The sequence below is a fragment of the Paenibacillus sp. J22P218 genome (assembly GCF_056269195.1).
Genome location: NZ_JBWDNL010000001.1, coordinates 1 through 57,671, shown reverse-complemented (window position 1 = coordinate 57,671; position 57,671 = coordinate 1). Strand labels below are relative to the sequence as shown.

Genomic DNA, 57,671 nt, shown 5'->3' with positions numbered 1-57,671 from the left:
CGATAACGAAAAGGATAATGCAGCAGCCGATTGCTTCGCATAGTCTTCTGACCGAAACTCCACAGTAAGAGCCAATCCTTCGCTGCTATCCACTGTTCCTTCATATGACAATTTCACCTTCCAAGCATCGCCGGATGCCGCAGCTACCGCACCTCCTTGTTCTCCGTTCCAGTTAACCTCACCGTTCTCCACCGGAACCGCATCTTCATATCTCGTAATGAAAGCCTCCAGCTTAACGCCTGTTCCACCGAACAACTTGTCAACCATCCAAACAATCCCCTTTTTGATTACTGTAATTGATGGATACGTTATCATGGGATCCGAAAGCGGTCTACTGTGAAAAAAACGATTAAGTGTACTTATTTTGAAAGCCCTTGCAAGTGTAAAGACATCGGATTTATAACTATAATGTAGCTTTATAACCAAGGAGGACTTCTTCATGGAAACCGCTTATTATGTAGCGCCATACGGCAATGATAGCCACTCGGGCAGCACCCATGCCCCTTTCCTTACGATCCGCAGAGCACAGGGGGAAGTCCGTACGAAAATTAGTAACGGCATGGATCAAGATATTACCGTTTATATGCGCGGTGGATTGTATGAAATGGATTCGCCTCTGCGCTTCGATGATAGAGACAGCGGCAGAGACGGATGGAAGGTTCGCTACTGCAGCTATCCGGGTGAAGAAGCACGCCTTGTAGGAGGCAGAGCGATAACAGGATGGAAGCCCTATAAGGGGAACATATGGCAAGCAAAGCTAGACAGTGATTTCCCTTCCTTCTATACGCTGTATGTGAACGAAGAAAGAATAAAGCTGGCGAGGCTGCCCGCTTCCGGCTACTTCGAGACGGCTGCCAATGAAGAAGGGGGAAACTCCTCTGATCAAGGGATTACCTTTCATGAAGCCGACCTTCCAGCCCAACACGATCTAACCGAGGCGCAAGCTTTCGTATGGCCGGGTGAAGGGGAATGGAATTGGTTCTCCGAGACGAAGAAGATCGCGTCGATTGACTGGGAGAAGCGGTATATGAGCTTCGAAACACCGGCAACTTGGTCGATCGGAACTGGCTCGCGTTATTTCTTGCAAGGGTCGCTCGACTTCCTTCGCGCCCCAGGGCAATATCATTTGGATTCGGCTGCCGGTATCCTCTATTACTGGCCTGCGGATGGAGCAGCCAATCCCAATGAGCAGATCATTATCGCTCCATTGGTCAAGAGATTGCTCGACATTCAAGGCATATCGCAATCGCACCTCGTTCAGGGGCTTAGCTTCTCTGGTCTTTCCTTGTCTTGTACCGACTTCTTCCGCGAGTATCGCATGATGGACGATAATGCGGAGCGCACGGAGCACCGTGAAGGCGTTGTGTATATCGATCATGCAGAGCATATTGAAATTGAGAACTGCAAGCTTCAGCTGTCCGGGAGCTGCGGCATCTTCCTCAATCATTATGCGAAGCATATTGCAATCGAGGGCAACGACATCCGCAGCCTCGGCTATTGCGGAATCAGCTTGAACGGATTCCCGCCAGGCAAAGGCCCCTTCGTCGATGCGGCATCCTCCTATACGAACTCTCATAATCGCATTGTGAACAACCGTATAACACACGGCGGAGAGTTGATCGGCCATGGCTGCGGCATTTTCCTCTATCAAAGCGGTGACAACGACATCTCGAATAATCGGATCGCCGAGATGCCTCGTTACGGCATCTCGCTCAAAGGCATGAGACACAAGACGCTGCCCGAGCAAGTATACGGCATTCCGGTCACATGGGATAACCACTGGGACTTCCTTCACAGCCGCAATAACCGAATTGCATATAACGATATTTCCGAAGTGATGACGGACAGCCAAGACGGAGGCATGATCGAGGCATGGGGCCCTGGCCGCGGCAACGTTATTCATGGCAACGATCTGCATGACAGCGGCATCCACTTCTCGTTCGGCTTCGGCATCTATTTAGACGACGCCGCCGATGATTTCACCGTTACGAACAATGTGATCCGCGGGCTCTATTCAACTGGCGAAGGAAAGCTTTGGATGCTTATTTTCTCCAAGGGCATCGGTAACCGAATCTACAACAATCTGCTTGTATCCAATCCGCATGCGATCTCGGCTATCGGCTCCCAAGAGATGGCGGACGAGGAGAATAAACATATCGATATTGCCGGCAACATCATTTATAATTCAGGGTATCTCTATTACTTCGTCAATTATAGCGACGAACGCTTCGCTGCCGCCGATCGCAATCTTTACTGGCGCGAGGGCATGAGCTGCCAAGTAGCCGGCAACCTGCCGCTTGAAGCGAGCGGCGCTGATTCTCTTGAGAGGCACGAATACCCGCTCGAGCAATGGCAACGCCTCTCTAACGGCAAATACGACAAGCATACCTTAATAGCTGCGCCTGGTTTCATCGATGCCGATCATGAGGATTACCGGCTGCGACCGGATTCGCCGGCTTACCGCTTAGGCTGGACCGACATCGATTTTGAACGAATAGGCGCGAAATAGTCAAATACCAATCACAGGGGGCTGGGATCGGATGAAGGTATTCGGCTTTTACAAATCCAAAAAGTATTTGCAGCGGGTCATGCTCTCCATAATGGCGTCCATGGTGCTCGTACTTGCCGCTTCATCGGTATCCAATACGTATATTTTAGAAAGATCGGTCAAACGCATCCAAGAAGATTCCAACCTGAAGGTTCTCTCCCAAATCCAATACAATCTCTCTTATATGAACGACATTATTACAAGGCTGTCCAATTTCGTTTATCGCGACCATTTCCTTATACCGCTCATGTTCAACGGCGACTTGCCTAAGATGGATCTCATCCGCGGCTACCGCCAAATGTCCAACATTATGGAAAGCTCCTCTTTCCTGCACTCGATGGTGATTTATAATAAGTCGCAATCGGAACTATACGGCACGAGCAACAGCTTCCTGCTCGACGGCGGCATTACGAAGGAGAAGATCAGAAGCACGCTGCTCGATCCCACCAATCCTCAGCCTACGAACCGGCTTATCCCCATGAGCATGTCTCAGGGCGATGAACGAATCGATTCGTTCGCTTTTATCGTGACCGATTCGCTTAAGCCGTTCTCAAGCAGCCAGTCAGGAATCATTCTGTTCATTAAGTCCGACTGGGTGTTCGAAAGCTTGCGGAAGATGAACGTGGCAAGCAGCCGCGATCAAGGGGAAATCCTTATCCAAACGAAGGATGGCCAACTGCTGTCGTCCGATCCGAATGCCTCCTACTTGTCTTCGGAGCATCAGAATAGTATTAACGAACTCGTCCTGAACGACAAACAAGCAGGCCAACATACATCTGGCTTCGTCATTGGCGACCTGGCTGGGGAGAAAAATATGGTCACGTACATGGACGATGGCCTAGGCTCTTGGACGATTCTGTATATTCAATCCTATGGCAAGCTCATGGCCGACGTGACCAAAACCCGCAATCAATCGTTCATGCTGTCCGGACTGTTCCTGCTGGTCGCGATCGTCATATCGATCGGATTATCCTATAAGCTGTATAATCCGATTGAAAACATGCTCAAACGAATCAGACCGCATCTTCCGAGCACGCGGAAGGAAGACGCTCAGGAGGATGACAGCTCCGGCTCCAGTTCTGGCAGACATGCTAGTCAAAGCTACGGAGACGAGCTGACTCTGATGAGTGACAATTATATGCGGCTATCGGAGAAGCTGAACGAGATCAGCTCCGAGCATATCGTGAGCAAATATTATATCCGACGGTTTCTGACGGATAGTCTGCTTTTCTCGCATCGTGACATGCAGCATTTGATCGAGAAGCACGAGCTGAACATTTCTGTCCGAGAACCACTCATTGTATGCGTGCTTAAGATCGATCAGTTCGCGGTATATGACCGTATGACGACGGGCAGTGCCAAAAAGCTGCACAGCTTCGCGATCATCAATATTGCCCAAGAAATAATGGGCAAGACTTACCCTTGCGAATCGGTTGAAATCAGAGGCGATCATGTCGTGCTCATCCTCTCTCCAAGCGAGCTGGACGACAGCGCGCAATTCAATCAGGTCAGAGCGCTGCTGCGCGACATTCAAGATACGATTGAGCGGTATTACGGCCTTTCCTTGTCCTGTGGCATTAGCGATGTGATCTCGCAATTCCCGTATCTGTCGACGGCATATGCCCAAGCGCTGCGCTGCAGCCAATATATGATCGTGAAAGGAAACAAAGCGATTATCGCGTCGGAGGATATTAAGGAAAATCTGTCCAGCAAGCAAATGTCGCTGCCAGATGCCTTAGAACGCAAGCTAGCCGAGGCGCTTAAGAAAGGCCAGCTGACGAATACGGGCAATGAGCTGGAGAAGGCGTTCTCCCATATCGCAACATTCAGCTACGAGGATATGCTTCGCGCCGTCAGCAACCTTGCCTGGACGATCAAGAACGCAGCTTCCGATATTATCGAGCATCGCATCGGCACATTCTCCGTCGATATGGACTATATTCATCAAATTCCACAGGAGAAGGAGACGCTTGAGGAAATGTACCTGTCCCTCCTCTCGCTCTGCGCCAAAATATGTGAAGGACAGAGGCCGGCCAACATGGAGCGGAACGAGATTATGCTCGAGACCGTCAAGGAACTGATCGAGCAAAAATTCGCCGATATCAATCTGAGCCAGCAGTCGATCGCATCAACCGTGAAGCTCTCCTCCGCCTACATCGGCAAGCTGTTCAAGGAAAGCTACAATATGACGATTACCGAGTATATGAACGAGGTTAGGCTGAATCACGCTCGGGAGCTGCTCGAGCGAGACAACTATACAATCGCAGAAATAATGGATAAATGCGGATATGCGAATCAAAGCTACTTTTTCCGGCTGTTCAAAGGCAAAGTCGGCAGTACACCTAAGGAATACCGGATGAAAAAATCGATCTCATAATCTGTTTTTTGCCCCTCTAAAGTCCCTTCTTACGCTGCTTAGCAGTCGGAGAAGGGGCTTTCTTTTGCCCGTATGAAGCGCAACTACACGAAATCGAATATTTTACAGTCGCAAACTACAGTTAATCCATCATTGTATTCTATCCGCTGTACTTCTTTCATGGCATGATGGGCATCAGAACAGGAAAACAACAGAAGGAGGGGATCATTAGTGGCACAAACCAAACTAGCCGATTCTAATGCCGATGCGCAGCGTCCATTACCGAACAAGCCGAGCTGGCTTCGCAGAGAATGGAAACATCTGAAGAAAAACCGGGAATTGCTGCTGCTCGCGACGCCGGGTATTTTATTCAAATTCGTAATCGCTTATATCCCGATGATCGGGCTCATTCTTGCCTTTAAGTATTTCAGGTATGACCAAGGCATCTTCGGCAGCAAGTGGGTAGGCCTGAACAACTTCGAATTTCTATTTAAGGCACAGGACGCAGTCCGCATCATCCGCAACACGCTGCTTTACAATCTTTCTTATATTGCCCTTGGAACGGTTGCCGCATTGCTTCTTGCATTGCTCCTGAACGAACTGAGCGGCAAATTGATCAAGATTTATCAGACAACGATGTTTCTGCCTTACTTCCTTTCCTTCGTCCTTGTCGGGTATATTACGAACGCCTTCCTCGACCATAAGGGCGGTTTTCTTAATACGATGATCGGATGGATCGGCCTTGAACCGCACAAATGGTATTTGGAGACGGCGCCTTGGATATTCATCCTGCCGCTCGTCGCCTTGTGGAAGGGCATCGGCTTCTCCACGCTAGTCTACTATGCGGGCATTACTGGGATTAACACCGACTATTACGAGGCGGCTAGACTAGACGGCGCTTCCCGTATCCAGATGATGTGGCGCATTACGCTTCCGCTGCTCAAGCCACTCGTCATCATCTTGTTCATCTTAGGACTCGGCAACATCTTCCGCGGCGATTTCGGCTTGCATTATTTCGTACCGAACAACGTTGGGCCGAACTTCCCGACGACCGACATCATCGATACGTACGTGTACCGCGCTTTGACCAAGCTCGGCGATATCAATTCAGCGGCGGCAGTCGGCTTCCTGCAATCGGTCGTAGGGCTCGTAACCGTCGTAACCGCCAACTATCTCGTTCGGAGAACGGATAAAGACAATGCATTGTTCTGAACAAGGAGGAATTACACATGCAAAGCACCAGATCATTTAATTGGATGAACGGGTTCATCAATCTATTTCTAACGATACTTTGCTTGATGATTGCCCTTCCGTTCGTCCTCGTCGTCATTATATCGTTGACCTCCGAGAACAGCCTTGTGCAACATGGCTATCAGTTTCTGCCGAAAGAATGGAGCGCGGAGGCATACCGTATCATATTCGAGAAACCGGATCCACTGCTGAAGGGCTACCTCGTGACGCTGGTCATTACCGTCATCGGTACCGTAACTTCACTGCTGCTCACCGCGATGACTGCCTATCCGATCTCTCGGATGGACTTTCGATACAATCGTCCGATTACGTTCTACGTGTTCTTCACGATGCTGTTCAACGGCGGCCTTATCCCTTTCTACATCATGATGACGCAATACTTGCACTTAAAAAACTCATTACTAGCAATCATCCTTCCGACGCTGCTCAGTCCTTTCAACATTATGATCATGAAAGGGTTCCTCGACAAAATCTCAAAGGAAATTATCGAGTCCGCAAAGGTCGATGGAGCAAAGGAATTCCGGATTTTCTTCGGCATCATTCTGCCGCTGTCAACACCAGCGCTGGCGACTCTTGGTTTGTTCATCGCCTTCGGCTACTGGAATGAATGGTTCTATGCGCTGCTGTTCATCGACAACGACAAATACATTCCGCTCCAGCTGCTGCTCGTGCGTATTTTGTCTCAAATCGAGTTTCTAGCCAATTCCCCTCTTGCTCAGGTTGCCGATAAGCTCGCTTATGCGAACTTCCCGACCTTGTCCGTCAGGATGGCAATGGCGATTCTCGCCGGCGGACCGATGTTAGTCGTATTTCCTTTCTTTCAGAAGTATTTCGTGAAGGGTATTACAGTAGGTTCCTTGAAAGGATAAGGAGCGACTATTGTGCCAATATATAAACCAATATAAACGGAGGGTTCACAGATGAAAAAAGCAAAAGCATCTCTATTGGCCAAATGGTTCACGCTTACGCTATGTCTTGCCATTATCGCGGCATGTTCGAACAATGGCAACACGCCAAACGCTACCAATGCTCCGAGCAATGCCGGCGGCAGCACGAATGCGCCTGAAACTGAAGCGCCTGCAGAGCCAGCGCTTCCCGAAGTGAAGCTTACCTTCATCTATCCGGTATCCGCTCAACCCGGTCCGGACCAGCAGCTGGTCAATGACGAGATCAACAAATATTTGAAAGAGAAAATCAACGCGACCGTAGATTTGAAGCCGCTTACCTTCGACGAATACGAGCCGAAGCTCAACGCCATGCTGGCAGCAGGCGAAGACTTCGACCTCGCATGGAGCTCGAAGGGCTGGCTCGGCAATTATCAGCCTTATATCGATAGAGGAGCTTACTTGGAAATTACGGAAGATATGATCAAGCAATATGCACCTGAAGCTCGTGCGAACATTCCGGATAAATTCTGGCCGGATATGCTAGCCGTAGACGGCAAAGTATACGGCTTCCCGATCTATCAAGTTGCTGCTAAGACGAAGAGCCTTGTCATCCAGAAGCGCTTCGTTGACAAATACAATCTCGATGTAAATTCGATTCAATCTTACAAAGATCTTGAACCATTCCTTAAGCAGTTGAAAGAAAATGAGCCGGACATCATCCCGCTCGGTCTTGCGCAAAACTCATGGGGCTTATACTCGGACCGTACGAAGGTCGGCGAAGGACTCGTACTTAGCTATGCGAAGGACGATCCATCGCTTAAATATATCGGCGGCCTGCAATTGCTCGATGAGAAAAAAGAATACTTCGATACGATGCGCAGCTGGTACCAAGCCGGTTACATTAACGATGATGCTCCGATTATCCAAAACATCAACGATTTGAAAGCCAAAGGCAATGTAGCGGTAGGTCTCGAATTCACTTCCAAGCCTGGCGGTGAAGTAGGCGAAATGGCCGTAAACGGAGGCAATGAAGTCGTTTATGCTCCGATTGCCGACAGCTACTTCACAGGTATCGCCGGTGCGATGCATGTCATCAACAAAAGCTCCAAAAATCCGGAGCGTACGTTGATGCTGATCAATCTGCTTAATACGGATCAATACCTATACAACTTGATTTGCAACGGTATCGAAGGCAAACACTATACCAAAACAGATGACAAGTTTATCGAACCGATCAAAGATTCCGGATACGCGCCGAATGGCGACTGGGTATTCGGCAACCAATTCAACGCTTACCTGAAGCCAGGCCAAGCAGCAGACACGTGGGATAGAACGATCGAGCTTAACGACAGTGCCATCGTCCCTGCAACAAGCGGCTTTGGCGTTAACGAAGAAAGCATCAAAGCCGAGATCGCCAACGTAACGGCAGCTAACAACGAGTATCAAGCCGCGCTCGAATCGGGCTCCGTCGATCCAGCCAAGGAACTGCCTAAATACCGCGACAAGCTCATTGCCTCCGGCCAAGAGAAGATCGAGCAAGAAACCGAGGCGCAGTGGGAGAAGTTCAAGCAAGATAAAGGATTAGTGAAATAACGTTGATTAAAAAAAGACCGTATCAGAACCGGGCTGCATTCCGATTCTGTAACGGTCTTTTTGCATTATCATTTATATGAATTTCATTTGTTTTGCTTTCCTGCTTTTTTCTTTCCTTTTTTTGATTTAGCTATTCTCCAGTTCGTTGGCTGGATATTTTGTGAATCTGCGTTTATAGGGATATTGATATCCAGATACTTATGTATTCTTTCACCTATTCGGGTGATTTCATCTAAAGTCTTTAATTGTTCTGCTACCCGATCTGAATGTGCATTTAATGCATTTGTAATTTCAACGCTGCTTTCAATCATTTTAGCATTAAGAGTGGAGAAGGTTCCTTCATCTTTTTTATAATCGTTCGTAACGTTATACCAGTCAGGTTCAGTTAATTGTTCTAAAGATACGGGATAGGTCAATGAGGGATTTTTGAACAGATCCGGAAAAATCTCATTATACACAGAGGCGATAAACGCTGAACAAAAAGCTTTTGGCACATCTTTAATACTTTCAGTTAGCGGATTCATTAAAAGAGAATATTTTTTCCCAAGTTGGTAAATTACTTTCTCAAATAAATCTAATTGACCATCTTCGTTAAGATTACTATATCTTAATACCATCCACTCCTCACTGTCTAAAGAAACTCTGTCTAGGGCAGTATAACTAAATGCTGTAATCTCTTTACCAATAGTTGCCTCTACAAAACGCCCGTTTCCTATACACAAAAGTGCATGCGTATAAGAAGCTTTTTTAAAATTGCCAACAGTCTGTAGGGAAATATTAATATCAGAAAGTAGTCCAGATGATTTTGTTAAGATGATATCCCCTGATCTGTGGGCATACTTATTTGATTCTCTTAATTTAATGTGAATTCATCCCTTCTTAATTATTTACACCCATAAGGGCTTGTAATGCTTTTAAAAATAGCTGTCCCCAAATCACCGACTCTCCAACCTGCACCAATCCCAACCCCCACAAGGCTTCACCACCAATTCTGAGATAGAAATTATTGTCCTGAAAACACGGGGAAAAAGACCTGAAAACTGGAAGAGAACTGGTTCAATTGTGAACGAAAACGAATAATAATTCGTGTCCCTTAAAGGATAGAGAAACGCCTGAGAAAAGCAGGGATCGGCAGTTATAATGGCTGGGTAAGAGCCTTTGAAAAAAAACTTGGGAAAACCACTCTCACTTCCCCAAAAAGCCTAAAGTAGCCTGGTTTTCTGCTTGATTACCTATTCGTAATTAACTTTGGAAATCCCTGCTGTGAAGGCGAAATGGATAAGGAAAAGACTGGAGGGGTTGGTGGTGAAAACCAGCAACCAGATTCCAGCCTTTGAGGGTTTGGGGACAATTAATTTTAGTTAGGGACGGTAAAAATAAAATTGGACAGGAATTATTTATTTGTTAAACTTCCGCTGCCTTAATCCTTCAAACAGCAGCACTGCCGTAGCGGTTGCGACGTTCAACGACTCTGATCCTCCGGGCATCGGGATGATAACCGCCTCGTCCAACTGCAGGCGCACGTCCTGAGATAGGCCTTCGGACTCGCTGCCCATGAGCAGCCAAGTCGGCTGCTTCCAATCGTAGGAGTAGCAGGTATGTGTTGCTTGCAGGCTTGTACCTACGAGCCTGATGCCCCGCTCCTGGGCTGCCGGCATCAGTTCCGTTAGATCGCCTTCGATGATCGGCAGATGGAACAACGATCCCATCGTCGAGCGAACCGTCTTCGGATTGTATAGATCGACGCAGCCTTTGCCAAGAATGACGGCATCTGCCGCCACCGCGTCCGCGCTGCGAATGATCGTGCCGACATTGCCAGGATCGCGCACGCCATCGAGCACGACGACGAGACTATTTTCACGGTAAAGCGCGCTTTGGTCATGCTCCGGCTTGGACACTACCGCGAAGACGGGAGGCGGCGTATCCGTCCCTGTGCACTTGGCCATCACGGATCGTGAAGCTTGAACCCATTCCGCTGCTTTCGCAGCCTCATAGCCGGTCGTACCTAGCTTAGACTCTTGCCTTAGCTCAACAGGGATGCCTCGTTCATTATCATAGATGATGACGGAAACGTCGATACCGCTCTTCAGCGCCTCCAGTACGAGATGAACGCCTTCAATAATAAATTGACCGCTGCGGTCGCGATGTTTCTTATCAAGCAACGAAGCCCATTGCTTCACGCGTTCATTTTGGATCGAAGTAATAAGTAAATCATAATTAGGATTCATAAGTGTCGTTAGCCTAGCCTTCCGAATATGCATTTTCTAAAATTCGAACATCCGAGTTTTTACCGACAATAACAAGCACATCATTCATTCGAATGAGATCATCGGCGTACGGAGCGATGTTCATCTCCGGTCCCGTCTTGATCGCCATAACATTACATTTGTATTTTGCGCGAATGTCCAGCTGCTTAAGGCTCTTGCCCACCATCGCATTGGACGCTTTCATCTCTACAATACTATAATCATCCGATAGCTCGATATAGTCAAGAATATTCGGCGACGCCAAATGATGCGCCAAGCGAAGTCCCATATCCCGCTCCGGGTATATCACTTTGTCGGCGCCTATTTTGGAAACCACCTTGCCGTGAAGCTCGTTCTGCGCTTTGACAATCAACGTCTTCACGCCTAGATCCTTCAAAATGATGGTTGTCAAAATGCTTGCTTGTATATCTTGTCCAATCGCCACGACTACAACGTCGAAGTTGCGTACGCCTAGCGCCCGCAGCGCTTCTTCATCTGTCGAGTCGGCCGATACTGCATGTGTCACCGTGCCTACAACATCCTGAATGCGATCCTCGCTCGAGTCAATGGCCAGAACCTCGTAACCCATTTCCGTCAAAGCTTTTGCTACGCTGGAGCCGAAGCGCCCCATGCCGACAATCGCGAACTGTTTTTTGGACATAACCGTAATTCCTCCTAAACTAAGCATGGTTCGAAGTGGAATTCTGTATCGTCACTCTAGTATAACATACGACCGCGACAAGGATGAAACAAGGCCCCGCAGGGAATAGTATTGACGTAACTCAGAACGATGCAGGAGGATGCGACAACATGAATAATGTTACCGTTGATTTGCGTCAAGCCATTATTAATCGTGTACAAGCCAATTCCGTACAAGATCTGACTGAGGTCATCGAGGATTCAATCGGAGCAGACGAGAGAACGCTCCCAGGACTCGGCGTTCTATTCGAGATGATATGGCAGCAATGCAGCCAGCCTGAGCAGCAACGCATGGTTGAAGCATTGCACCAGCATTTGCATCAAGGAGAAAATCCTAGTCCCAGCTAGCTGATTACCGGCGACTCCTAATAATAAGCTACTGCGCGGTAAACGATATTGCCGTCGACTATCGCACAAGTTACCCATGGAAGCTTCTCATAACGGTCAACAATAATGATGTCCGCCGCTTTGCCCGGCTTGATGGAACCTAGCTCGTCATTCGTGCCCAGCGCTTCGGCCGGATGAAGCGAAGCCATCCTCACCGCCTTAGGCAAAGCGGCAATCCCCTCATCCGCCAGCTTGAATATAGCCGCCAACATCGACGAAGGATGATAATCCGAGCATATAATATGAGCCGAGTCAGCGGAGATTGCATCGACGGCTCTCAGGTTGTTGTCGTGCGATGCGCCCCTCACGATGTTCGGAGCCCCGACGCATACGCGTTGCCCTATACTCGTGGCATAACTGGCCGTTTCCATATTAATCGGAAATTCGCATACGGTAGCGCCAAGCTGCGCAGATTGATCTACGCTATCCTTCGTATCATTATCATGAGAGGCAATCGCTATTCCATTCTCCATCGCTAACTTGCCCAGCTCGTGCAGTCGTATCCAATTCACCTGCTCCCTGCGCTTTGCCAAATCATCGACGATTATGCCTACTTCCCCTCTGTCTACTCCCTGATTTTTCATAACATATTGCTCGAACGACCCAGCCTTCCGGTATTGCCCTTGCCCCGGCGAATGATCCATGAACGATAAATACTCAATCTGTTTATCACGCAAGCAACGTTCAACAATCGAAAGCCCATTCAAATGCGATATTTCATACCGCAAATGGATACGATTGCGAATGACCGATCTATTCGCCCGGTAACGATTAATCAATTCAATCATTTCCGTAAGCAGATGATCGCCTCGAAGACTAAGACCCACTCCCAGCGATAACGAATGATACATCGTCGTAATACCATGAAGCGGCAGCTTGCGCTCGAATTCAAGCAGCGCCATCTGAAGCGGAAACAGCGTATTCGGGCGAGGCTGTATTTCCTTCTCTATTGCGTCACAGTGAATATCGATTAACCCCGGAAGGACGTATTTATGTTGTGCATCGATAACAATAGCATCCAAATTGCTGCTCATCCAGCGGCTAATCTCTCCATCCTGGACAAACACGGCTTCTATCCGTCCCTCTGCTATTCCTATTGAGACGTCTGAAATCTCGTCCTCCATTACAACCGTACCGTTTTTGATCAATATGGGCCGCTTCGTAATCGATAAATTATTCATATGACGCTCATTCCTCTTTCTCCTAAACATATTTTATAAGATTAACATAAGCCCGCATCATTAATCATATCACGCCGAAGCTGCATTAACGTTCGACAATAAACAGAAAAAGCCTGCGCTCGCGCAGACTTTTTCATTAACCTTGCTATCGTCGGCTATTCAGCATTTCCCGAAACAAAAACGCGAGTTTCAATCGCAGCAAATTATCCGTTTGCCGAAGCGGCAGGCCAAGCACCTTCTCCAGCTTCTCGATTCGGTAAGCAGCGGTATTCCGATGGATGAACAGCGCCCTGGCCATTTCATTCATATTGCCGTCGCAAGCGATAATCGTCTCGAGCGTAAGCAGCAGCTCAGCCCGTTGCATCCTCTCGGTCCGATCCTTCAAATCCCGCCTCTTCTCCAAAAGTTGCGGTTCGTCCGGCAATAGCTTGCTCAAGTACTTCCCGACATAGTCCTCCATGGATGCCTGGGGCAAAGTTCCGAATAGCGCCTTCCATTCGTTAACCAAATCGTCCCCGTCAGCTTTTCTGTTCACAATCGGTTCCATCTGCATCAACCTCCGTGAGCGTTTCTAGAGTGCGTTGCTTTTCTCCTTCTTCCTGGGCAAGAAACATTCCAAGCCTGCGCGCGATTGGTTCGTACCGAGTCCTTCTTCATAAACGGCCTTTCCTCTAAGCAGCGTCATTCTCACTTTGCAGCCGAGCTCCCTATCCATATAAGGCGTTTGCATGTGCCTTTGAAATAATCGATCAGCCGTTAAACGGTATCCTCCGTTTAAATCCACCAGTACGAGGTCCGCGTCATGGCCGACTTGGATTGCGCCCTTCCTGTGATGAAGGCCGAAGCGTCGAGCGGGAGCGCCGGACAGTAATTGGCTAATTTGCGTTAACGGTATGCCCCGCTTCAAATGCCCTTCGTCAACTAGCAGCTCCAGCGAGCTCTGGGCTCCAGAAATGCCTCCCCAAGCCGCAAACATATCCGTATGCTCCTTGAGCCCGGCAGGACAAGGCGAATGATCGGAAGCAATGAGATCGATTAAGCCCAGTTCCAGACATTGCCACAGCTTCGCTTGTTCGGCTGCGCTCCGCAACGGGGGAGCGCACTTGGCGACCGCCCCCAAATGCGCGAAGTCATCCTCCGTCAGCGTCAAATAATGCGGACAAGTCTCCAGCGTCACATCCTGCCCGGTCCGCCTGGCCTGCCAAATAACCTTCACGGCAGCTTCGCTGCTAATATGGGCGAAATGCAGACTGCAGCCTGCTTGCTTCGCATAATTCAGCGCTTTCGAGACCGCCTCCAGCTCGGCTTCGATCGGACGCGAAGCCGAATAGTCGAACGCGCCGCTGCGCCCCTCCGATAAAGCCTGCTTGGAAAGTCTCGTTACGATGTCTTCATCCTCGGCATGAAGCACAAGCACTTTGCCAAGCTCCGCAATCCTCTTCATCCCCTCCAGCAGCGTTCCGTCGTCGCTTCGCCGGAACGCCTCCTCATGCTCGTCGCCAGGGGATGACATAAACGCTTTAAACCCAACGACTCCCGCTCTCGCAAGAAGCGGCAGTTGTTCCAAGTAACCTGGCATCAAACCGCCCCAGAACCCGTAATCAACGAGCGATACGCCACACGCGCGCCTCCGCTTCTGCTCCAATGCGGCCACAGTCACGGTCGGCGGCACGCCATTCAACGGCATATCGATGAATGTCGTACAGCCGCCTGCCGCCAGCGCGTTCGAACCCGTGGCATACCCTTCCCAGTGCCCGAACCCCGGTTCATTGAAATGGACGTGCGCGTCGATCATTCCCGGCAGAACAGCCAAGCCGGCAGCATCGATCGTGCGGGCGCCGCTGCGTTCCAATGATGCTCCAATTTCCGCTATGCGTCCCTCTCGGACGCCAATCTCTACCTTCTCGATACGATCCTCAAGTACGACAAGACCGTTAACAACGACAAGATCATACGGCAATGCGGTTGCCCCGTTATCCAACATCCGTATCGTTCACTCCATTCGTCATCCCTGGCTGCAGTGGCCGCGAGCTCATCTTCTGCTTACGTTAGTCCCCGATGCCGATCAGCTTAGCCGGATTCTCGGCGATCATCTTATATATGTCATCCGGCGCGAACTGGTAATCCAGCATCGTCGCTACCATCGTACGCATGCCCTGCACCGGCGACGGAGCGGCGCGGATTCCGTAATCCGTGCCGAGCACGAAACGGTCGATGCCGACCTCCTTGATCGTCTTCATCCACTTAACCGCGTTGGAGAAACGTCCCAATTCAGCCCCCATGTCCATATATTCCTTCTCCACATAGTAATGCGTTCGCGGAACGTCGGGGTATAACCAGTCAACCAAGCAAGCTTCCAGAAACGCGCCTCTCGCGGCCGCCTCCTTCTGCTGCTCGATCGTCATGTTTCCCCTGACCGGATGCGCGATCAGCACCTTCTTGATCCCGTATTCCTCGGCAAGATCCAGCAAGCGAAGAGCTTCCGGCACGGATACATGTCCTGTATTCAAGTAAACCTCCGGCTTCTCCGCCACCATCGTAAGAATTTCGTCCAACTCTTCGGATATCTTCCCCTCTACCGGAATGGACGTCGCAACCGTAAGCTCCTTCTCGGCAAACTTCGGAAAAGCATCCTTGAACGGTACGAGCTTACCGTCGATCAGCGTAGATTCGCGTTCCGCCGAATGGCGGGTGCAATGCGATCCGAAGCTGATGAATCGGCACCCTTCCTCGATGTGGAGAGCGGTCTTGACCGCCCGCGGATTCATGCCTCCATGGCCCGAATTCATCAGGTAGCCGCCGTACGTATGGATGCCGGGAACGTGACGGTTGACAACCCATGCCATGCCCGAAGCGCCGCCGAATACGTCGTAATACACGATGCTCTTCATGCCTGCGGCAACCGCCTCTTGGGCGACCTGAATAGGATCGAAGTGTCCCGGATTGGAGTTAAGCACCGGGCCTGCATGCACGTGGCTGTCGATCGCCCCAATGAGGAGCTCGTCCGGAAGCTCCATCGAGCGGCTGTAAAACGATTCCTTCCATTTGGAGCGGTCCGGCGTGCGAAGAACGGGTTGTTCATAGTTCAGCATTCATATTTCCTCCCAATCGTTATTAGTAGTTTGTTGCAGCGCGAATCAACCTTTCACCGCTCCGGCCATGACGCCGGCAATGATGCGGGAGCTGAATGCGAAATAAATGACCGTAACCGGCAGCATCGACAGTACCATCCCGGCCATAAGCTGAGGATAATTGGTGCTGTGCTGCGATTTGAAAAACGACATCCCGAGCGGAACGGTCCGCATCGCCTCATCCTTCAACAGCACAAGCGCGAACGAAAACTCGTTCCAGCAGGCAAAGAACTGCAATATCGCAACCGTAGTCAATACGGGCACTGCCATCGGCAAAATAATTTTGAACATCGCTCCGCTGAAGCTTAATCCGTCGATGGCGGCGGCTTCCTCGATTTCCTTCGGAATGCCTACGATATAGCTCGTTACGAGCAATATCGGCAGCGATAAATTAAAAGCAACGTACGGAATGACGAGCGTGAACCATTGATCGGCAAGCCCCGTCTGTTTGAACAGCAAATATACGGGAACGAGAAGCGCGTGAATCGGCACCAGCATGCCGAACAAATAATAAAACACCATAAGCTTCTTTCCTTTGAATTGCAGCCGGGCAATCATGTAGCCTGTTATGAATGCGATCAGCACGATCAGAATAACCGACAACACCGTCACCCTGGCGCTGTTCCATGACAGATGCAGCATGTTGGTCAGCTTTATCGCTTCCGCGTAATTGCCGAACTGCAGCTTCTCGGGAAGCTTCAATATGCTGTTCGAAAACTCCGGCTGCGTTTTTAAAGACGAGTAACCGATCCATACGAGCGGAAAAATACAGCTGAACGTAAACAGCATCATGACCGCATTCAGCAGCGTCTTCTTCGCTGCGCGCGAGTACCTCGAATAATTCCTTTCCACCGCCTGCTCCATTAAGCCTCACCTCCATTGTTGCCCCGTATCCTTTGCAGCAGAAAGGTGCTAAGCAAAATAATGACCATCGTCAGCGTCATAATCGTAATGGCTAACGCCGAGCCATAGCCGTATCGGAACCTTAGAAACGAGGTTTCATAAGCGTATAGCGCCATAACCGACGAGGAATTTCCCGGCCCGCCGCCGGTCATCGCATAAATATGCTCGAATCCGCGCATATTGTTGGCGATGCACAGCAGCGATGCAACGATTAACGTTGGTCTAGCCAACGGAATGACGACATACCACGCTTTGCGAATGCCCGTAGCTCCGTCAATCTCGGCTACCTCCAGCACCTCTTTGTTAATGGAGGAAAGGCCCGCAAGCATCAACAGCGTGAAGAAGCCGATATTTTGCCAAGACAGAGGAATCGATACGAGCAGCACGATCGGTCCGGATAGATCGAGCCATGATTGCACGAAGCGCTCCAACCCAAACACTCTCAGAAGCTCGTTAAGCAGTCCGTTATTATAGTTGTAAATGAGCGTCCATAGAAACGCGATGATGATCGGTGCCAACGTCGAGGGAAAGAAACTCATCGTACGATGCAGCCCTTTCAGCTTCACGAGCTTGGACATCAGAAACATCGCGAACACAAACGCCAGCCCGACTTGCCCGACCAATCCATAGATGGTCATTAGAACGTTGTTCAGGAACGAATGCCAGAATACTTCATCCCGCATAATCTCCAAGTAGTTATCAAGACCGGTAAACGTCATCTTAGGCCCGCCAGTCCAAGAATAAAAGCCGTACCTAAAGGCGGATAAAATCGGAACGAGTACGACAAAAGAGTAGATCGCCAGCCCAGGAAGCAAATACAACAGAAGCAGCCAACCGGGAGGGCGCAATGCTTTGCCCATGCTATCACCTCATCGTTATGGTTGGTCCGGAAGCGCCATCGGACTACGACGATCGCTCCCGGATTCACTCTTATGGTTTGGACAACAGCGTCTCATACGCTTTTTGCGTCTCTTTCGCCATCTGTTCCGGCGTCTTGGAGCCGGCCATGACGCTTTGGATTTCCGTATTGATCACTTCGACGATTGAAGCATCGAACCACAGATCGAATATTTTCGTCGCATCGGCTGCCGCGCTCGCCTCGTAAGCGCCGAGAGCGACCGGATGCAGTTTAGCTGAGTCGAACTCACCAGGATCGTAGGCAGGGAAACCGCCGACCTCCGCCATCAGCTTCGCGCTCTCCGACCCTGTCATGTAATCGAGCAGCGTCATAATGGCATCAAGCTTCGGACCAGGCTGAATATCGGCATTTACGCTATAATACACGCCTGCTCCGCCCGATGAACTGAGCGGATTGCCCTTGCCTCCGTCAATCGGCGGAAATACGGCAACCTTCGTCTCGTTCGTCACGGCCTCCGGCGCATTGTTAACAATGTTCATCGCCGACCATATGCCGCTGACGAACGCCGCCGATCTTTCCTCGAAGTAATACGTCACCATGGTATCGCCGTCAACCGAGTTCATATCTTTGTTCAGGTAACCGGACTTCGATAGATCGGACATGATCGAAATCGCTTTGATGAATGCAGGATCGGTAAATGCCGCGCCGCTTCCCTTCAATATCGATTCCGTCCATTCCGGTCCCGTGGAACGGTCGGTCAACGCGCTGATCCAGCTGGAAAGCGCATAACCCTTCGCCTTGTCGCCATATGAGAACAGGTTTATGCCCTTATCCGCCAACTTTTTGCCCGCGTCCATCATCTCCTCCCATGTTTTGGGGAACTGATCGTAGCCGACATCGGCGAACATTTTAGCGTTGTAATAAATGAGATGAGTCGGTCCTGCGGCAATCGGTATGCCGTACACCTTTCCTTCGCGCGTGCCTGCATCAAGAGTACCCGGACGGTATCCGTCGCGCCATTCCGGACGCTTGTCCAGCTCTTCGTTCAGCGGAAGCACGATCTCGTTGTTCACGAAGTTCGTCATCCACGAACCTGGGACGATGAAGACGTCCGGCATATCGTCGGCGGCAGCCAGCGATTGCGCTTTGATCGAGTAGTCCTCGTTCTGCTGCTGCTCTTCGATAATTTCAATCTCGGGATAATCCTGCTTGAACCGCTTCAGCCCATCGAGCACGGCGGTATCCTCCGGGCTTTTGCCAATGTTCGCATCCATGTAGCGGTGCATGAGGTTGATCTTTATTTTGCCGTCGCCGGACGGCTCGTCCGTACTTTCCTCGGATGTCCCAGCATTGGAGCAAGCCCCTAACACCAGTGCAACAATGACCAACCAGCTAAGAACAAATGGATATTTTCTCACATTCTCCACTCCCTATTTGTTTTGCGACAGTTACGAACTGTTCTCTATTTGGCATCCGAAATTGGATACAATCTTGGATAAAAAAATTAGTACTGAAAAATATCCGACAGGTTCAGTACATTCGTCGTCGATACCGTGAAATTGAGCGAACGCTCGATCTGGAGCAGATGCTCCGTCATAATTCGCGCAGCCTGTTCCCCGTCCTTGCGAACAATGGCTCCAATCAAATCCTCATGATCATGGCAAAAGTTTTGGTTCGTGCCATATAGGGCAATGATGACGGCCGTTAAGGAAATCAATTCCTCCAAAAAATGATAATAATACGTATTGTCCGCAAGCTCAGCGAGCTTTAAGTGAAAGTCGACGGTTACATCGAGAGCGCCTACGATGTCTCCGGCATGGCTTGCCTGATGCTCTTCCTTCAGCAGCGCCTCCAGTTGGGTAATTTGTTCCGGTACGACGATGCCGCATAGCTTTCTAACCATGGCGGACTCGATGATGCGCCTCATTTCGAATACGGCTCTTGCCTCTTCGACGCTCGGGCAGGAAACGAATGCCCCGCGATACGGAATAACGGTAACGAGCTTCTCCATTGCTAACCGGCGCAGCACGTTTCGAATCGGCGTTCTGCTTACTTGAAAAGCTTCGGCAAGCGAATCCTCCACTAACTGCATGTTGGGCAGCAGCTTATGCTGCGTAATCGCCAGCTTAATGTCTTTATAAATTTCCATTTCCTTCACTTTAGACATGGCCCTCCCCCTTTTGGTTGAAGCATCGTTCATCCCTTCGGCCGAAGAAGATGTTAAATATAGTGACATTGTAGTTGCGTTTCTTCCGATGCGTCAATGGATAAGCGGTATTTTCGGCATTGTGCATAATTAAAGCGATTACAAATTAATGAGGTTAATGAATGGTAGCGCTTCCTTAACTATAACTGACATTCATATAACACAAGTTGGGTTGGACGGACAAAAAAACTGCGGCTACAAGAGCCGCAGTTTGCGCAAGCGAACTATTTTATTTGGAATCGTCTTCCTTCGGTATAAACTCGTAAATGTCTCCCGTCTCGAATGAATCGATTAAGCGGTCCAGCCACCGATAATATTTGAGCGCTTCTTCGATCTTGGCCGCATCGTTATCGAGCACCTGCACGAAATCCTGCTCATCCTCATGCTGACGCTTAAGCTCGGCAATCTCCTTTAATGAACGAGACAGCACATGCTTATTTTGCTCCAGAGCTTTTCTCCATTTAATCGAGAAGAAATCGGCGAAATTCTGATGCCAATCGGGAACAGCCTCATATAAGTCTTTGCGCGAGCCTTTGCCCCATACCTTATTGATCATTTTCAGATCAAGCAAGGTTCGCATGCCTGTACTCATTGACGTCTTGCTCATGCCCATCGTATGGCTCATTTCGTCGAGGGTGACCGGCTCTTGATTGAAATACATATTACCGTATAGGTGCCCAATGGATAATGTAACGCCGTATAAGTCCATATTTTTGCCGATCGATTCGATAACACGTCTGCGCGTACGATGTAGCTTGTCTATCTGTTCGTCCGTTAACGCTGCAAGTTCATTCATTTTGTTCCTCCAGGAGGGATCGTTATCCCGTTAAATCCTACAAGAAGTATTGTAATCAAATGCTTGTCTATATGTAAAGATAACGTTTGGATCGAAAAAGGGAGTTATACGGAGCATTCCGTACGAAAAGTTTGTAAAGTTAAAACTGTACGTACATTACGAAGGCTCACGCGTTTTGACCTTTACAGGAATAACCACCTACACTTGTAGGAGACAAATATTGCACAAGGGGGACATTACATGGCCATTATAGAAGCCAAGAGGCTGACCAAAATTTTCGGACCCGATCCGAAAAAAGCGATTCCGCTGCTGGATAAAGGATGGTCCAAAGAAAAAATCCACGCGGAAACAAAACTTACTGTCGGTGTTAACCAGGCCGAATTCGCAATCGAGGCCGGTCAAATATTCGTTATTATGGGCTTGTCCGGGAGCGGCAAGTCGACGCTCGTACGCCTGATCAATCGGTTGATCGAGCCGACATCGGGCCAAATCATATTCAATGGAACAGATGTACTAAAGATGAATGCTGAGCAATTGCGTCAATTCCGCCGCAAAAACGTTGGAATGGTGTTTCAAAAGTTCGCGCTGTTCCCGCATCGCACCGTTATTCAGAATATCGAATACGGCTTAGAGGTGCAAGGCATCGATAAGAAGAAACGCCGCGAGATGGCGATGCAGTCCTTGGAGCTAGTCGGTCTTTCCGGCTGGGCGAACAGCTATCCCGAGCAGCTAAGCGGCGGCATGCAGCAGCGCGTCGGGCTGGCTAGAGGGCTCGCGAACGATCCCGACGTCCTTCTTATGGATGAAGCGTTCAGCGCGCTTGATCCGCTGATACGCAAGGATATGCAGGACGAGCTGCTAGAGCTTCAGTCGAAAATGAAAAAAACAATCGTATTCATCACGCATGATTTGAATGAGGCGCTGCGTATCGGCGATCAAATCGCGTTAATGAAGGACGGCAGCATCGTTCAGATCGGCTCTCCAGACGAAATTCTGATGCAGCCGGCTAATAAATACGTGGAACGGTTCGTCGAGGATGTCGACTTATCCAAGGTGCTGACCGCTTCCCGCGTAATGGAGAAGGCCGAGACGATAACCATAGAGAGAGGTCCGCGCGTTGCGCTTCAATTTATGAGAGATCGCGGCGTTTCCAGTCTGTATGCCGTCGACAAGATGATGAAGCTGCTCGGCGTTATTACCGCCGAGGATGCTTCCAGGGCGCTCAAGGAGGGACTTACCCTTCAAGAAGTATTGCTTCAGGAAGCTCCAACCGCAGCTCCTGACGCTCTTATTAACGAACTGTTCGAAGGCATGAGCAGTTCCAAGCTCCCCGTGGCCGTCGTCGACGACAGCAACCGTCTCTTAGGCGTCGTATTGAAGGGCGCTGTGTTAGCCGCGTTAGCAGGGAATACCGTGTTCGAGGCAGGTGATTCGGCATGAGTATGAACATTCCAAAGATCCCGTTAGCGGAATGGATCGAATCGCTTGAAGCTTGGCTCGAAACGAATCTGGATCCGGTGTTTAGCGTCATTCGCACGGTTGTCGGCGGAACCGTCGGCGGACTGGATACAGTGCTGAATAGCGTCCACCCGCTCCTGTTAATCGTTATTTTCACCTTATTGGCATGGTTTATCGGCAGATGGAGAATGGCAATCTTTACTGCCATCGGTCTGCTCGTGATCGACAACCTCGGTTTATGGAGCCAGACGATGCAGACGCTGGCGCTCGTATTAACGGCCGCCGTCATATCCGTCATTATCGGTGTACCGATCGGCATCTTATGCGCACGCAACAATAGCGTACAGAAAGTCGTGACACCGCTGCTTGACTTCATGCAGACGATGCCGGCATTCGTTTATTTATTGCCTGCCGTCACGTTCTTCTCGCTTGGCGTCGTTCCAGGCGTCATCTCGTCGATCATATTCGCGATTCCGCCAACGATTCGTTTAACTAACCTTGGCATACGCCAAGTGCCGGCGGAGCTTGTCGAGGCGGCCGACGCTTTCGGCTCGACGCCGTCTCAGAAGCTGTTCAAGCTTCAGCTTCCCATCGCGATGCCAACGATTATGGCCGGCATCAACCAGACAATCATGCTGTCGCTTTCGATGGTCGTTATCGCTTCGATGATTGGGGCTCAGGGCGTCGGGGCATATGTGTACCGTGCCGTAACGCAAGGCAATACCGGCGTCGGATTCGAAGCCGGCCTAGCCATCGTCATCTTGGCCATCATTCTTGACCGACTGACGCAGCAGGTCATCCGCCGCACGAAAACTAACGGATAATCGATAACTATTATTAAACGAAGGAGTGGTTTTTTGAAACGGAACAAATTAACCGTAATCGCAGCAGTCGTACTCGCAATGGCAGTAGTAGCAGGATGTTCAACGTCTAATAACGGTGGCAATTCGGGCAAAAAAATAACGCTCGCCTATGTCGCATGGGACTCCGAAATCGCCAGCACTTATGTGCTCAAGGAAGTATTGGAGCAGAAACTGGATTATAAAGTTGAGTTGATGCAGGTCGACGCAGGCCCAATGTGGGCAGGCATCTCCGACGGAAGCGCGGACGCCAGCGCGGCGGCTTGGCTGCCGACGACGCATGAATCGTATGCCGCTAAGTATGAAGGCAAGTACGATGACCTAGGCGTAAATCTAGATGGAACGAAGATTGGACTCGTCGTTCCGCAGTATATGGACATTAACAGCATAGAGGATTTGACGGACGAGGTTGGTTCAAGTCTCGACTATACGATTATCGGCATCGAGCCGGGCGCAGGACTAATGATGTCGACGGAAAAAGCGTTCGACGAATACGGCTTGCGCGATAAGTGGACACTACTCGAGAGTTCCTCGGCGGCAATGACACAGCAGCTTGAGAAAGCATACGCCGATCAGAAGCCGATCGTCGTTACCGGCTGGACGCCGCACTGGAAGTTCGCCAAGATGGATCTGAAATATTTGGAGGATCCGAAAAACGTCTACGGCGGCGACGAGCAGATTCATACCGTTGCCCGCAAAGGACTGAAGGATGATCAGCCTGAGGCTTACGCATTCCTTGACGCCTTTAATTGGACACCGGATGAAATGGCCGATGTCATGATCCAAATCCAAGAAGGCAAGTCGCCGGAGGATGCCGCCAAGCAATGGGTGGAGCAAAATCCGGACAAAGTGGACGCTTGGATCAAATAACAACTATTCAATGCAAGAGGGCCGCTCCCGATTGGGAGCGGCCCTTGTTTGTAATGAACGACTAGTCCAAGCAGAACGGTTGAAGTCCAAGCGGCAACGGAGCCGGACGCTCGCAGCTGCTCTTCATCTTGTAATGCACGCCTTGTTCGGATGCGTCATGGAAACCATGCATCGCTTCAAGCACGTGGAAAGCCAGCTCGCCGCTAACGCGCGGTTTGCGGCCGGTAAGGATCGCTTTCGCCATATCGGCTGCGCCGACGCCGCGGGCGTTCTCGGAGTAGCCATGGGCAAGAGGGATTTCCTTCCACTCTTTTTGTCCAGGGCGATTAATATAGATCGGGCCGCCGAAGCCGTTCGGATCCGGAACTTGCATCGTGCCCGCGCTGCCGTATACTTCGATACATGGCAGACGCGAACCGCCTTTCACGTCGAAGCTCGTAAGCAGCGTGCCGATAGCGCCGGAAGCGAAGTCCATTACGCCTGCGATATGCGTCGGCACTTCAACTTGCACCTTCTGCCCGTATTTCGGCTGGCTCGTAATCGTACGTTCAGGGAAGGAAATACGCGCCGAACCAGTTACGCGGTTAATTGGTCCAAGCATCGCGACAAGCGCAGTCAGGTAGTAAGGCCCCATATCGAACATCGGACCGCCGCCGTGCTGGTAGTAGAACTCAGGCGCCGGATGCCAAGACTCGTGGCCCCCGCCTACCATGAATGCCGTAGCGCCGATCGGCGTGCCGATCCAGCCGTCCTCGATCAGCTTAATGCTCGTTTGGATGCCGCCGCCAAGGAATGTATCCGGCGCGCTTCCTGCGTATAGACCTTTCTTGCGGGCAAGCTCGAGCACCGCAAGACCTTCCTCGCGCGTAACCGCGAAAGGTTTCTCTACATATACATGCTTGCCGGCTTCGAGCGCTCTTAAGTTAACGGAAGCGTGAGCTTGCGGAATCGTCAAGTTAATGACCATTTGAATATCCGGATCGGCAAGCAGCTCGTCGACGGAATAACCTTTAATGCCGTGCTCTTCAGCCTTAGCCTTTGCGCGCTCCACATCTAGATCCGCGCATGCTACTACTTGCATGGAATCGAATTTGCTACCGTTTTGCAAATAAATGCCGCTAATGTTGCCCGTACCGATTATGCCTACTTTAATCTTCTCCATGTTCCTTCGTCCCTCGTCCCATATCATAATTATGAATAATGAATTGCTTCTTACCGTAGTCTTACAGCTGATTGTCCTGCATACCTGTGTACGCTCCGCCTTCTACGCCAGCAGCTACAGCCTTTGCCTTGCCTTCTGCGCACCATAGGAAGCCGCGGCGCATCAATTCCTTAACGGAATCCATCTCAACGATATTCGCTTGGTGACCAAGCGCATTGTAATACACGCGTCCTACGCCCCAACGCTTCGTCCATACGACAGGCATGTCAACCGCTTTGTTAAGCGAGTGCGGCCCAGGCGTAATAGGGAAACGAGTCGTAGCAAGCACTTCTACAGCCGGATCAACATGCAGATAATATTGCTCGGACTTCACCGTGAAGTCTTCCACGTCTTCCGTTAAAGCGCTCGTCGAATTGCGCATGTTCACAACGTATTCCACACCGTCATTACCCGGATGAGCGACCCATTGTCCGCCCGTCATGAACTGCCAGTCTACATTCTCGCGGAACGAGTCGCACATGCCGCCGTGGCAGCCTGCAAGACCAACGCCGCTCTGAACGGCAGCCGATACGTTGTCCACGAGCTTCTGATCGATGCGCCCCATCGTCCATACCGGTACGATAAGATCAAGCGCCTTCAGCTTCTCTCCATCCTCGAACGCTTCAAGCTTATCGGATACTTCAACCTCGAAGCCTTCCTTCTCAAGCACCTCTTGGAAAATACCAGCTACTTCCTTCGGCTGATGGCCGTCCCATCCGCCCCATACGATCAATGCCTTCTTCATGCTAACTCCTCGCTCTCTCTAGCCCTCTTTAGCTGTTTTCTTTTCTTCTTCTTTCGCTTTCGATACACAACCCTATTTCAATTCGCTAATCGATACCCAGCGACGCTGCGCAATCGACAGATCAACCGCCTCAAGCACCTCTTGGCATTTCACTCCGTCATTGAAGTTCGGTACAGGCTGACGATCTTCGGCAAGCGCCTGCATAAATTCAAGCACCTCGTGCGTGAACGTATGCTCGAAGCCGATCGTATGTCCTGCCGGCCACCAAGCATCCATGTAGGCATGCGCAGGATCGGTTGCCAGTACGCGGCGGAAGCCTTGTACGTCCTCTGCATCGTCCGTGAAGTACACTTGAAGCTCGTTCATGCGCTCGAAGTCGAACTTAATGCTGCCTTTGCTGCCGTTGATCTCGAAGCCGTTCGTACACCGATGTCCGGCAGCGAATCGCGTTGCTTCGAAGCTTCCAAGCGCGCCGTTCTCGAAGCGCGTCATGAACAACGTAGCATCGTCAACCGTCACTTCGCCGCGAGGACCTTCCGCGCTGCCTTTGGCGCTAAGTCCCGTCATAGCCGATGCCAATGGGCGCTCCTTGATGAATGTCTCGCTCATGCCGATGACTTCGTTGAATTCGCCGACAAGGAAACGAGCCATGTCAATCAAGTGCGCGCCAAGGTCGCCGTGCGAGCCCGAACCGGCAATGTCCTTCTGCAGACGCCATACGAGCGGGAAGTTCGGATCGATGATCCAGTCCTGCAGGAACATCGCGCGGAAGTGGAAGATCTTGCCGATGCGGCCTTCTTCAATCAGCTTCTTCGCAAGCTGTACCGCAGGCGAGAACCGGTAGTTGAAGCCAACCATATGCTTAACGCCGGCTTTCTCTGCCGCTTCGAGCATCTCGCGGGAGTCTTCAAGCGTCAGCGCAAGCGGCTTCTCGCAGAACAAGTGCTTGCCTTCCGCGGCAGCCGCAAGCGCGATCTCTTTGTGCGCGTCGCTTGGCGCATTAATATCGATGAGGTCGATATCGTCGCGCTTAACGAGTTGTCTCCAATCCGTTTCTACGCTTTCCCAACCGAACTGCTCGCGAGCTTGCTCGACGCCTTCCGGATCGCGTCCGCAAATCGCCGCCATAACCGGCTTCACTGCCGACTTCGGAAAGAACATCGGAAGCGCGCGATACGCATTGCTGTGCGCCTTGCCCATGAACTTGTAGCCAACCATACCTACACGAATTTTTTCCATTTTCATACCGCCTCTCATGAATTAAGATGTTTCCCTTGCAATCAGGCGTACGGGCAGCAGTTCAAGCTCGCCATCCGCGTCGTCTGCCTTATATTCCGCATCCAACAATCTTGCGGCAGCCCTTCTTCCCATCTCATAAAAAGGGACTGCTACCGTCGTCAGCATCGGACTTATAATTCTAGAACTGTCCGAATCGTCATAGCCGACAAGCGAATATTGACGGCCTGTCTCATACCCTTGCTCGCGCAGCCCTTGCATTAAGCCGATCGCCATCCGGTCATTGGCTGCGAATACAGCATCAATTGCACCTTCCCCTATCGCCTTGCCGATGCGCTCAGCCAGCTCATAACCGCTCTTGCGACTATAGTTGCCTACGAATATATGATTCGCGGTTACCGGCATACCTGCTTCTTGGAGCGCAAGCGTGTAGCCTTGCTGCCTATCCGTACTATTCGAGTATTGCTCCGGCCCGTTCAGAAATGCGATCTTGCTTCGTCCGCGCTCTATCAGGTGATTCACCGCAGCTATGCTTCCCGCAATATGATCAGAATCGACTGTTGCATATGATTCCTCGTCATATCGCTGATTAACCAAGCAGAACGGATATCCCTCACGCTTCAATTCCGCGAGCGCAGCCCGCTCCTCTGACACGTTCTCCGAGCCAAGCACGATGCATGCGTCAATCTTCTGCGTACGGAACAGCTTTGCATAGTCTCTCTCCCCGCCGTATTCTCTGAAAATAAGCAGCAGATCGTAACCGCAGCGCTTAGCCGTCTCGCCGATACCGCTTAATATTTCCGAGAAATAGTAGGTGGAGAACAGATGCACCTTCGGCACGAATGGCAGAATGACGCCAATGTTGCCGCTCTTCCTTCTTGCGAACTGCTGGGCCAGCGCATTCGGCACATAACCGATCTCCGCGGCGGCTTGCAGCACCCGTTCGCGAGTCTCCTCTTTCATAGGTCCAACATTGTTAAGGACACGAGATACGGTCGCCTCCGAGACGCCGGCCAGCTTCGCTACTTCTTTCCTGCTAATGATCGCTAGCCTCCCGTAAACTCATTTTTGCTGTAAAATTTTATTAATGTACACGCGTACATTATGGCATGAAAACGGTTTATCGTCAATAAACTTATTGGCTTAATTTAAACCGTTTATAGACGCAAAAAAAAACCGCCGGGTTAATCACCCCAGCGGTCTCTTATGCCAGTTAGCCACGCAGCCTTGAAACGAGCTCCAACTGCCGCTCCGAAAGCTCTCCAGCGTTATAGTCCGCGAATTCGAACGGCTCTGCGAAACGAACCTTTTCCGCATCGTCCACTCCGTAATCCCTCTTAAGCGCCGGCTGCATTTCATCCGATACCCGGAAGAACGTCGACCAGCCTTCCAATATAAACTGCCTCTTCCCTTCCCAGTCCTGCGGCACCGGCTTCGTCATCCCCTGCTCGAACGGCGCGAACTCATAGAATTGCGTGGCATGCGCATGACAAGCCAGCAGCTTCTTCTCAAGCGCTGAGCCGATATCGACGGCGATATCCGCTTTGTACGATTCGCGCATGGAGTAATCCGGCATCAGCAGGAACAGCGGTTGTTCATCCAAGCTAGGCGTATCGGGAACGATATTCGGCACTTTGGCTACGAAAGCGGAAGCGTCGGCTACGACCCGTCCCGCATATCGATTGTCGGTATGAGTCCCTCCTTCCGGATGAAAGGCAATGACGATGTCCGCCTTCCAGGAACGAATGCGCCGAATGACGGCTTCCCTCAGCTCCAAAGTCGGAAGAAGCGATCCATCATGGTTGTCTAGAATCTCATATTCCGCTACGCCTAAGTACCTTGCAGCCTCTATCGCCTCGGAAGCTCTGCGCCCAGCAAGCGCTTCGCCGGACATCTCGTGATGTCCCGCATCTCCATTGGTCAAAGAGAGAAATTTCACCTGATGGCCCCTCTCGGCCAACAAAGCCGTCGTGCCGCCTGCGTAAATTTCCGGTTCATCCGGATGCGCGGCAATGATAATAACTCGAATAACGTCCTTCACACGCTAGCCTCCTCCGCCAACTTTTCAATAAATAAGCGGACTCGCTCTCCTGTTTCGCCCGAATTGTATGAGGCAAGCTCGAACGGTTCCGCATACTGAAATCGGCTTGCCCTCCGCTCCCCGTACAATTCCGCAAGCGAAGGCGTCATCTCTTCCGAAACGTGAAGAAAATCCGCTATGTCTCTCAGCAGCCACTGCCGTCTACCTTCCCAGGCCGCGGGCACCTCATCCAGCATTCCTTTCGTCCATGGCTGATATTCGAAAAACTGAGATTCATGCGCACCGCAGCCAAGCAGCTTGCTCTCGAGCACGCAGTCGATCCCGACAACGACATCCGCGCGGTATCTCTTCTTCATGGAATAGTCCGGCATCAGCAAATACAGCGGCGGCTTATCTAAGCTTCTTGTAGCCGGCACGACATTCCGAACCAACGCGACGAAAGCAGCGGCATCGCTTACCGCCTTGCCTGCATAGCGATTGTCGGCATGGGCGCCCCCTTCCGGATGGAACGTAATAACGACGTCCGCCTCCCACTCCCGAATCTGCTTAATGATGGCGTTGCGCAGCTCAAGCGTCGGCAGCAATGATCCGTCATGGTTGTCTAGAATTTCGTATTCAGCAATCCCTAAGGCCGCTTGCGCCTTCTTCGCCTCTTCTGCCCGGCGTTGCACGAGCTCCTCGCCCGACATTTCGAAATGCCCTCCGTCCCCGTTCGTCAGCGATAGAAACTTCACCGCATGTCCGTGCCTTGCGAGAAGCGCCGACGTGCCCCCGGCATACTTCTCGCCTTCGTCAGGATGCGCGAATATGACGATTACTTTCAATGATTCAGCCATTCCTTACAGCTCCTCTCAAATTCGACCTATAATCACTCGGAGTAACGCCTACTTCCTTTTTGAATACCGTAAAAAACGTACTTCTCGACTGGAAGCCGGACTCGGCAGCAATCTCGGCAATCGTCTTGTCCGTCTGCACGAGCAAATATTTGACGAGCTGTATGCGTTCATTCAGAATGTAGCCTGCTACCGTAATTCCCGTTCGTTCTTTGAAGAGGGTGCGGGCGTAATTGACCGACAACGAGACATGGTTGGCCATTTCATCGATCGTCAACATCGGATTGTGAATGTTCACCTTCAAGTAATGGAGCATTTCCTCCACGCGCTCGTCGCGCCTCTCCCCTGTCCGCCGCTCGTATAAGCTGGCTATAATGGCCTCCGTCTCGCCCTTCAGCTTCTCCATCGCTTCATCCAGCGTGTTGAATCGTTCCAGCTCCGATCGGATGCCGTTCATGCCGGATGAATTCATGACTTTGCCGAAAGCTTTGTACAAATGATAGATGAGGAACGTCAGCTGCAGCTTGCATTCGTCGTAAGACATTTGGCGCAGCCTGCTTCCCGCTTCGTCCAGCAGCCTTATCGCCTTATCGGTCTGACCGAGACGTATGGAGTCGATAAGCCCCGGCGGTATCGCTTCATCCGTTAATGGCACCAAACTTATCGCCTCATGCTCGTAATCCGTTTCCTGGTATATCCGGCTATTTCCATCGATGAAGCTAAGCGTTGCAAGCTGGAACGCTTTGTCGTAAACAAGCTTCAAGTTGCAATCCGGCTGATGCAAATCGCTTAAACCGACGGTGAGATTAAGCTTGAGCCATTTCTGCACACGGTCGTTAATTTCTTCGAAATAGAAGCGAAGGTCCTTAATCTCATCTTCGGCGTGAACGCCAACGAGAAAGACGAGATGATTGCCGCCGAAATCGACGCTTTCAACCTTCCACGCCTTATGCGCAGCAACGCTTTCGCTTGCAATATTGATAATCATGCTCTTAAGCGTTTTGCGGGAGGAGAAATCATGTTTCTCCGATAACGCCATATACGAATCAATTCTGCATACGGCCAGAACGATGTACGGGTAGTCCAAGATCGTACTTACTTCCTGCAGCCGTTTGCGCGCCGCGTCCTCCAGCCTTCCCTCGTTCACCCACTCGCGCAGGTCATCTTCCTTCAGCCTTAGCCGCCCGTCTTGAACGGATTGATTCAACTGCTCGATCTTCTCCGAGAGTATGCCGAACCCTTGTTGAATCTGATGAACCTCGGCTTTCGGCAGCAGTCTTCTTCTCCAGCCGCCCTCGGCGGCCATTTCGAACATGCTGGATACTTGCCTTGCCAGCAAGCTGACGGGACGATGATATTTTCGCGCATTCCAGAACAAGATCGCAATTAACAATAGCAGCAGCCCTAAGAATGAATACAAAATTTTATGTTTAAACGATTCCACATTGCGGAACCAATCGTCCATCCTCGCCGAGTAATAGATCGTCCAGTCCTCGATGCCCGCCAGGTCGTAGGATACGATCCACTTGCTGCCCTGGACGCTCGTTCTGAACGTCTCTTTATGCTGCAGTTTCCCCTGCTCACGCAGTTGATCGTGCAGCGCCTCGTCCGACTGCCCGATGATGGAATCGCCGTTGCCGTCCGCAACGTGAATGAATACGCCGCTATCCTTATTCAGCTGGAGCATGGACTTCTGTATAGCATCGTCATTCAGTCTTATGACAAGGAAGCTCCTCGGACTATTTTTCTCCAGCCCGAACGGCAGCGAGATGGCGAGCCCTTCCCGGCCTTGGAACAGCAGCTTCGTTATGCGGAAATAGTTCGGCGAATCGCCTTGAACAAGCCTTTCCATCGCTTCCTGCATGATCTCGTTAGCCGGCAGCATGCCGGTCTGATAGTCGAATGCTCGCCCTAGATTCGTATTATACAAAATGACAGATTCGATATAAGGCTCGTTGACAAGCCTTTTCTTCAGCAGTTGCACCATGGCGTTGAGCGCGAACGGATCCTCCTCCCGCAATTGGATCCATGTCCGAATTTCCGGTTCTTCGTACAGACTCAGCGTAACGCGCTTGAGCCGGTCGAAGGTGAACAACAGATTTTCTTTCGTCTGCTCCAGCTTATAGCGGTCATTGCGTTCGAGCTCCTGCGAAGCGTAATCGGAATATTGGTTCGAAAGGTAGAAGGAGAAGGGGATGACGGCCGCGCTAAACAAAATAACCAAAATAAGAAAGACGTGCAGATAAGCCTCCGCTTGGATATATTTACGCATCGCTTGCTCCCTTCTCCCTCTGTTCGTCTAGTCGTTATTTTTTCAAGAAAGCGTCTATTTGCTTTTGTCCTTCTTCTTGAATTTTTTTGAGCGCCGGACCGGCTTTTTCCGCGAATTCCTTCCAGTACGTGTCGAGATCGACCGCGCCATTGTAGATCGGAAGCAAATACTGGTTTTCCAGCGCGTAAAATTGGGACAGCTCGTTCTGGACGGCGCTCGTATCGAAGTTAAAGCCCGTCAGCACATCAACCGTGAAGTTATCCGCATTCATGATGAAACGGTTAAGATCGATAGCCGCCGGCTCTTGGTTGGAATCAAGACGGTCGAATTTCGGATTCCATATCCAATCGTAAGGGAACCATGGATACTTATCCGGCGTCAGCATCTTGTATTGCTGATCCCCTGCGTCTTCCCAGTTTACACCCTCGATTCCATAGGCGAGAAGATCATAATTTTCCTGAGAAGCGTTCGCCCAATCAAGAAATTGAATCGCTTCTTTTTTGTGCTTGCTCGATTTCGGAACGGTCATGAAATTCCACTGCTTGAACGTCGACGAATTTTTACCCACCGTCGGGTCGAACAGCGTATACGATTCAAGCTCCGAGCCCGGCAAGTTAGCCAGCAGCTTCTTCGCCAGGTCCGCCTTCAAGCCGAAGTCCGTCGCTAGATAAACCGCCGTAGGATGAGTCGTCACCCAGTTGTCCGGATCTTTGATCGCCATGACGTCGGGGTTAATAATTTTGTCCTGGTACAGCTTGCGGGCGTTCTCTATCGCGCTCCAGATAACCGGGCTCGGGTCGTCCAACATATTTCGGATATCAGGCGAATTCGGTGCCCGGTACAAAATAAAATCAGTCAGCATAGGCGTCATCATAACGTCTGTCCCTTGTGCTAAGCGGAAATGCACTTCAGACATCGGTATTTGCGTCTGCGGGGTCATTGGAATGATGTCCGGGAACTGCTCCTTTACTTTTCTCGCGAAAGCGACAATGTCATCGTACGATTGCATCGGCTGCAGGCCGAACTTTTCCCTCAAATCTTTACGAATGTAATAGGTCGTTGGCTTATAGAAGGAATTGCCTAGAGGAATCGCGAGTATTTGGCCGTTGATTTTGTTGGCGTCCCACATTTGCTGCGGGCGTGCCGCTAATATGTTTTTGCCGTATTCGTTAAGCAAGTCCTCGAGCGGTTCATAATAACCCGCCGACGCCATGCTGTCCAGATGCATCCATGGCGCTTCGAACATCAAGTCGACCTGTTCGCCGCTCGTGAGCATAATTTGCGTTTTTTGATGGATATCCGACCAGGAGGAGAAGATCACATCGAGCTTCACATTGAGCGTGCCTTTTATTCTATTCTCGATTTCCGCGATTACCTTATCCATGTCGGCAGGCCGGTCGCCGGGCATGACGATCTTCAGCGTCACGGGCTCCGAGGAAACCTTCTGTCCGTTTTCTCCGTTATCGGACTTCTCCCCGGTATTGCCCGAGCATGCCGCTGCGAGCAATGCGGTAATTAGCAGCATCGCGCTAAGTTTAAGCCATTTTTTCATATCGATAACCTCCACGGGGATCTCCCGACAATGTATTAACCTTTCACCGAACCTATCGTCAAACCCTTTACGAAATACTTCTGAATATAAGGATACAGGAACACGATCGGACCGATCGTCAAGCAGACCGTCGCCAGCCGCACGCCTTGATTCGGCAAGCCGCCTCCGTATGCGCCGGGACTGCCCTGAATGTAGGACAAAATGTTTAAGTTGGAAATGAGCTGCCGAATCATGAGCTGCAGCGGCTGAAGCTTATAATTATCGACGAACAGCAGCGCCAGCCACCAATCATTCCAGTAGAAGATCGCATAGAACAAGCTGATCGTTGCGATCGCCGGTATCGATATCGGCCACATGATTCGGAAGAAGATCCGGTAATCGCCCGCTCCGTCTATAACGGCCGATTCATAGATTTCAAACGGCAGCGTGCGGAAGAACGAAACCAATATGAACGTATAGAACGGATTGATGAGCGACGGCAAAATCATGGACCATATGCTGTCCTTGAGCCCCAGCCATACCGAAATAACGATATAGAAGCCGACAAGACCCGTACCGAACAAAATCGTAAAATACGTAAAAAAAGCGAGGTGGTTTTTGTACTTTACTTTGGGATGGGCCAGCACGTAGGCGAACATCGCCGTAATGAGCACGGCAAGCACGGTCCCGACCACCGTAACGAAGAGCGTAACACCGTAACTATAATAAATTTGATTGCCTGTAAGTAAATAACGATATGCGTCGAGAGACCATTTGCTCGGGAGCAGGCTGAAGCCGTGCAGCCCAAGCACGCTTTCTGAGGCGAATGAGTTTACGATAACGAGCCAAAACGGAATAAATGAAAACAACGCAAATGACGTAACCGTCAAATATACGATAGCTATGACTAGTTTGTCGGAGGCACCTATGTGTTTAATGGAGCTTAACATGACGTATAGCCCTCCTCCCTTCTAGAAGATGCTCGAATCCTTGTCTATCTTCCGCACGATCCAATTGAATACGCATATCGTCACCAGTCCGAGCACGGACTGGTACAGTCCGATCGACGATGACATGCCGAAGTTGCCTAACTGGCGCAAAGCGCGGTACGCATACGTGTCGATGACATCCGTCGTCTCGTACAGAACGCCGTTGTCTCCGACGAGTCCGAAGATCATGCCGAAATCCCCATAAAAGATACGGCCGATCGCAAGCAGCGTAAGCACGATGATCGTCGGCCTTAGCAGCGGCAGCGTAATATACCTGATACGCTGCAGTCTCGTAGCCCCGTCCATTTGCGCGCTTTCGTAATAGTCCGGCGAAATGCCTGTTATAGCCGCCAAATAAATAACAGCCTGATAACCTGCCGTCTTCCATACGCTTATTACCGTTAAGATCGCCGGCCAATAGTGCGGCATGTTGTACCAGGACACCGCATCCAAGCCAAGCTCCTTCAAGGATCGGTTGATTAATCCGTCTGAAGTATTAAGCAGGGAGAACAGCATCATGCTTACGACCATCCATGATACGAAGAATGGAAGAAACGCCATCGATTGCGTGATTCGCTTGAATACGGCCTGCCGGATCTCGTTAAGAAAGATAGCGAGCATGACAGAAATAACAAGCCCGAACGTAATGAACAGCGCATTCAGGAAAAGAGTGTTGAACGTCACGCGCAGCCAGTCGCTTCCCCCGAAAAAGAACTTGAAATTATCGAGTCCCGTCCATGGGCTGCCCCAAATCCCGTCAAAGTAATTGTAGTTTTTGAACGCGATTACGTGTCCGAACATCGGTAAATAAAAGAAAATAACGAGCACCAGCAAACCCGGAACCGCGAGCGAATACAAGACGCGATTACGTATGATTTCTCGAAACGCCATTTGGTTTCACCCCCTTCACAACGTTATGATAACGTCATGTTGAGGTCACAATATAGTCTCCGATTCAATGATTCGGTTCAGATTTTATGGATTTTGGCATAACTCGTCCCAAATACGTCATTATTTCTAACATAAAACTAACATGAAATTCCACTTGCCGCAATTTGAATATAAAAAAAAGCATCCCTTCATGGGATGCTTGTCATGTATTTATAGATCGTTTAAGGAGCTGTCTCCAAAAACTTCGAAGTCGGGTTTTTGTCCATCGCCGTGCGCATCGCATACTCGTTCTCGAAGAGGACAACGTAGTTGCCTTTCTTGTCCTTCACGAGCGTCGTGTTAATGCGGAACTTGGACGGATCGATCTTGTCGTCGATAATCCAACGCGCGAACTGGAACGGCATCCGGTGCAATTGAATGTCTACGCCATACTCCGCGCGCATCCGATGCTCGAATACCTCGAATTGCAAATGTCCAACTACGCCAAGAATGGTCTCGTCGAAGCCGCCAGTCGAATGGAACACTTGAATCGTGCCTTCCTCCGTCAGCTGATCGATGCCCTTCTGATATTGCTTATGCTTCAGCGCGTTCTTCACCGTTACCTTGGAGAAAATCTCCGGCGAGAACGTCGGCAGCTCATCGAACTCAATCTCCGACCCTTGCGACAGCGAGTCGCCGATTCGGAAGATGCCCGGATCGAACAAGCCGATAATGTCTCCCGGATACGCGGTATTAACAATATCGCGGTCCTGCGCGAGGAATTGCTGCGGCTGCGACAACTTGATGTCTTTGCCGTTGCGCACATGGCGAACGCTCATGCCGCGCTCGAAGCGCCCCGAGCAAATACGAAGAAACGCTATACGGTCGCGGTGAGCAGGATTCATATTCGCTTGAATCTTGAACACATAACCGCTGAACTTCTCATTCGTAGGCTCGACGATGCCCGTCGTACTATTACGGGACGTCGGCTTCGGAGCCAGCTGCAGGAAGTTCTCCAGGAACGTCTGCACGCCGAAGTTGTTAACGGCACTTCCGAAGAAGACAGGCGTCAGCTCGCCGCGCTGCACTTTCTCGTAGTCGAACGGATCGCCAGCGACGTCAAGCAGCTCTAAATCTTGAATAAGCTGATCGGTCAGGTAGTCGCCAGCCATCTCGCGAATGACCGGATCATTGTAATCGCTGACCTTCTTGACCTCGATTGTTGAATGATCATTGCCTTGGAACAGCTCGACCTGCGTTTTTGTTCGGTCATAGACGCCGCATAGCTCACGCCCCATGCCGATCGGCCAGTTCATTGGCACAGATCGGATACCAAGCACCCGCTCCAGCTCCTCCATGAGCTCGAACGGACTTTGCCCTTCGCGGTCCAGCTTGTTAATGAAGGTGAAGATCGGAATACCGCGCTTGCGGCATACTTGGAACAGCTTGATCGTCTGCGCCTCGACGCCTTTGGCGACGTCGATCAACATGACCGCGCTGTCGGCTGCCGTAAGCGTCCGATACGTGTCTTCACTGAAATCTTGGTGACCGGGAGTATCGAGAATGTTAATTCGATGTCCAAGGTAATCGAACTGCATCACGCTGGACGTAACGGAGATACCGCGCTGCTTCTCGATTTCCATCCAGTCGGACGTTGCATGGCGGCTTGCTTTCCGCGCCTTAACGCTGCCCGCTTCCCGTATGGCTCCCCCGAATAAGAGGAGCTTTTCGGTCAAAGTTGTTTTACCGGCGTCAGGGTGGGAAATGATTGCGAATGTACGCCGTTTGTCCACTTCTTGCTGTATTTCATCGCTTAACGTTTTACTCATGCTTGCCTTCCCTTCATTATGTGTCGCTACGGCAGCAGTAAAACGGTTTACTTACCGCTGTTCGACACCCAAATCACATTATCTTCCTCTTGGCCGTTAACCGGCCACCAGCGGAAACCTTCCTCTGCGAGCAACTGATCTGCCGCTTCCGGTCCCCACGAGCCTGCCGGGTAGTGTTTCAAGTCGCCTTTCTCCTCGCGCCATGCTTGCGCGATCTTATCGACGAACGTCCAAGCTTGGGATACTTCATCCCAGCGCGTGAAGTAAGTAGAATCACCGCGAACCGCATCGTGAATCAAGCGCTCGTACGCCTCTGGCGTATTGATGCCGATCTGACAGCTTTGGCAGAATTCCATAGCAACAGGCTGAACGGAATTGTTCTCGCCCGGCGTCTTCGCATTTACTTTAATATATATGCCCTCAAGCGGGTTAACGCGAATAACGAGCAGGTTCGGCGCTAGATCATGACGCTGCGCGAACAGTACGTTCTGCGGCATCGACTTGAACTCGATAACGACTTCCGTTGTTTTCACCGGGAGACGTTTGCCCGTTCTAATATAGAACGGAACGCCGGCCCAGCGGAAGTTGTCGACGAATACTTTCGCTGCGAAATACGTTTCCGTCGTCGATTCCTCGCCAACCGAATCTTCCTCGCGGTAACCTGGCAACTCCTTGCCCTTCATCGAGCCAGCGCTGTATTGGCCGCGAACCACGTTCGCGCGCACATCGTCGCTGGATGCATATTCGCGCAACGAGCGAAGCACTTTCACTTTCTCGTCGCGAATATCTTCACCATGCAAGCGGCTAGGCGGCTCCATAGCGATCATCGTCAGCATTTGAAGCATATGGTTCTGGCCCATATCGCGCAATGCGCCGGATTTATCGTAGTAACCGCCGCGCTCCTCGACGCCAACCGTCTCGGATAACGTAATTTGCACGTTGGCAATATGGTTATTGTTCCACAACGGCTCGAAAAATGCGTTCGCGAAGCGGATCACTTGAATATTTTGAACCATCTCTTTGCCGAGATAGTGATCGATGCGATAAATCTCTTCTTCCTTGAACACTTGGCTGATTTGCTCGTTCAGTTTCTGCGCCGAAGGCTGATCGTAGCCGAAAGGCTTCTCGATCACAACGCGATGCCAGCCCTTCGATTCCAGCAGACCTCCATCGCGGAGATTGAACGAAACCGGACCGAATAACGACGGCGCCAGCGCCAAGTAGAATAAACGGTTGCCTGGAATGTTGAATTTCGCATCCAGCCCCTCCGACAAACGGCTTAGCTCGCGGAAGCCTTCCACATCGTTGATGTCCAGCGACATGTATACGAAATGCTCGGCGAACTTGCTCCACAACTCCGCATCGTCTGCTTTGTAACGGCAGAATTCAACGATCGATTCATATAGATCTTCACGGAATTGCTCATTCGTCCGAGGGCGGCGCGCAAGACCCACCACTGCAAAGTTCTCGGACAGCTTGCCTTCTTTATATAAACTGAATAGCGCCGGGAACAGCTTGCGCCGTGCCAGGTCACCGGTTGCTCCGAACAGATAGTATACGGCCCCTTCTGAGGAGACAGATTCAACAGCATTATTGTATGTCATTGGTCCCATTCTTTCCTATGAATTTTTATACAGCATCTAAAGTAGTTTATCATATGTAACATCAATCCGCTATTCGACAGCTCATAAAAATTACTAATAAGAAGCGTAAATTGTTCTGATCAATCCGCGCTCCCGTGCCGTTTCATTCGTTGCCTATACTGTAGTCGCCGGTAATAACAGGTACGCCAACGACTAACTCCAGTTTTTGCTCTTCCGTGCTGCGATGAACCGCGATCTGGAGGTTCGCCCGATGCCCGTTATCGACAATGACCTCATTTTTCAATTTGGCTGTGAAAAAAGTATCACTAACCGTTCCACCATCGACATAGGAATCAACCTGCTTAGCTGCGGCAAGACGAGAAATTCGGTCAAGCGCGTCGCTGTTTCCCGTGAACCCTTTCACATTCATACTGCTTTCATATTCGTCCGTGAATACTTCTACTTCTGAAGATACGGCATCCGCTGCCCGTATTAACTCGTGTTTCGTTAATTGCACGCCCCCAGATTCGCCCGCCTGCTCCGATTCATAGAGCAGCATGATCTGCTCTTTTTCAACGGTTGAAGCAATTAGGGACAGTGTCACTTTACCTCCGTAATTCGGCAGAACGCCCATAACCGACCTCCCGTTCTGGTCTGCCGTTGTGCCCGACGGATTGCCTGCCGCGTCCGTGAACAACGCACGCTCAAGCGAAGCCATCGTACCGTCCCGAGCCGTCAGGTTCCACCTTATCGTCCACGCCGCTCCTCCCGCCCCTCCGACCATGTCGGCATCGCTCAAGTCCCATAGCGAGCCTAGATCGTCCAGCAGCATCTGCCGGGCAGGAGCCACTCTCGTCTGATGCTGCGCTTGCCAGATCGCCCACAACGAGCAAATAAGCAGTACCAAGATTGCAACTCGCTTGCCTCCCTTTCGCTTATTCGCATGTTTCACCTTCGTCAGGCTGGGTTTCCTATTGTTATTGCTGGCTGGCTGATAGCTTTCATACGCTGCTAGCATGTTCACTAACCTCCATTATCGCTTGATAGCTTCCACAAACGGAATCGTTGCTTTCACTTTTCGGCCTAATCTAGGTAAACAACCATGCGCTTTCGCCCGTAGGTGAATATAATGCTTATTAATTCTTATGTTTCTACAAAAGGAATGGGAGGTATCATCGGCTAATGGAACCGATATATCCGATTCGCGAAGATGTCGTGCATCAATTCTGCGGGATGCCCGTATGCGTTATTATGCAAGACGGAACTCGCCATGTAGGCATACTTAGCTCCTGCAAAGGCGGCAAGCTCACGTTAAACGGGGAAACCGCCAATAGTAACGGCCACGAAGCTATAGTTTCGAAGACGCCAGCACAGACCTCGAAGAAGAAGGGCAAGAAAGGCTCCAAGCAAGAACCCGTTACACAGCAATCCGTCCAAACACAAGCTTACCCGTACGATCCGTATTATTATGAACCCCAAACCTATAACCCGTGGGGAGCTGCGTTCGCCATTAATCTTGCCCTTATCGCCTTCCTGTTCTTACTCATCTAAGCTGCGGCAGCCGTCCATCATGGGCGGCTTTCTTGGAACAATGCGAAATCGACTTCGGAATGATTCAGATCCTTCTTTAAACGTTTATTGTTTATATAAGCTTGCCCAACTTATTTGACATAGACGCAACATTTACCTCCTTACAAATTCCGCCAGTATTTGCATATTCGATCTTGTATACTGACAACAAATATAGATGAGAGGGAGTGAATAGATCATGAGAATCAACGAGAGCATGCGCTCAATTAGAGGTATTGAGAGGTCATCTGCGTATACGAGGATTGCGCCAACGAGCCGATACGGCGCATACCCCTATCGGGAGGGCGAGCCCCAGCTTCCGCCGCAATCATCGAATGAGGATTGGAGCCGCGAGCTTCGAAGAGCGGCCGGCAGCGCCGCGGAATGGCAACAACTCGCGAAGCAAGCGCTAGGCGTAGTCGATCGTTTGATCGCAAATTTGGAACGCGAGCGGCGGCATGCTTCTGCTAACCTCGCTCCGCGTGATAAAGAGCTCGAACAGCTTGCGGCACATATGAATGCGCTTCGTACAAGCTATGCCAGCAATGCCGAATATTTAAGACCCGAGGCTTGGTTTCCTGTCGAGCAGGCATTGCGTCAGTTCGATGAGTTCAGCCCTCAGAAGCTGAACGATACCCGCTTGTTAAGGAATCTTAGTTCAGCGCTGTCCTCCTCCTCCGAACAACCTGTATCGGAGCTGATTCGCATATCGCCTCACCCTTCATTGCCATATGCAGCCTACTACAGCTCTGCGCAATCGTATTGGCCTTTACCAGTGGTTGGCACGCTAATGAACCGCTATTATTAGTTTAGTTCAGCAAGCAGCAATCCCCTACAGCCCCGCCATTCCTGCCAGTTGTATGATACACTGACACTGTAAGCATCTCACCGAACCCCGCGCAGGAGGCTGTAATGATCAACACTCATCGGGCACAACTTATCATCCAAATCGTCGGATACAAAAATACCGGCAAAACCACGATGGTTTGCCGGTTAACGGAATTGTTCAAGCAAGCAGGTTATGTTGTCGGCACCATCAAGCATGATGCCCATCATTTTCAAATGGATACGCCGGGTACAGATACATGGAAGCATCAGCAAGCCGGAGCGGATATTACCGCCATATCGTCCCTTAAGGGAACAGCCATACTCAAATCGCATTCAGAGCCGTTAGAGCAGCTCATTGCGCAAATGCCCGAAGCCGGTGTCATCTTGATTGAAGGGTTCAAGCTTGCCTCTTATCCGAAGCTCGTACTCCTGCGAACGCCGGATGATCTTCCTCTTCTAGAGCTTTCTTCGATTATCGGCATTGCGGCATGGCCGGAAGCAGCCGCATTAATTGACGGCAATCGCCTTCACGTACCTCTCTTCGACATCGATCAGATTGAACTTTTATTTCAATTCATACTACAAAAATATAAATAACCTGCTACCTATAATTTAATCAGCAATCCCTTGCTTATGCGCATATATAGCTGCTTGCGTGCGATCGTCCACTTCCAGCTTATTAAAGATGTTCGTAATATGGAACTTGACGGTCTTCACCCCGATGAACAGCTCATCGGCAATCTCCTGATTGGACAACCCTTGCGCCACGCGCTTAAGGACATCCATCTCCCGCTCCGTCAGTTCCTCGTACAGCGGCGCTTGCTCCTGCTGCTTCGGCTGGCGGAATCGATTCATCATCTTCGCCGCTACCTGCGACTCCAATACCGACTGGCCTCGTGCCGCAGCGCGAATCGCATCGGCGATCTCGTTCGCACGCGATGTCTTCAATAAGTAGCTGAATGCGCCTGCTTCAATGACCGGATACAGCTTGCTGTCATCCAAGTAACTCGTAAGCACGATAACCTTGCACTCTGGATACAGCTCAAGCAGCTTCGCTGTCGTCTCCACGCCGTCCATGCCGTCCATAACAAGATCCATCAACACAACGTCAGGCTTATAAGCCTGGGCTAGCCGAATGCCATCCATCCCGTTGCTCGCTTCACCAACAACCTCAATTCCATCCTCTGTATCAAGCACAGCCGCAAGGCCGATACGCACCATCTCGTGATCATCCACGAGAAGCACCTTGATCGGTTGGCTCAATTGCTCAACTGCCTCCATACTCACACCACCTTTATCTCTCTAAAATATATACATGGCTTGCCCCTGCTTGCAACCGTAACTTTTTTTACTGTCCAAAGCGTACTCCAGCGTTTAAGCTGGCACCCAAATGAGGATATGCGTCCCTTCGCCGGTTCTCGAAGTCATCTTAAGCGAACCGCCAAGCTCATTCACCCGCTCCTCCATCGTGAGCAGCCCATAGGACGTCTGCTTCTTTGCTTCCAGATCGAAGCCTATGCCGCTGTCGCTGATGCTCATCTGCACGCCGCCGTCACTGCGCAGCAGTCTAATATCCATACGTTCCGCCTTCGAATGGCGAAGCGTATTCGATAGCGCCTCCTGCGCAATGCGGAATAAGTGATCCTCCGCTTGCGGATTCAGTACAATCGACTCATCGACCTCGAGCGTAATCGCGATTGGCACTTTCTGCAGCAATTCATCTACAAGCGCGGATAGCGCTTGTCCTAGGTTTTTGCCGTCCAGATGGACGGGCCGCAGATGAAGCAGCAAAGCTCTCATCTCGGACTGGGCTACCGCTGCCATCTCCTCGATCAGCTGTACCTGACGCTTGGCGCGACTCCAATCGCGCTCGATCGTACGGCTCACGGCTGTCGCCGTCATCGAGATGGCGAACAGCTGCTGGCTTACCGCATCGTGAAGCTCGCGGGCCAGCCGCTGCCGCTCCTCGATAACGGCGGAGAACTTGACCTTCGCCGTCCACGCCGGATCGGGCTGAGCCTGCTCGCTCATCTCGCGTGTCGCTTGCTCTTCATTATCGAGCGTCACATTGAAACGGCGCTTCATCTGCTGCTCAGTAAGCCTCTTGAGCGCTTCCTTCAGCTTCGAATTTTGCAAATAACCGTTAATCGCTGCCGCCGCCAGCGCCACTCCGATTATAATAAGACCGATAATTGCCCACTTGCCATGAAGGGTAAACAGCTCTACATATCCAATCCCTTGCAGCATAATAACAACTAAGCTGACTATGATGAGAAGCCACAGTATAGTCTCCGTTATTTTCCGCTTGCGGGCTGTATGATGGGTATCGTTACTGTTGCTTGGCTTCTCTCGCTCCATTCAGCTCACATCCTCTATGTAACAGTATATCCTTTCACGCATACAAGCAAGAAGAGCAGACCGTTATGATACGGTCCGCTTCTTCTTCCTCGAAGATGATTCCTATTCTTCTGTTGCTTCCTTCGTCAGGCTTGGTGCGCTAGTTGCGCCGAGCTTAGCTTTCAGTGCTTCAAGCTGCTCGTCAACCTTATGCTTCTTCTCGAGATCAGCTGCAGTTACAGTAAGCGTCTGGCCGCTGGCGCCATATGGCGTACGAAGCACGTCAGCTTCCGCTTCCAGTTGCAAAATCTTCTCTTCCATCCGGTAGAAGCCGCGTGATGCTGTGCCGCTGTCAATCGTATGGTTGGAAGCAAGCTGAGCCATTTGCTTCTGAGCTTTCGCTACTTGAGCACGGGATGCAAGCTCATTGCGCTTGTTGCGAAGCTGGTAGAACTCATCCTTCATCGTATGAAGCTGTTGCATCAAGCCGTCCGCTTGCGTCTTCGCTTGTGCATGAAGTTCTGTGTATTCGCCAACCTTTTGGTCGAAGTACAGCTTCTCTTCAAGCAGCTTGCGGGCAAGCTCCTCTTGGCCTGCGCGAAGCGCAGCCTCTGCTTTCGATTCGCGGTCGCCTACGTTGCGGATCGACTCTTCGAGACGTTGCTTCATGCGGCGCTCATTCGCCATTTGCTTCGCAACGGTTACTTCTGCTTGATGAATCTCGGATTCCATATCACGCAGGTATTGGTTAAGCATAATAACCGGATCTTCTATTTTATCAAGCGCCTCGTTTACTGTTGCCTTCGTCATATCTTTCATGCGTTTGAAAATTCCCATTTTGTTATTCTCCCTTCTCGTATTTAGCTAGTTTGGCTTTCAGCTCATCAATTTCGCGACGGAGCGCTTTTTTCTCCAAATCATCCATCATGCTATCGAACTGCGAGTTAGCCGCAGGTGCAACATTAGGTTGCGGGCCGTTCCATGCTCCCGGCTGTTGCGGCGGGTTTTTGTATGGACCGCCGTAGCTTGGGGGCGTGCCGAATGGAGCGTTGCCGTTTCCGCCGAAGTTAGTATTGAAACCGCCTTGATTATAGTTGCCTTGATTGAAGCCGCCGCCATAACCGTTATTGAAACCATGCGGTCCGTAATCCGAGTAGATCGGCGGCTCTTTCGGTACGACGAGCACTGCGATCAAGTAGATCAGAATCGGTGCGCCGCCTGACAAGATCGTCACAACAACTAGCAGAATCCGCAATAGTGTCGCATCGACATTAAGCATTCTCGCTAATCCGCCGCATAGGCCGAAGAGCATTTTCTCCTGTCTGGATCGGTACAGTTTTTTCAAGACGTCCAACCTTCCTTCTCAAGCTTCCGTTTTAATTGCTGAAGCTCCCTTTCTATAACGGACTGAACCGTGCTGCCCGCTTCGGATAGGAACTCCTGTCCCATTCTGCGAACATCGCGCAAGCTCTTTGCTTCCTGCTCCATATCGCTAATGCGATCTTCCAGCCTTCTGAACACGGCGCCCGGCTGTACGCCTTGCTCGCCGTAAGCGCCGGCGTACCGGCTGTTCATCCGCTGCTGAAGTCTTAGCGACTCCATCCGCGCAGCGTAATATTCACGCTTGTCATATACCGTCTGATACTCGCTTCTCATCTGGCGAAGCTGCTCTTCAAGATCGATTGTATTTTGTCTGCTTTGCTCGAACAGCTCACGATACTGATTCGAGCGCTCCTCGCAGCTCGCTTTCTCATGCAACGCAATTCGTGCAAGCTGTTCCTCGCCGGCTTTCAGTGCAGTCAGAGCTTGCTGTTCGCGCCGCTCCTTCTGTTGCTCGGCTTGCAGCCACTGTGCCTTTAGGTGGTTGCTATGGCCAGCGTATTGCTGGTAAAGCTTCTCTGCTTGAATAATGTCTTCCCGCGTCGACCATAGGAACTGATCAATCAATCGAACCGGGTCTTCGGATTTTTCTAATCTTTCATTCAAGGTAGCGACTGTGATGTCGCGTACGCGCTTCATAATGCTCATCTATTGCACCCTCCTATCTATGATCATCGCTATCTATTAATAGCCGTGTCTGCTTTTCTTAACCATCGATACGCCCCATACGATCGCGCCGACCGCCAGGAGGAGCATCAGGATGCCGCCCAGTTTGCCTAGAAGCATAAGTCCGCCGATTGCAGCAAGTACACCGCCGATAATTTTCTTCCCGTTCACCCAGCCTAGAATACCGAAGCCGATTAGAATGAATGGAAGCAGGAGACCGAGTATCGCTCCGAAGTTGATGCCGATAAACTTAAGTATTGCAATCCCGCCGACTGCTACAAGCAGGACGCCTAATGCGCTTTTTCCGTTCATAGCTTAGTTCACCTCTTTCTACGATTTTTTTGGTTTGCTTCTTTGTTTCTTTTGCTGCATTTGTATTGCTCTTGCCTATGTACTTAGTTTAGGTTTTTTTTCAATTGGTTAAAACGGACTTTCGGCGGTTTCTGCACTAGACCTTAGTCGAGTAAACACCCCGTCCCATAGGGCAAACTATCCTAAAAGGCTCTCATAACAGAAAAATGCTGACCAAGCTATTATGGCAAGGGTCAGCACCTCAATTTATTTATTCGCAAGAAACGTATCGAATTGAGCCTGCTTTTCCGCAATAATTTTCTCGATGCCCGCGGTTTTCAGCTTCTCTATATACTCAGGCAGAACCTTATCAATATCAACCGAGCCCGTTTCCAGAGCCGTTTGATATTGACGATCTACATTTACGACGGCTGCCACTTCGGCTCTCACAATTTCACCGTCAAATATGAATCCAAGTCCAGGCGACAGCTTCGCGTTCTGATTAAATTCCCGAAAATTGACCCATTTATTCGGATCCTCCGTATCCCATAAATAGTTTAAATATTGATTGCCGATCATCCAGCTTGAACCCGGACTATATTGATTCGTTTTCTCAGTCGATTGAATGATATTTTCACCAACCTTGAGATAGTGCTCGCCTTCGATTCCAAAGTTGATTAGATTATTTACGTACGCGTCGGTATGAAGCAAATTAATAAACATCATCGCTCGCGCCGGGTTGGGCGAGGTTGAAGATATAGCCAGCATAGAGCCTGCCGTTTCCGCCGTAGCGATCGTTTTGGTATTCAGCTCCAATTGGGCAAGTTTCCCGCTTAAACCGATTTGGTAGGCTACCTCGGCATCCTTTCCCGGTTTAAGAGAAGCGGTAGTCGAGAACACCTCTCCGGATTTTAACGCATCGGTATTCATTATCTGATTGGTTGCCGCATCGCTGTTGATATACCCTTTCTTGAAATAATCGCGCGTAATCCGTAATGTTTCCACATATCTTTCATGCTCATAATTCGGTAATACCTTCGTACTGTCGCCATCCTTCAATATAATGCCTGGAATAGAGGTGTCGCCAAGCGCATCATAACTTCCGATATAATGCGAATTAAACGTTTCACCCATTTTCATGTACAACGGGACCATCTCAGGCTTCTTCTCAAGTATGGTTTGATACACGGAATCCAAGTCCGCTAATGATTTTACCTTTGACATATCTATGCCAAGCTCATTGGCAATATCAACACGGTATAAAATGCCGCCTTGCGCAGCTAACTCCTTATTCGTCGGAACGGCATAGTTTTTCCCGTCAATTTTGGAGCCTTCCAAAAATACGTTATCGAGTGTTGCCAATATGCCTTGGCCATATTGATCTAAGAGCTCCGCGATGTCTAGAAAAGCGCCTTTCGAAGCGTTTAATGCATACTTGCTCCACTGCGCGGTGAATATAATATCAACCTTCTCGCGGGAAGCAACCATCAAATTAATGTTGTCATCCCATGACCCCCAATCAATCGGAACAAGATCAATCTGCGCGTTTATTTTATCCTTTAAATAAATATTCAGCGCTTCCTCTACTTTCTTTTCATCCGGCTGGGGCGAGCTTGGATAGACGAACCTTAACGTGTAAGGCTCTAATTGCGTATTGGAGAGACCTTCTTTTGCACTCGGTTCATTTGAAGCGCTTTCAGAATTGCCCTCATTATTGATTCCTTTGCTTAAGTTATTGCCTGTTTCACTATTATCCAAGCCCCATGTGCATCCGCTTAACAAAATCATAATAACAAAAACAATCATCGGCGCTCGAAATCTATGGCTAATCCTTCGGGTCATAGTCGAATAATCCCCCTAAACAGATGACGATTTGTATTTGTTAGTTTAATTGTATGGAATACATACGAAAATGCAAGCACAAAAAAACCGCGCCCTTTAGAAAAGGCGCGGCTTTCTTGACCTAAGCGACGATTATTTAGTTGCAAGGAATGCATCGAATTGCTTCTGTTTCTCAGCGATTACTTTGTCAACGCCTGCTTCCTTAAGCTTCGCTTCATACTCAGGAAGTATTTTATCCACATCAACCGAGCCTGTTTCAAGTGCTCTTTGGTACTGCTTAATCACGTTCGCTAGCGCGCCGACCTCAGACTTCACTGGCTCACTATCAAATACGAAGCCAAGTGCTGGGGATACTTTGCCGCCTTCGTTAAACTCTTTGAATTTTGCCCATTTCTCTGGATCCTCGGTATCCCATACATAGTTGAGGAATTGGCTGCCGAACATCCAAGCCGCGCCAGGGTTATAGTTAGGTGTTTTTTCAGTAGCTGTCATTATTTCGCCGTTGCGAGTGAAGTGTTCGCCTTCAATACCGAAGTTCAGAATATTGTTGATCTCTTTGTCCGTGTGAAGAAGGTTGATTAACATCATCGCACGAGCCGGATCTTTGGATGTGTTAGAAATACCCAACATCGATCCCGCAGTTTCGGATGTTGCAATCGTTTTTTCAGTCATCGTAATTTGCGCCAGTTTGCCTGTCAAATTAGATGCGCTTGCAATCTCAGCGTCTTTACCTGGTTTCATTGGTTCAACTGTAGAGAATACAGTGCCTGCTTTCCAAGCATCGCCTGAAGATACTTGTGTAGTAGCGGCATCCGCATTGATATAACCTTTCTTGAAGAAATCTCGTGTAAGGTTCAGGTATTCTTTGTAACGATCCAGCTGTTCCATTGCAGTTACTGTTGTAGCATCTGCATCCTTCAAGATTGCACCCGGAATCGTTGAATCGCCCAAGAAATCATAGTTTGCAAAGAAGTGTGAGTTAAATACCCCTGCCGTTGTATAAAGCGGCGTTAGATCAGGTCTTTTCTCTTTGACAATCGCATACACAGCATCAAGATCCTGCGGCGTTTTTACGTTTGTCATATCAATGCCAAGCTCATCCGTTACGTCTTTGCGGTATACGATACCGCCTGCGGCTGCCAGCTCTTTGTTAGTTGGAACGCCGAAGTTTTTACCGTTGATTTTCGCACCCGACAAGAATGCCGGATCTAAGGATTCTGTAATTCCTTTGCCGTATTGATCGAGAAGCTCATTAAGCTCTATGAATGCGCCTTTCCCAACGTTTTTGGCATGGCCGTTCCATTGAGCCGTAAAATAAATATCGACTTCTTCTTGGGAAGCGATCATGAGATTGACTTTATCATCCCAAGCTCCCCAATCGATTGGTCTAAGATCGATTGTTGCATTGATTTTTTCGGTTAGAAGCTTATTAAGAGCCTCTTCCACTTTTTTCTCGTCAGCCTGCGGAGTACCAGGATATACAAGTGAAATTTGATAAGGCTTCAAATCGGATTCAGGTGCTGCAGTTTCTTCCGATGCCGCTGGTGCTTTCGTAGCTTCATCCACTTTTGCCGGCTCGTTGTTGTTTTTTGCATTGTTGCCAGAACAAGCGGATACAACGAGTATAATGGCCAACATCATCAGGAGAAGCATCGAACGTTTTTGTTTACCTTGCTTCATAGCGGGTGGACCTCCCTTTAAAATTTAAGTTTTATATGCTAAACCAGCATTGCTGGCTACAGCCCTAATTTGGCAACTTCTAATCAGCCTTTAACCGCACCGACAGTCAGCCCTTTTACGAAATATTTTTGGAAGAATGGATACGCGAATACGATAGGACCAATCCCGATGACGACCATGGCCATACGAACCGTTTCACTTGGAAACCTGAACGATCCACCAGCTGCCGTAATAGCTGCCGCCGCCGTACTGTTGTTAGCAAGGAATTGGATGTTAAGCATCGTCTTGTACATTAAGTATTGAACGGTAATATTGCCGTCCTTCGTAATGAAGACTAGACTTAGAAACCAATCATTCCAATACGTAAGCGTTTGGAAAAGAGCGACTGTCGCCAACACCGGAAGCGATAACGGTATTACAATCTTATAGAAGATTGTCATTTCGCCTGCACCGTCAATCTTAGCCGACTCCAGTACAGCGCCAGGTATTGTCGTCTGGAAGAAGGTTCGGATGATAAGAACGAAGAAAGCGGCTACGAGCAGCGGCATAATGAGCGCCATCATCGTATCTTTTAGATCGAGAAGACGCGCGTAGACCAAATACCATGGCACAAGTCCACCGGTGAAAAGCATCGTTAAAAATACGAAGAAGGTAAAGAACTTAGCATGCGGAAAATCTGTTCTCGAAATCGGATAGGCGTACAGAGCCATCATAATCAAACTTAACGCCGTTCCAACAATCGTTACTAGAATAGAAACTCCATAGGAACGAATGATTTGCCTTGCATCCTTGAACAGAAACTCATAGGCCCCCAAATCGAACTTAGAAGGTATGAATTTATAGCCTTCTGCGATGACCGTCGATTCATCTGATATCGATATCATGATGATCAAGAAGAGCGGTATGATGCAAAGCAGAGAATAAATAATGAAGAAAATATTAATGCCTAGAGAAGCCGGTCCCGACAATTGATTTTTAGGATTGGATGTACTCGGTATTTTTTCAGCTGCTTCCATAGGTTCACCTCCAAAGGATTTACGTGGTTCAGCTCACGTTAAGTAGGTTTGCTCGTTCAAGCGTAAACGGCTGTCGCCGTCCTTCGCGGCGTAAGCTAACGTTTCGCGGATGAAATATAAGTCAGTTTATAAGTGTGAAAGTTATAAAGTCTTATATTTTAAAATAATGCGTTCTCTTTGTCGATTCGTCTTACTACCCAGTTGGATAAAAAGACAAGAGTAAATCCTACAACCGACTGCAGCAAGCCTGCTGCGGATGATAATCCAATGTCCCCGACTGTTAGGAATGTACGGTATACATAAGTATCGATGACATTCGTTACAGGGAATAGAACGCCTGATTCTCTTGGAACCTGGAAGAACAACCCGAAATCCGCATTGAAAATTTTTCCGATTTGTAGCAGCGTCATAATGATAATGATTGGCGTAATAAGCGGGATCGTAATACTCGTTATTTGCTTCCACTTGGAAGCGCCATCGATTGTTGCAGCTTCATAGTACTCGTCATCTATGCCGATAATGGCAGCCATATAGATAACCATGAAATACCCCATGCTTTTCCATGTATTCACAAGCGGTAAAATATAAGGCCATACGCTTTGTGTGAAATACCATTCTACTTTCTCAAGTCCGAGAGCCGGCAGCAGCGAAGTATTAAGAAAACCGTGCTGCTCGCTCAAAAATCCGAATACGAGATAGCTGATGACGACCATGGATAGAAAGTAAGGAAGAAACATAATCGTTTGATGCAGCTTGGCCAGAAATCTGTTCTTAATTTCATTGAGCATAATGGCAAACGCCAGTGGAAAGACCAAGTTAAGAATAATAAATCCTGAGTTATACAGGAGCGTATTCCGCGTAATAATCCACGCATCTGATGTTTTGAACAGGTATTCAAAGTTTTTGAGGCCACTCCAGGCGCTTCCCAGTATGCCATCCGCGTAGTTAATGTTCTTAAATGCAATAATGATACCCAACATAGGGATGTAGTTGTTAAAAACAAGCAAAACGATTGCAGGCAACATCATAATATAGAACATCCAGTACTTACGAATTGTTTGCAAATGAAACCTCATACCAGCTTTTGATCTTGGGATGTAGGCGGTTGTTACCGCTTCCGAGGTCTGTCTCGCCATCGCCTTCCTCCTCCTCCTTATTCGTCTCTATTTAACCTTTCTTGTACCTAATTGTAATAAAAAAAAACGCCGACATCTGTCGGCGTTGTGACTGTATTAACGTTCATGTGACTTTCTTCAAAATATAGGAGTATAAGTTTCACTCTTATACTTATGCCTATATTTCTCCGCGAAACGAAAGCTTATGCCGCCAAAGGAAGGCAACAACCGTTTACGCTTATAATCCTTGGTATTTTTTTCGGTATTCCTGCGGAGTCAAACCCGTCATTTTTTTGAACAGCTTGGAGAAATGAGAGAAGTTTGCATAGCCAACGGCAACCGCGACATCGCTTACGCGATTATTTGTTTTCTCAAGCTCCATCCGCGCTTTCGTAATTCTAAGCTTTACTAGGTAATCCGTAAGGGAATAACCCGTTTCTCTACGGAATAATCGCGATAAATAAGCAGGATTCAAATAAACGTTCTCCGCTGCTCGCTCTCGACTAAAGTCTTCGCCTAGATTCGCCTCCATATAACGTTGAACCTTCTCTACAACCTGTGAAACATCCTTGCCGTTCTGACTCGCATAATCGGTCAGCTGCACGCTAAGCTGCTGTGCCCACGTTCGCATTCTGGTCAGCGATTTAAGCACATTCTCGCCAACCTCCCACTCACGATTCGTGAATACATCCGTCATGAGAACACCTTTTTTGTTGAACCATTGAAACAGCATATTCATAAAACCGAAATAGAAGGAGGCCATATACGTATAGTCAACTTTGCTCTCCAGCATCTGATCAAAGCACTCATCGATACGCTTCGACAGCTGCTGCTGCTTTCCTGCATCAAGCAGCAAAGCCCAATCGTCGAAATGAACCAACTGAAGATTATTTCCTTCAAGCTTTGGTTTGGTCTCTCGCTCCATAATAATAGCGCAAGTATCGCTTACATTGCTTCGCTCGAGCTCCAGCAGCGTACGAACTGCTGACCGGATTTGTTGTACGGTTCCGACTTCACCGATATAACAAGATAGATGGCAATGCAGAACAAGCTTGCATTGGTCAATGAATAGCCTGCATCGCTCTTCTATTGCAGAAGAGATCTCCTCCTGACCGTCCTGTCCCTTATACAAAATAGCATACATGATGCCGTTTCCATCCTGGACAATATGGCCTGAGGCGGTCGCGAGCACTAACTCTTCAGCAACATTTCTAATGCCGTAGGTCATGATCTCCTCGTCTCTAGCTGACCATTCCTCTCTCCACTGCTCTATGCTTATAAGCACAACTCTAATCTTACTATCCGCCTGTAGAGGCAGCGCATAGTTTTGCAAAGCCGAATCGAGGTGCTCAGGCGCTCCTGAGTGACGATAATGCAATACATCCTGCCAAAATCGTTCGATCAAAATAGGCTTCTGTTTATTCCACTGCTCATAAAAGAGACTGTACGTGCTTTTAATTTTGGTGAGCTGTTCTAACTCTCTTACCTTATCAATCGCTCCATTGACGCAGGCTTTAAGCACGCCATGATCGATTGGCTTCAATAAGTACTCAAAACAATCCAACTGAACGGCTTGCTGCGCATATTTGAAATCAGCATGTCCGGTTAGAAAAATCGTTATACTTAACGGAGAATGCTCATTTACCCATTCTAATAGCTCTATACCGCTTTGATTGGGCATATCGATATCGGATATGACTATATGAATCGTATGTTCGGATAGAATCGCTCTTGCCTCTTCCCCATCGTAAGCCGTGTATATATTGGCAATGGGGAGCTCCGACCAATCAATCCCCTTCTCGATCCCTCTTATTGCGATTTCCTCATCATCAACGATCAACAAATTATACAACTGACTTTTCCCCTTCCATTAACCGCGGAAATCTAATGATAACGACAGCGCCGGTTCCTTCCGACTGATTGCTGAATGTAATCGAAGCTCTTTCTCCATATAACAGCTCCAGCCTATGAATAACATTCGTGACGCCTAAGCCGCTTGTTTCGGCCTGCTCCAAAGGCTCTCTGCGAGTCAGCCTGGTCAATACTTCTTCGCTAAATCCGACCCCGTTATCACTAATCGTCAGAGCGAATCCATTATCCTTTGTTACCTCAGCCGCAACTTTAATTTGGAACAGCTGCCTGCGATTTTTGAAGCCATGAATAATCGAGTTTTCCACAAAGGGCTGTACGGTCAATGCTGCAATCGGATAATTTAGAATCGTATCCACTCCCTCGAACGTACATTGAAGCTTATCGGGAAACCTCATTTTTTGAATCGTTATATAATTTTCGATATGCGATAATTCTTCCTTAAGCGTGATCGTATCCCGATTTGCTTTCATAATAAACCGGAAATAGTCAGCAAGGTGAAGCGACATCTTTTTCACAGACTCCGTATCGTTTAATGCAGCAAGATTATAAATAATATTTAAGCTGTTCATATAGAAATGGGGGCTGATTTGAGCCTGCAGTTGCTTTAATTCGCCCTGTTTTACACGAAGCTGCTCCTCATACACGTCAATTTTTAACGTTTTGATCTGTTCAGCCATTATGTTGAATGTATTTCCCAGAAACTCAAACTCCATCGTCTTGTTTTTTTTGAGTCTTACATCGAGCATGCCAAGTGAAATCTTCTTCATCCCTAGAATGAGCTCATGCAGCGGCTTAAAGAGCATATTCTGCATAAAAAATAAATAAAGAAGTAAGATTGCAACAAATCCGATCGATGCAAATAACGTCATATTTCGGAAAAACAAAAGGTTGCGAAGCAGCGTTTCCTCCGGAATAACGACACGATACGCAATATTGAGCATTTCACTCATTCGATTCATGACGAGATACGTCTCTCCGGTTTTGTGATCCGTCAACGACTCATACGGCTTCTCCGTCATTTCCTCCTTCAAATCAAGAGGCGAGAGGCTGCCTGTCAACGATTGAGTGAGATGATTCTCTTCATGAAAGTAGATATCGTTAAAGCCAATATCACCGTCGCTCCACTGAATGGTCAACATATCGTTAATATCTTTTACTTTAATAATCGCTCCAACATACAGCCCCTCGGATACTTTGATAAAATTGATTAGAAAAAACTTCCCTTCTAATCGGTCGTCCTCTCTTACTTCCCATCTATGCTGATCGTTAAGCGCCATATCATTATTTTGTGTGATATTGTCCATATGTGTTTTAATTATTTTTTTAGTATCATTGTACTCGCTGTCTGTTCCAAAAATAATATCGTCCTGATGATACAGGAAAACCGCGTCTATTAAGCTGTATACGCCAACATCCCGATTGAGCTTTGAATCGATTCTAATCTTGGTTAACGTATATCCGTCGCTGTCTCTAGGAAAAGACATTAGCAGCCCTATATCCGAATCGAGCACTGACATTTTGTATAAATAATCATTTATTTGAGATAAGTTGTTATCGGTTTGGCCAACAAAGATATCGAGTGTATTCCGATACGTTTCGGATACCTTCTCTCTGACGATTTCTCTCGAGTAGCTGTTATTAATAAGCATAAATGTAACTACAGGAAGCATAACCGCCATAAACCCTATGATTAGACGAGATTTAATCGATTTGCCGAACTTCACGTGAACCCTCACTCCTGTTCGAACTGGGAATACCTAATATACTATCATTTAAAGCGTTTTCTTAATATCTATTATTCAAAAAAATCTCCATTCACATTTCAGAGAGGTTGCCTATCCGTTTTGCATGTAAAATGAAAAAAGCACTTAAGATCAGTTGATCTTAAGTGCTTGTAGTTTCATTAGTGGTGCCGGCGAGAGGACTCGAACCTCCACGGTTTCCCTCACGATTTTGAGTCGCGCGCGTCTGCCATTCCGCCACGCCGGCATATTCATTTGTAAAGATGGCGCGGCCTAAGAGATTCGAACTCCTGACCTTTTGATTCGTAGTCAAACGCTCTATCCAGCTGAGCTAAGGCCGCACATTTGTCGAGATATTGTGGAGGCGCCACCCAGACTCGAACTGGGGGTAGAGCTTTTGCAGAGCTCTGCCTTACCACTTGGCTATGGCGCCAAATAAAGATTGGAGCGGAAGACGGGAATCGAACCCGCGACCCTCGCCTTGGCAAGGCGATGCTCTACCGCTGAGCCACTTCCGCAAAACAATGGCTGGGGATTCAGGGATCGAACCTGAGAATGACGGAGTCAAAGTCCGTTGCCTTACCGCTTGGCTAATCCCCAACAAAGTGTAAAACCTAATTTTTGAAATTAATGGGGCGATCGAGGGGAATTGAACCCCCGAGTGTCGGATCCACAAACCGATGCGTTAACCACTTCGCCACGACCGCCATGTTAAGATATTCAATTGGCAGGGGCAGCAGGAATTGAACCCACACCAAAGGTTTTGGAGACCTTTGTTCTACCTTTAAACTATGCCCCTAAGGTAAACTTGGTGGAGGATGATGGATTCGAACCACCGAACCGTGAGGAAGAGATTTACAGTCTCCCGCGTTTGGCCACTTCGCTAATCCTCCATGTGGTGCCGTCGAGAGGACTTGAACCCCCAACCTACTGATTACAAGTCAGTTGCTCTACCAATTGAGCTACAACGGCATATCCAATTGCTTCAGGTATTGCTAGTACATCATGGTGGCTCGGGACGGAATCGAACCGCCGACACGAGGATTTTCAGTCCTCTGCTCTACCGACTGAGCTACCGAGCCTGATGTTTGTAATGGCGGAGCTGACGGGATTCGAACCCGCGGTCTCCTGCGTGACAGGCAGGCATGTTAGGCCTCTACACCACAGCTCCACATCATATTCTCGGATCATTCCGAAGGTAAACATTGGTTGCGGGGGCAGGATTTGAACCTGCGGCCTTCGGGTTATGAGCCCGACGAGCTACCGGGCTGCTCCACCCCGCGTCGTTAAAAAGTTATAATGGTGGAGGATGACGGGATCGAACCGCCGACCCTCTGCTTGTAAGGCAGATGCTCTCCCAGCTGAGCTAATCCTCCATATCGTCTTGAGCGACTTTTATATCTTACCATAGGCTCAAGTCTTAAGTCAAGCACTTTTTTAAATCTTTTTGTAAAGAAGTTGGTGACCCGTAGGGGATTCGAACCCCTGTTACCTCCGTGAAAGGGAGGTGTCTTAACCCCTTGACCAACGGGCCGTATATGGCAGAGAGGAAGGGATTCGAACCCTCGAGACCCGGTTAGAGCCTACACGATTTCCAATCGTGCTCCTTCGACCACTCGGACACCTCTCTACAATGGCTCCCCGAACAGGACTCGAACCTGTGACAACTCGATTAACAGTCGAGTGCTCTACCAACTGAGCTATCAGGGAATATACTGTTTTCGCTGATTACGCATCCTGAATTGCTTCAGAAAGACAGAACCATTCGAAATCAAAGCATTGCGCCTTGAAAACTGGATACGAAAGATGTTGCTGCTGAACTTTAGCTGTTGCCTACAGGTTGTATGGACCATATAAGCGTTTTAGGATAAGCCCTCGACCGATTAGTATTCGTCAGCTACACACATTGCTGTGCTTCCACCCCGAACCTATCAACCTCGTCGTCTTCAAGGGGTCTTACATACTGGGAAAT

The 57,671-nt window shown here is 49.4% G+C and carries 50 protein-coding genes, 16 tRNA genes and 1 rRNA gene (1 of these 67 running past the window's edge); 12 read left to right on the top strand and 55 right to left on the bottom strand.

Features of this window, described 5'->3' with window-relative positions; translation table 11 throughout:
* Positions 1-267 carry the 5' portion of a glycoside hydrolase family protein gene (locus AC0YN0_RS00335; protein ID WP_475819512.1) on the bottom strand. The gene continues 1,992 nt to the left of window position 1, outside the view, so only the first 267 of its 2,259 coding nucleotides appear in the window; the start codon lies at positions 265-267; the stop codon falls past the left edge of the window.
* A 172-nt stretch (positions 268-439) separates the two neighbouring features.
* Between AC0YN0_RS00335 and AC0YN0_RS00330 the strand changes: the two genes are divergently transcribed.
* The 5 genes from AC0YN0_RS00330 (at position 440) to AC0YN0_RS00310 (ending at position 8,635) form a co-directional block, all read left to right on the top strand.
* Complete coding sequence (locus AC0YN0_RS00330; RefSeq protein WP_475819511.1) at positions 440-2,509, top strand: right-handed parallel beta-helix repeat-containing protein; 2,070 nt, start codon at positions 440-442, stop codon at positions 2,507-2,509.
* 31 nt (positions 2,510-2,540) lie between these two features.
* The gene (locus AC0YN0_RS00325; RefSeq protein ID WP_475819510.1) at positions 2,541-4,925 is read left to right on the top strand and encodes a helix-turn-helix domain-containing protein; all 2,385 of its coding nucleotides are present in this window, start codon (positions 2,541-2,543) and stop codon (positions 4,923-4,925) included.
* A 210-nt stretch (positions 4,926-5,135) separates the two neighbouring features.
* Positions 5,136-6,116, top strand: coding sequence for an ABC transporter permease (locus tag AC0YN0_RS00320; RefSeq protein ID WP_475819509.1), 981 nt, complete (start codon positions 5,136-5,138; stop codon positions 6,114-6,116).
* Between the two features lie 17 nt (positions 6,117-6,133).
* Complete coding sequence (locus AC0YN0_RS00315; RefSeq protein WP_475819508.1) at positions 6,134-7,024, top strand: carbohydrate ABC transporter permease; 891 nt, start codon at positions 6,134-6,136, stop codon at positions 7,022-7,024.
* Between the two features lie 51 nt (positions 7,025-7,075).
* On the top strand, positions 7,076-8,635 hold the full coding sequence (locus AC0YN0_RS00310; RefSeq protein WP_475819507.1) for an ABC transporter substrate-binding protein: 1,560 nt from the start codon (positions 7,076-7,078) through the stop codon (positions 8,633-8,635).
* A gap of 83 nt (positions 8,636-8,718) precedes the next feature.
* On the opposite strand, the gene AC0YN0_RS00305 is transcribed toward AC0YN0_RS00310, so the two are convergent.
* From AC0YN0_RS00305 to AC0YN0_RS00295, 3 genes are all read right to left on the bottom strand, one after another.
* Complete coding sequence (locus AC0YN0_RS00305; RefSeq protein ID WP_475819506.1) at positions 8,719-9,252, bottom strand: hypothetical protein; 534 nt, start codon at positions 9,250-9,252, stop codon at positions 8,719-8,721.
* A gap of 780 nt (positions 9,253-10,032) precedes the next feature.
* The gene (locus tag AC0YN0_RS00300) at positions 10,033-10,863 is read right to left on the bottom strand and encodes a TrmH family RNA methyltransferase (protein ID WP_475819505.1); all 831 of its coding nucleotides are present in this window, start codon (positions 10,861-10,863) and stop codon (positions 10,033-10,035) included.
* A 13-nt stretch (positions 10,864-10,876) separates the two neighbouring features.
* Entirely contained in the window at positions 10,877-11,542 is a 666-nt protein-coding gene (locus AC0YN0_RS00295) for a potassium channel family protein (RefSeq protein ID WP_337102758.1), read from the bottom strand.
* 149 nt (positions 11,543-11,691) lie between these two features.
* On the opposite strand from AC0YN0_RS00295, the gene sspI reads away from it, so the two are divergent.
* Positions 11,692-11,928, top strand: a complete 237-nt coding sequence (sspI, locus tag AC0YN0_RS00290) for a small acid-soluble spore protein SspI (protein WP_475819504.1) — start codon at positions 11,692-11,694, stop codon at positions 11,926-11,928.
* Positions 11,929-11,945: 17 nt separating this feature from the next.
* Here the strand turns inward: sspI and AC0YN0_RS00285 are convergent, their stop codons facing one another.
* The 9 genes from AC0YN0_RS00285 to AC0YN0_RS00245 form a co-directional block, all read right to left on the bottom strand.
* Positions 11,946-13,148, bottom strand: coding sequence for an alpha-D-ribose 1-methylphosphonate 5-triphosphate diphosphatase (locus tag AC0YN0_RS00285; protein WP_475819503.1), 1,203 nt, complete (start codon positions 13,146-13,148; stop codon positions 11,946-11,948).
* 145 nt (positions 13,149-13,293) lie between these two features.
* Positions 13,294-13,695: a PucR family transcriptional regulator gene (locus tag AC0YN0_RS00280; RefSeq protein WP_442051453.1), complete on the bottom strand. Its 402-nt coding sequence runs from the start codon at positions 13,693-13,695 to the stop codon at positions 13,294-13,296.
* A 24-nt stretch (positions 13,696-13,719) separates the two neighbouring features.
* The gene (allB, locus tag AC0YN0_RS00275; protein WP_475819502.1) at positions 13,720-15,132 is read right to left on the bottom strand and encodes an allantoinase AllB; all 1,413 of its coding nucleotides are present in this window, start codon (positions 15,130-15,132) and stop codon (positions 13,720-13,722) included.
* A 64-nt stretch (positions 15,133-15,196) separates the two neighbouring features.
* Positions 15,197-16,240, bottom strand: coding sequence for a DUF6282 family protein (locus tag AC0YN0_RS00270; RefSeq protein WP_475819501.1), 1,044 nt, complete (start codon positions 16,238-16,240; stop codon positions 15,197-15,199).
* A 45-nt stretch (positions 16,241-16,285) separates the two neighbouring features.
* On the bottom strand, positions 16,286-17,143 hold the full coding sequence (locus tag AC0YN0_RS00265) for a carbohydrate ABC transporter permease (protein ID WP_475819500.1): 858 nt from the start codon (positions 17,141-17,143) through the stop codon (positions 16,286-16,288).
* Complete coding sequence (locus tag AC0YN0_RS00260) at positions 17,143-18,042, bottom strand: carbohydrate ABC transporter permease (RefSeq protein WP_475819499.1); 900 nt, start codon at positions 18,040-18,042, stop codon at positions 17,143-17,145. The genes AC0YN0_RS00265 and AC0YN0_RS00260 overlap by 1 nt, the downstream gene beginning before the upstream one ends.
* Before the next feature lie 70 nt (positions 18,043-18,112).
* Positions 18,113-19,459, bottom strand: a complete 1,347-nt coding sequence (locus tag AC0YN0_RS00255) for an extracellular solute-binding protein (RefSeq protein WP_475819498.1) — start codon at positions 19,457-19,459, stop codon at positions 18,113-18,115.
* 86 nt (positions 19,460-19,545) lie between these two features.
* Entirely contained in the window at positions 19,546-20,208 is a 663-nt protein-coding gene (locus tag AC0YN0_RS00250; RefSeq protein ID WP_475819497.1) for a GntR family transcriptional regulator, read from the bottom strand.
* Between the two features lie 268 nt (positions 20,209-20,476).
* Entirely contained in the window at positions 20,477-21,043 is a 567-nt protein-coding gene (locus AC0YN0_RS00245) for a GbsR/MarR family transcriptional regulator (RefSeq protein ID WP_475819496.1), read from the bottom strand.
* Between the two features lie 240 nt (positions 21,044-21,283).
* Here AC0YN0_RS00245 and AC0YN0_RS00240 point away from each other — a divergent pair, with 240 nt between their 5' ends.
* From AC0YN0_RS00240 to AC0YN0_RS00230, 3 genes are all read left to right on the top strand, one after another.
* Positions 21,284-22,483 (top strand): quaternary amine ABC transporter ATP-binding protein, encoded by a 1,200-nt coding sequence (locus tag AC0YN0_RS00240; RefSeq protein WP_475819495.1) that lies wholly within the window; start codon positions 21,284-21,286, stop codon positions 22,481-22,483.
* Positions 22,480-23,325 (top strand): ABC transporter permease, encoded by an 846-nt coding sequence (locus tag AC0YN0_RS00235; RefSeq protein WP_475819494.1) that lies wholly within the window; start codon positions 22,480-22,482, stop codon positions 23,323-23,325. The genes AC0YN0_RS00240 and AC0YN0_RS00235 overlap by 4 nt, the downstream gene beginning before the upstream one ends.
* Positions 23,326-23,403: 78 nt before the next feature.
* Positions 23,404-24,231: a glycine betaine ABC transporter substrate-binding protein gene (locus tag AC0YN0_RS00230; RefSeq protein ID WP_475820865.1), complete on the top strand. Its 828-nt coding sequence runs from the start codon at positions 23,404-23,406 to the stop codon at positions 24,229-24,231.
* Between the two features lie 61 nt (positions 24,232-24,292).
* On the opposite strand, the gene AC0YN0_RS00225 is transcribed toward AC0YN0_RS00230, so the two are convergent.
* The 13 genes from AC0YN0_RS00225 to AC0YN0_RS00165 all read right to left on the bottom strand — a co-directional run bounded on the left by AC0YN0_RS00225 (position 24,293) and on the right by AC0YN0_RS00165 (position 40,379).
* Positions 24,293-25,393, bottom strand: a complete 1,101-nt coding sequence (locus tag AC0YN0_RS00225; RefSeq protein ID WP_475819493.1) for a Gfo/Idh/MocA family protein — start codon at positions 25,391-25,393, stop codon at positions 24,293-24,295.
* Positions 25,394-25,454: 61 nt separating this feature from the next.
* Positions 25,455-26,177, bottom strand: coding sequence for a ThuA domain-containing protein (locus tag AC0YN0_RS00220; protein ID WP_475819492.1), 723 nt, complete (start codon positions 26,175-26,177; stop codon positions 25,455-25,457).
* A 72-nt stretch (positions 26,178-26,249) separates the two neighbouring features.
* On the bottom strand, positions 26,250-27,416 hold the full coding sequence (locus AC0YN0_RS00215; RefSeq protein WP_475819491.1) for a Gfo/Idh/MocA family protein: 1,167 nt from the start codon (positions 27,414-27,416) through the stop codon (positions 26,250-26,252).
* Between the two features lie 21 nt (positions 27,417-27,437).
* Positions 27,438-28,457, bottom strand: coding sequence for a LacI family DNA-binding transcriptional regulator (locus AC0YN0_RS00210; protein ID WP_475820864.1), 1,020 nt, complete (start codon positions 28,455-28,457; stop codon positions 27,438-27,440).
* 169 nt (positions 28,458-28,626) lie between these two features.
* On the bottom strand, positions 28,627-29,454 hold the full coding sequence (locus AC0YN0_RS00205; RefSeq protein WP_475819490.1) for a PIG-L deacetylase family protein: 828 nt from the start codon (positions 29,452-29,454) through the stop codon (positions 28,627-28,629).
* Positions 29,451-30,290: a PIG-L deacetylase family protein gene (locus tag AC0YN0_RS00200; protein WP_475819489.1), complete on the bottom strand. Its 840-nt coding sequence runs from the start codon at positions 30,288-30,290 to the stop codon at positions 29,451-29,453. Before AC0YN0_RS00200 ends, AC0YN0_RS00205 begins: the two co-directional genes overlap by 4 nt.
* Positions 30,283-32,559, bottom strand: a complete 2,277-nt coding sequence (locus tag AC0YN0_RS00195) for a helix-turn-helix domain-containing protein (RefSeq protein WP_475819488.1) — start codon at positions 32,557-32,559, stop codon at positions 30,283-30,285. Before AC0YN0_RS00195 ends, AC0YN0_RS00200 begins: the two co-directional genes overlap by 8 nt.
* Before the next feature lie 34 nt (positions 32,560-32,593).
* Complete coding sequence (locus AC0YN0_RS00190; protein ID WP_475819487.1) at positions 32,594-34,111, bottom strand: extracellular solute-binding protein; 1,518 nt, start codon at positions 34,109-34,111, stop codon at positions 32,594-32,596.
* 35 nt (positions 34,112-34,146) lie between these two features.
* On the bottom strand, positions 34,147-35,040 hold the full coding sequence (locus AC0YN0_RS00185) for a carbohydrate ABC transporter permease (protein WP_475819486.1): 894 nt from the start codon (positions 35,038-35,040) through the stop codon (positions 34,147-34,149).
* 21 nt (positions 35,041-35,061) lie between these two features.
* The gene (locus AC0YN0_RS00180; protein ID WP_337102737.1) at positions 35,062-35,970 is read right to left on the bottom strand and encodes an ABC transporter permease; all 909 of its coding nucleotides are present in this window, start codon (positions 35,968-35,970) and stop codon (positions 35,062-35,064) included.
* A 221-nt stretch (positions 35,971-36,191) separates the two neighbouring features.
* Positions 36,192-37,778, bottom strand: a complete 1,587-nt coding sequence (locus tag AC0YN0_RS00175) for a peptide chain release factor 3 (protein ID WP_475819485.1) — start codon at positions 37,776-37,778, stop codon at positions 36,192-36,194.
* Between the two features lie 47 nt (positions 37,779-37,825).
* A complete protein-coding gene (gene zwf / locus AC0YN0_RS00170; RefSeq protein ID WP_475819484.1) occupies positions 37,826-39,382 on the bottom strand; it encodes a glucose-6-phosphate dehydrogenase in 1,557 nt (518 codons plus the stop codon).
* A gap of 142 nt (positions 39,383-39,524) precedes the next feature.
* Positions 39,525-40,379 carry a YwmB family TATA-box binding protein gene (locus tag AC0YN0_RS00165; RefSeq protein ID WP_475819483.1) on the bottom strand — a complete coding sequence of 285 codons (855 nt, stop codon included), beginning with the start codon at positions 40,377-40,379 and terminating at the stop codon, positions 39,525-39,527.
* 164 nt (positions 40,380-40,543) lie between these two features.
* Here AC0YN0_RS00165 and AC0YN0_RS00160 point away from each other — a divergent pair, with 164 nt between their 5' ends.
* The 3 genes from AC0YN0_RS00160 (at position 40,544) to mobB (ending at position 42,355) form a co-directional block, all read left to right on the top strand.
* Positions 40,544-40,912 (top strand): hypothetical protein, encoded by a 369-nt coding sequence (locus AC0YN0_RS00160; protein ID WP_475819482.1) that lies wholly within the window; start codon positions 40,544-40,546, stop codon positions 40,910-40,912.
* 217 nt (positions 40,913-41,129) lie between these two features.
* The gene (locus AC0YN0_RS00155) at positions 41,130-41,738 is read left to right on the top strand and encodes a hypothetical protein (RefSeq protein WP_475819481.1); all 609 of its coding nucleotides are present in this window, start codon (positions 41,130-41,132) and stop codon (positions 41,736-41,738) included.
* Positions 41,739-41,842: 104 nt separating this feature from the next.
* Positions 41,843-42,355 (top strand): molybdopterin-guanine dinucleotide biosynthesis protein B, encoded by a 513-nt coding sequence (mobB, locus tag AC0YN0_RS00150; protein WP_475819480.1) that lies wholly within the window; start codon positions 41,843-41,845, stop codon positions 42,353-42,355.
* Positions 42,356-42,370: 15 nt separating this feature from the next.
* On the opposite strand, the gene AC0YN0_RS00145 is transcribed toward mobB, so the two are convergent.
* From AC0YN0_RS00145 to AC0YN0_RS00005, 29 genes are all read right to left on the bottom strand, one after another.
* Positions 42,371-43,039: a response regulator transcription factor gene (locus AC0YN0_RS00145; RefSeq protein ID WP_442051476.1), complete on the bottom strand. Its 669-nt coding sequence runs from the start codon at positions 43,037-43,039 to the stop codon at positions 42,371-42,373.
* 93 nt (positions 43,040-43,132) lie between these two features.
* The gene (locus AC0YN0_RS00140) at positions 43,133-44,116 is read right to left on the bottom strand and encodes a sensor histidine kinase (RefSeq protein WP_442051477.1); all 984 of its coding nucleotides are present in this window, start codon (positions 44,114-44,116) and stop codon (positions 43,133-43,135) included.
* Positions 44,117-44,218: 102 nt separating this feature from the next.
* Positions 44,219-44,932: a PspA/IM30 family protein gene (locus tag AC0YN0_RS00135; protein WP_475819479.1), complete on the bottom strand. Its 714-nt coding sequence runs from the start codon at positions 44,930-44,932 to the stop codon at positions 44,219-44,221.
* Positions 44,933-44,936: 4 nt separating this feature from the next.
* Positions 44,937-45,440: a PspC domain-containing protein gene (locus AC0YN0_RS00130; protein WP_475819478.1), complete on the bottom strand. Its 504-nt coding sequence runs from the start codon at positions 45,438-45,440 to the stop codon at positions 44,937-44,939.
* Positions 45,437-46,123 (bottom strand): PspA/IM30 family protein, encoded by a 687-nt coding sequence (locus tag AC0YN0_RS00125; protein ID WP_337102726.1) that lies wholly within the window; start codon positions 46,121-46,123, stop codon positions 45,437-45,439. Before AC0YN0_RS00125 ends, AC0YN0_RS00130 begins: the two co-directional genes overlap by 4 nt.
* A 36-nt stretch (positions 46,124-46,159) precedes the next feature.
* Positions 46,160-46,453, bottom strand: coding sequence for a LiaF transmembrane domain-containing protein (locus AC0YN0_RS00120; protein ID WP_337102725.1), 294 nt, complete (start codon positions 46,451-46,453; stop codon positions 46,160-46,162).
* A 246-nt stretch (positions 46,454-46,699) separates the two neighbouring features.
* Entirely contained in the window at positions 46,700-48,274 is a 1,575-nt protein-coding gene (locus tag AC0YN0_RS00115; RefSeq protein WP_475819477.1) for an ABC transporter substrate-binding protein, read from the bottom strand.
* A gap of 132 nt (positions 48,275-48,406) precedes the next feature.
* Positions 48,407-49,954, bottom strand: coding sequence for an ABC transporter substrate-binding protein (locus tag AC0YN0_RS00110; protein ID WP_475819476.1), 1,548 nt, complete (start codon positions 49,952-49,954; stop codon positions 48,407-48,409).
* Between the two features lie 83 nt (positions 49,955-50,037).
* Complete coding sequence (locus AC0YN0_RS00105; RefSeq protein ID WP_475819475.1) at positions 50,038-50,970, bottom strand: carbohydrate ABC transporter permease; 933 nt, start codon at positions 50,968-50,970, stop codon at positions 50,038-50,040.
* Positions 50,971-51,128: 158 nt separating this feature from the next.
* Positions 51,129-52,106 (bottom strand): ABC transporter permease, encoded by a 978-nt coding sequence (locus AC0YN0_RS00100; RefSeq protein ID WP_475819474.1) that lies wholly within the window; start codon positions 52,104-52,106, stop codon positions 51,129-51,131.
* Between the two features lie 217 nt (positions 52,107-52,323).
* Entirely contained in the window at positions 52,324-53,937 is a 1,614-nt protein-coding gene (locus AC0YN0_RS00095) for a helix-turn-helix domain-containing protein (RefSeq protein WP_475819473.1), read from the bottom strand.
* Entirely contained in the window at positions 53,930-55,681 is a 1,752-nt protein-coding gene (locus AC0YN0_RS00090) for a sensor histidine kinase (RefSeq protein ID WP_475819472.1), read from the bottom strand. Before AC0YN0_RS00090 ends, AC0YN0_RS00095 begins: the two co-directional genes overlap by 8 nt.
* A gap of 183 nt (positions 55,682-55,864) precedes the next feature.
* A tRNA-Leu gene (locus tag AC0YN0_RS00085) sits at positions 55,865-55,946 on the bottom strand.
* 17 nt (positions 55,947-55,963) lie between these two features.
* Positions 55,964-56,040 (bottom strand) — tRNA-Arg (locus AC0YN0_RS00080).
* An 18-nt stretch (positions 56,041-56,058) separates the two neighbouring features.
* Positions 56,059-56,132, bottom strand: a tRNA-Cys gene (locus AC0YN0_RS00075).
* Positions 56,133-56,142: 10 nt separating this feature from the next.
* A tRNA-Gly gene (locus AC0YN0_RS00070) sits at positions 56,143-56,217 on the bottom strand.
* Positions 56,218-56,224: 7 nt separating this feature from the next.
* Positions 56,225-56,299: transfer RNA gene (locus AC0YN0_RS00065), tRNA-Gln, on the bottom strand.
* Positions 56,300-56,330: 31 nt separating this feature from the next.
* Positions 56,331-56,406: transfer RNA gene (locus AC0YN0_RS00060), tRNA-His, on the bottom strand.
* An 18-nt stretch (positions 56,407-56,424) separates the two neighbouring features.
* Positions 56,425-56,498, bottom strand: a tRNA-Trp gene (locus AC0YN0_RS00055).
* Positions 56,499-56,508: 10 nt separating this feature from the next.
* A tRNA-Tyr gene (locus AC0YN0_RS00050) sits at positions 56,509-56,592 on the bottom strand.
* Positions 56,593-56,595: 3 nt separating this feature from the next.
* Positions 56,596-56,671, bottom strand: a tRNA-Thr gene (locus AC0YN0_RS00045).
* A 34-nt stretch (positions 56,672-56,705) separates the two neighbouring features.
* Positions 56,706-56,781: transfer RNA gene (locus AC0YN0_RS00040), tRNA-Phe, on the bottom strand.
* 12 nt (positions 56,782-56,793) lie between these two features.
* Positions 56,794-56,870: transfer RNA gene (locus tag AC0YN0_RS00035), tRNA-Asp, on the bottom strand.
* Between the two features lie 35 nt (positions 56,871-56,905).
* Positions 56,906-56,982 (bottom strand) — tRNA-Met (locus tag AC0YN0_RS00030).
* A 17-nt stretch (positions 56,983-56,999) separates the two neighbouring features.
* A tRNA-Val gene (locus AC0YN0_RS00025) sits at positions 57,000-57,075 on the bottom strand.
* 83 nt (positions 57,076-57,158) lie between these two features.
* Positions 57,159-57,233 (bottom strand) — tRNA-Glu (locus AC0YN0_RS00020).
* Between the two features lie 5 nt (positions 57,234-57,238).
* Positions 57,239-57,329: transfer RNA gene (locus AC0YN0_RS00015), tRNA-Ser, on the bottom strand.
* A gap of 4 nt (positions 57,330-57,333) precedes the next feature.
* A tRNA-Asn gene (locus AC0YN0_RS00010) sits at positions 57,334-57,409 on the bottom strand.
* A gap of 153 nt (positions 57,410-57,562) precedes the next feature.
* A 23S ribosomal RNA gene (locus AC0YN0_RS00005) occupies positions 57,563-57,671 on the bottom strand; the annotation flags it as partial.

What these genes read in the sequence shown, in the direction of transcription:
- AC0YN0_RS00330 (WP_475819511.1), top strand. Translation starts at nt 440, where the DNA reads ATGGAAACCGCTTATTATGTAGCGCCATACGGCAATGATAGCCACTCG.
- AC0YN0_RS00325 (WP_475819510.1), top strand. Translation starts at nt 2,541, where the DNA reads ATGAAGGTATTCGGCTTTTACAAATCCAAAAAGTATTTGCAGCGGGTC.
- AC0YN0_RS00315 (WP_475819508.1), top strand. Translation starts at nt 6,134, where the DNA reads ATGCAAAGCACCAGATCATTTAATTGGATGAACGGGTTCATCAATCTA.
- AC0YN0_RS00310 (WP_475819507.1), top strand. Translation starts at nt 7,076, where the DNA reads ATGAAAAAAGCAAAAGCATCTCTATTGGCCAAATGGTTCACGCTTACG.
- AC0YN0_RS00305 (WP_475819506.1), bottom strand. Translation starts at nt 9,252, where the DNA reads ATGGTATTAAGATATAGTAATCTTAACGAAGATGGTCAATTAGATTTA.
- AC0YN0_RS00300 (WP_475819505.1), bottom strand. Translation starts at nt 10,863, where the DNA reads ATGAATCCTAATTATGATTTACTTATTACTTCGATCCAAAATGAACGC.
- AC0YN0_RS00295 (WP_337102758.1), bottom strand. Translation starts at nt 11,542, where the DNA reads ATGTCCAAAAAACAGTTCGCGATTGTCGGCATGGGGCGCTTCGGCTCC.
- sspI (WP_475819504.1), top strand. Translation starts at nt 11,692, where the DNA reads ATGAATAATGTTACCGTTGATTTGCGTCAAGCCATTATTAATCGTGTA.
- AC0YN0_RS00285 (WP_475819503.1), bottom strand. Translation starts at nt 13,148, where the DNA reads ATGAATAATTTATCGATTACGAAGCGGCCCATATTGATCAAAAACGGT.
- AC0YN0_RS00280 (WP_442051453.1), bottom strand. Translation starts at nt 13,695, where the DNA reads ATGGAACCGATTGTGAACAGAAAAGCTGACGGGGACGATTTGGTTAAC.
- allB (WP_475819502.1), bottom strand. Translation starts at nt 15,132, where the DNA reads ATGTTGGATAACGGGGCAACCGCATTGCCGTATGATCTTGTCGTTGTT.
- AC0YN0_RS00270 (WP_475819501.1), bottom strand. Translation starts at nt 16,240, where the DNA reads ATGCTGAACTATGAACAACCCGTTCTTCGCACGCCGGACCGCTCCAAA.
- AC0YN0_RS00265 (WP_475819500.1), bottom strand. Translation starts at nt 17,143, where the DNA reads ATGGAGCAGGCGGTGGAAAGGAATTATTCGAGGTACTCGCGCGCAGCG.
- AC0YN0_RS00260 (WP_475819499.1), bottom strand. Translation starts at nt 18,042, where the DNA reads ATGGGCAAAGCATTGCGCCCTCCCGGTTGGCTGCTTCTGTTGTATTTG.
- AC0YN0_RS00250 (WP_475819497.1), bottom strand. Translation starts at nt 20,208, where the DNA reads ATGTCTAAAGTGAAGGAAATGGAAATTTATAAAGACATTAAGCTGGCG.
- AC0YN0_RS00245 (WP_475819496.1), bottom strand. Translation starts at nt 21,043, where the DNA reads ATGAATGAACTTGCAGCGTTAACGGACGAACAGATAGACAAGCTACAT.
- AC0YN0_RS00240 (WP_475819495.1), top strand. Translation starts at nt 21,284, where the DNA reads ATGGCCATTATAGAAGCCAAGAGGCTGACCAAAATTTTCGGACCCGAT.
- AC0YN0_RS00235 (WP_475819494.1), top strand. Translation starts at nt 22,480, where the DNA reads ATGAGTATGAACATTCCAAAGATCCCGTTAGCGGAATGGATCGAATCG.
- AC0YN0_RS00230 (WP_475820865.1), top strand. Translation starts at nt 23,404, where the DNA reads ATGGCAGTAGTAGCAGGATGTTCAACGTCTAATAACGGTGGCAATTCG.
- AC0YN0_RS00225 (WP_475819493.1), bottom strand. Translation starts at nt 25,393, where the DNA reads ATGGAGAAGATTAAAGTAGGCATAATCGGTACGGGCAACATTAGCGGC.
- AC0YN0_RS00220 (WP_475819492.1), bottom strand. Translation starts at nt 26,177, where the DNA reads ATGAAGAAGGCATTGATCGTATGGGGCGGATGGGACGGCCATCAGCCG.
- AC0YN0_RS00215 (WP_475819491.1), bottom strand. Translation starts at nt 27,416, where the DNA reads ATGGAAAAAATTCGTGTAGGTATGGTTGGCTACAAGTTCATGGGCAAG.
- AC0YN0_RS00200 (WP_475819489.1), bottom strand. Translation starts at nt 30,290, where the DNA reads ATGGCTGAATCATTGAAAGTAATCGTCATATTCGCGCATCCTGACGAA.
- AC0YN0_RS00195 (WP_475819488.1), bottom strand. Translation starts at nt 32,559, where the DNA reads ATGCGTAAATATATCCAAGCGGAGGCTTATCTGCACGTCTTTCTTATT.
- AC0YN0_RS00190 (WP_475819487.1), bottom strand. Translation starts at nt 34,111, where the DNA reads ATGAAAAAATGGCTTAAACTTAGCGCGATGCTGCTAATTACCGCATTG.
- AC0YN0_RS00185 (WP_475819486.1), bottom strand. Translation starts at nt 35,040, where the DNA reads ATGTTAAGCTCCATTAAACACATAGGTGCCTCCGACAAACTAGTCATA.
- AC0YN0_RS00180 (WP_337102737.1), bottom strand. Translation starts at nt 35,970, where the DNA reads ATGGCGTTTCGAGAAATCATACGTAATCGCGTCTTGTATTCGCTCGCG.
- AC0YN0_RS00175 (WP_475819485.1), bottom strand. Translation starts at nt 37,778, where the DNA reads ATGAGTAAAACGTTAAGCGATGAAATACAGCAAGAAGTGGACAAACGG.
- zwf (WP_475819484.1), bottom strand. Translation starts at nt 39,382, where the DNA reads ATGACATACAATAATGCTGTTGAATCTGTCTCCTCAGAAGGGGCCGTA.
- AC0YN0_RS00165 (WP_475819483.1), bottom strand. Translation starts at nt 40,379, where the DNA reads ATGCTAGCAGCGTATGAAAGCTATCAGCCAGCCAGCAATAACAATAGG.
- AC0YN0_RS00160 (WP_475819482.1), top strand. Translation starts at nt 40,544, where the DNA reads ATGGAACCGATATATCCGATTCGCGAAGATGTCGTGCATCAATTCTGC.
- AC0YN0_RS00155 (WP_475819481.1), top strand. Translation starts at nt 41,130, where the DNA reads ATGAGAATCAACGAGAGCATGCGCTCAATTAGAGGTATTGAGAGGTCA.
- mobB (WP_475819480.1), top strand. Translation starts at nt 41,843, where the DNA reads ATGATCAACACTCATCGGGCACAACTTATCATCCAAATCGTCGGATAC.
- AC0YN0_RS00145 (WP_442051476.1), bottom strand. Translation starts at nt 43,039, where the DNA reads ATGGAGGCAGTTGAGCAATTGAGCCAACCGATCAAGGTGCTTCTCGTG.
- AC0YN0_RS00140 (WP_442051477.1), bottom strand. Translation starts at nt 44,116, where the DNA reads ATGGAGCGAGAGAAGCCAAGCAACAGTAACGATACCCATCATACAGCC.
- AC0YN0_RS00135 (WP_475819479.1), bottom strand. Translation starts at nt 44,932, where the DNA reads ATGGGAATTTTCAAACGCATGAAAGATATGACGAAGGCAACAGTAAAC.
- AC0YN0_RS00125 (WP_337102726.1), bottom strand. Translation starts at nt 46,123, where the DNA reads ATGAGCATTATGAAGCGCGTACGCGACATCACAGTCGCTACCTTGAAT.
- AC0YN0_RS00120 (WP_337102725.1), bottom strand. Translation starts at nt 46,453, where the DNA reads ATGAACGGAAAAAGCGCATTAGGCGTCCTGCTTGTAGCAGTCGGCGGG.
- AC0YN0_RS00115 (WP_475819477.1), bottom strand. Translation starts at nt 48,274, where the DNA reads ATGACCCGAAGGATTAGCCATAGATTTCGAGCGCCGATGATTGTTTTT.
- AC0YN0_RS00110 (WP_475819476.1), bottom strand. Translation starts at nt 49,954, where the DNA reads ATGAAGCAAGGTAAACAAAAACGTTCGATGCTTCTCCTGATGATGTTG.
- AC0YN0_RS00105 (WP_475819475.1), bottom strand. Translation starts at nt 50,970, where the DNA reads ATGGAAGCAGCTGAAAAAATACCGAGTACATCCAATCCTAAAAATCAA.
- AC0YN0_RS00100 (WP_475819474.1), bottom strand. Translation starts at nt 52,106, where the DNA reads ATGGCGAGACAGACCTCGGAAGCGGTAACAACCGCCTACATCCCAAGA.